Below are 57,671 nucleotides of genomic sequence, written 5' to 3'. Positions count from 1 at the left end.
CTTCCACATATCCAATCAATGTGTAACTGTATCGTAACATATCCATTGGATAAAGTTATCGGAATGATTCCTGGACTAAAAGACATTCACTGGACAAGTGAAGGTATCGTTGAAAAACTTGGTTTACTAGGTGAACCAATTATGATGGGATTCATCATCGGTGGATTCTTATCAGCTTTATCTCAATTCACAGCTCCAGAAGTAAATGTAGGAACTGCAATCCAACAAATTCTAATCGTTGGTATGAATATCGCTGCTGTATTAGTATTAATCCCAAGAATGATTTCATTACTTATGGAAGGCTTAATGCCAATCTCTGAACAAACTCAAGTATTCCTTGAAAAGAGATTCCCAGGTAGAGAATTATACATTGGTCTTGATGCTGCCGTAGCTACAGGTCATCCATTTGTTATTTCATTAGGTCTATTAGCTATTCCTATTATCTTAGTATTAGCTATCGTACTTCCTTGGAATACAGTATTACCATTAGCTGACTTAGCTGCACTTCCATTCTACGTAATCTGTGCTGTATTACCTAACAAAGGTAACTTATTTAGAGGTTTAATTGAAACAATTATTATGTGTATCATTTACTTAACATTCTCTACATATGCAGCTACAGTTATGACAAGCTTAGCAGGCGCTGCTAACTTACAAGTTCCTGAAGGTGCTGCTCAAATCACAAACATCGCTCTTGGTGCTCAATGGATTACATGGTTCCCATTCATGTTAGCTAAAATGGTTTGTCTATAAAATATAATTTTATAGTATTACATTTATAACATTAAGAACTTAAAGTAAATTTTATTAAAATCTGATCACACCCAAGAACCCTTACAATCGTAAGGGTTCTTTTTTTATATCTTAAAGATTTTTATATGATATGAAAACATTTGCAAGATAATACGTTATATGTTAAAATATTTTTAACACAATAAATCAATGCTGGTAAATAGTTTTTAATGTGATTAGATTGGAGGTTATTAGATATCTATTTAGAGTATTTCACAAATTCAGCGGCTTCATTAGGTATTATGAGTTTACCGGTATTGAATGTGAGCGAATTTTATATTAAAGGAGAAAAACAATGCAAGTCGTAACAAATATATTTAGTTATATAATCGATATGGGTGCTTCGGTTATGATGCCAATCATATTTACAATTTTGGGGCTGGTTATGGGCGCAAAATTTGGCGAGGCTTTAAGAGCAGGTATGACGTTTGGTGTTGGGTTTATTGGGCTAAATGCTGTAATCAACATTATGTCAACGACAATAACTCCGGTTGCCCAAGCACTGGTTGATAATTTGGGATTTAAATTAACTGCGATAGATGTAGGCTGGCCTGCCGGTTCTGCTATTGCATGGTCAACAGAAGCCGTACCATTTGTATTTTTAGCTGTTATAATTACAAATATTATAATGATTGCTCTTGGATGGACAAAAACAATGGACGTTGATATTTGGAATTACTGGCACGTATTATTCTCAGCATCGGCAATATTGTTAGTATGCAAAGGAACAGCTTTAGCATGGGTATTTGCTATAGGGCAAGCGGTATTGATGATGGCAATTATATTTATAGTAGCCGATTGGACACAAGCTGACTGTGTTGAAGTATTCGGTCTAGAAGGCATCTCTCTTCCTCATATCCAATCAATGTGTAACTGTATTATCACTTATCCGTTAGATAAACTCTTAGGAATGATCCCGGGTATAAAAGACATTCATTGGACAAGTGAAGGTATCGTTGAAAAATTGGGTCTCTTGGGAGAACCTATAATGATGGGATTTATCATCGGTGGATTCTTATCAGCTTTATCTCAATTCACGGCTCCTGAAGTAAATGTAGGTACCGCAATACAGCAAATTTTGATCGTTGGTATGAATATTGCTGCTGTACTCGTTCTTATACCTAGAATGGTTGCTCTTCTTATGGAAGGTTTAATGCCTATTTCCGAAATGACACAGGCATTCCTAGAAAAAAGGTTCCCTGGAAGAGAATTGTACATAGGTCTTGATGCTGCCGTAGCTACAGGTCATCCATTTGTTATTTCATTAGGTCTACTCGCTATTCCTATTATCTTAGTTGAAGCTGTTTTGTTACCATGGAATACAGCTTTACCATTAGCTGACTTAGCAGCACTTCCATTCTTCGTAATCTGTGCTGTATTACCTAACAAAGGTAACTTATTTAGAGGATTGATTGAAGTAATAATTATGTGTGTAGTATATTTGACTTTTGCTACATATGCTGCTGAAGTTATGACAGGTTTGGCTAGTTCAGCAAACTTAACAATTCCTGAAGGAGCTGCTCAGCTAACTTGTATGGCAATGGGTGCACAGTGGATTACATGGTTCCCATTCATGTTAGCTAAAATGGTTTGTCTATAAATGATTATTTTATAGCAGTATTACATTAAAAGTTTATAGTTAATTTTATTAAAATCTAATCACAATAGCTCCCTTTTTAAGGGAGCTTATTTTTGTTATAGATAATATAGGTGCACTTATGGATAATTAAAATATTGCAATTTATAATCGTTTATGGTATATTATTTAAGTATTAAATATGCGCCCTTAGCTCAGCTGGATAGAGCGTTTGACTACGGATCAAAAGGTCGGGGGTTCGAATCTTCCAGGGCGCGCCATTTTGTAACATTAACACCTTTATGGGTGTTTTTATTTTTAGAATTAAAATAGAAATAAGTCATAATTTGACAAAATACCAATAGTAGTATAATATAAGTAAATAGAAACTATATGTAGTAATATATATTTTGGAGAGAAGATGAAGAAAAAAATTATTTCAATTGTTTTAACAATAATTTGTTTAATGACTTTTTTATATTCGCCTATAACAGTAAGTGCTAAGAAGTCTACACAGCAAAAACTAAATGAAACACAAGAAGAAATTAAAAATAAAAATTCTGATTTAGAAAGTACTTCAAATGAAGCCGATAAGCTTTCGAAAGAAATCGAAAGTTTTGACAATAAGATTTCTAAATTAAATCAGGATATAGAGGATCAAGAAGTTAAGCGAACAAAAGTAGAAAAAGCTCTTGCAAAATCTAAAGAAGAATTAAAAAAAGCAAAAAAAGAAAAAGAAAAATATAAAAAAGTCTTTGATGAAAGAATGAAAGTAATGTATATGTATGGGGATACAGGATATTTGGATATCATTTTTTCTTCTGAAGGTATTTCCGACTTATTAAATAATATATCCAATTATAAAGACCTTGTTACTTATGACCAAAATATAATCAGTGAGCTTCAAAAAGCCGAAAATAAAATATCATCAGAAACTGCAAAAATTTCTTCTAATAAAAAAGAACTTGATGGTTTGATTGCAAAACTTAAAACAAATAAAGAAGATTTGGATGTATTGAAGGCTGCAAAGGACCGTCAGCTAACTGATACAAATGAAGATTTGAGAGGTGTTAAGGAACAGCTTGATATCTTGCAGAAGGAAGCTGATGAGCTAAATGATAAGTTATACGAAGAAAACATGAAGAAGCATGGTAATTATTCTAAAGGAGATCCGGGTACTTACGGAAGGGGCAGAAAGGCTATCCTAAATGTTGCAAGAGCTCAGATAGGAAATTACGGCGGACAGAAGTTTTGGAGCTGGTATGGTTTTAACTATAGAGTATCATGGTGTGCCTGTTTTGTTTCCTGGTGTGCTAACCAAGCCGGTTATTTAAGATCCGGTACGATACCTAAATTTTCCTATGTAGATAATGGTGCAAATTGGTTTAAATCCAGAGGTCGCTGGCAGGGGAGAAATTATACTCCGAGAGGAGGGGATATTATTTTCTTTGACTGGGATGGGAATGGTGTAGGAAATCACGTAGGTATTGTTGAGAGTGTAAGCGGAGGTGTTGTAAATACAATAGAAGGAAACAGTTCCGATGCCTGCAGGAGAAGATCATATTCTATAGGTTCTTGGAATATAATGGGATATGGTGTTCCCAATTATTAAAAATATTTAATTATATAAAGAAATAAAAAAACTCTGCTAATAGCAGAGTTTTTGTTTTTTAATTAATTATTTTAATTTGCTGATAGCATCAAAAAGCTTTTTCGCTCCCATTTGTGGGTAATTAAGAGCAAGTCCGTCTATTACAGGAATATCTGTATCAGGAACTTTTACGCCTACTTTTACAATTGCTGTAGGATTTTCTGCTGCAATTAATTCTTCAATATTATCTGTAATTACATTACATTTTACAACTTCAATATCCTTGCCACAGTTTTTTTGAATTAATTCTTCAAATTTTACAAATTTAGCATCTTTCATACTTGCTGCTACAATAATCTTCATATTTACTCTCCTTGCGTTTTTATCCTTTAATATTATAATTTATATTTCATTTAATTTCAAGTGTTCTAATGTAAAATTAATATAAGTTGACCTTGGATGAAGACGGATTAAGAGTTTTTAGTCCTCCGTCAATATAAAGTACCTGACCTGTCATGTAATCCGACAAATCAGTTGCTAAAAATTCAATTACTTTTGCACAGTCTTCCGTAGTTCCAAGTCTGCCCATTGGAACCTTTTCTTTAAGTTCTTTGAATTGTTCTTCAAAATGTGCATCCCATTTAACAGTGTGTATATAGCCCGGTGCAACTGCATTTACATTTACTCCGTAAGGTGCAAGTTCAAGCGCAAACATTCTTGTTAGAGCATCTACTCCGGCTTTTCCCGCAGAGTAATGTGCCTGAGTGATAAATAATGGAACAGAGCCTCCTACAGATGATATATTTATTATTTTACCGCTTTTTTGAGCTTTCATTTGCTTTCCTGCGTATTTGCAGAAAATAAAAGCAGATAAAAGATTTATATGTAGTGCATGTACAAACTTGTCAGTATCCATTTCGGTTGCAAGTGCAGGACCGGCTCCTCCGGTTCCGCCTACATTGTTTATAAGAATATCTATATGTCCGAATTCTTTTATAACTTCATCTACAACCATTTTACCGAACTCGTCATCTGTTGCATCGCCTTCAAATGCCATTGACTTTCTTCCGAGCACTTCGATTTCTTCTTTGACTGTAGGTGCCAAAACGTCTTCTTCTTTAAATTTAGACGCTTTTATGTCTAAATCCGTTATAACTACATCTGCTCCAAGTTTAGCAAGTCTTAAAGCGTATTCTCTTCCTATTCCTCTTGCTGCTCCTGTTATTAGGGCAACCTTTCCTAAAAGTTTCTCTTCCATTTTTTCTCCTTTATATAGTTATCTTATTGTTCTTCCACCGTCAACGTGGATTTTTTGACCTGTTACATAACTTGACATATCACTGGCAAAGAATAGAACTGCCTGAGCGGTTTCTTTTGGATCTCCGAATCGCCTTAGAGGAATTTCCTGTGTTACTCTTTTTCTTTTTTCTTCGCTGAAGTATTCATTTACCATATTGGTTTCAGTAGGACCCGGAGCTACTATATTACATCTTATTCCATGTTCGCCATGGTTTTGTGCAACGGAACGCATCAATAATTCAATTGCAGCTTTGCTCATCGCATAAACGCCGTTCCCGCTGCTTGGCTGAGCAACCGCAGATGAGGAAATACTAACGATGCTTCCTCCTGTTTTTTGTTTTTCCATTTGTTCCAGAACTAAAGTTGTCATATAGTAAGTTCCGTCGACATTGATCGTCATTAGTCTATGATATTCTTCATTTGTAATATCAAGGATTGTGTCTCTGGTAAGTCCCATTCCCGAATTATTAATAAGTATATCTACATGACCAAATTCTTTTACTGTTGTTTGAACCAGATTTTTACAATCATCATAATTTGATATGTCAGCTTTGACCGTTATGGCTTTAGAACCCATTTTTTCAATTTCTTCTTTAACTTCATTGGCTTGTTTCTCACTTGAGCGGTAATTAAGTACGACGCTTGCGTGATTTTTACCAAAAAGTTTTGCAACTTCTTTTCCTATGCCGGTTCCTGCACCGGTTATGATTGCAACTTTTCCTGTTAACATTTTACTCTCCTTTATGACTATTAAAGATTTAAGATTTGATATAAATCTTTACATTTGTAACATACTATTATAAAAGCAATAATATGTAATGACTTTTATATATTCTATCATACTTAATATTAACATGTCAATAAACATAATTACCTTTATAAAATTTTTTAAATGGTAATAACCTTTATATCATAATATTCTAAGATTTATAATATTTTAAATAAAAAAACATAACTAAGATTAAAAGAAAAAGAGTGGATAATTTCTTATCCACTCTCAGTCTTAACATTTTAATAAAGTACTTTTTTTATTTTTGGTTTATAGAATTGTTTATCGTTCTTTAAAATAAATCTTTTTATTCTCGTAATAAATACTTAAAAAATAAAATTAAAAATTATTTAACAGCGTTTACTAAATCTTCTTTGAATTGTTTTAGACCAACACCTGTAAGTAGGCATCTACCGTTAAGAAGTGGAGTATCACCGATGTCTCCAGGGATATCAGTAGTACCAACGATTACGTCTGGTTTGATAACTTTAACTTTTGAAGCAGTTTCAGCAGCTTTACATTGAACTGTTTTAACTTGAATACCAGCTTCTTTACAAATTCCTTCACATTTTTTTGCAGCTACTGTAGATGTAGCAATACCTGTTCCACATGCAACTAAAATAGTTTTCATATAATAAAATCCTCCGTTTAATTAAATAAATAATATAATTCTAATCTGCCCAAAATATGTACTTTTAAAGATTTATTTAAAGCAACTTTTATTACAAACGGTTTAACCGTTTTGTACCGCACTTGATTTAGAGCTTAATAATTTTACTACGGCTTCAAAAAATTCAAGTTTAAATTCTTTAATGCCAACCTCCGTAATCAACGCTTTTCCATTGATGACGGGTATATCAAACTCTTCATTCATATTTGTTGTAGTAACTATAATATCAGGATCAATCATTTTTTTTCTGGCTTTTGCATCAGAAGTTTTGCATTGATATGTATCAATATCTATGTTTTCATCTTTACATAGCGACTTTAATTTTTCAGATGCTAAAGTCGATGTTGCAACACCGCTTCCGCATACAACTAATACAGTAATCATAATTATCCTTTCATACTACTTTTGCACAAAACTATTATATCATAAATACTTTTATTTGAAACAATAAAATTAGGATTTTTTGAAAAAAAGTTCCGTTATATTACAATTGCTCACAAATAAAATTTATCATTATAATATTGTATATAATTAATTTTATGTACGTTCCTACTCTTAGAATTTTAATATTATATTTGCTTTTTTTCAATATCTTTTTAAAAGTTTTATTGTTATTTTGATGGTATTTTTTGTTATATGTTTTTTAATCTACATTAATATATCTTATAAATAAATTAAAAAAATCTTTTCTTAAATTTTTCTTAAAAATCTAATGTATAGTTGATAGAGTTCTTTATAAATGGTAGAATACTAAAGTGATAGTGTGCCTGTAGCTTAATGGATAGAGCAAGCGGCTTCGGACCGTTTAGTGGGGGTTCGACTCCTCTCAGGCGCGCCATTGAAAGAAGAGGGAAAAATGAAACAAAGTATGGCAAAAAAGATAGGTGCTATTATTCTGTCTTATATTCTTATAATCTGCGTTGCTTTTTATTTTTGCGACAGCATTAAAGAAAATCCTACTGTAAGGTATTCTTTAAAATCAGTAAGTGCAGGACTTGATTATGAAAAGCGAATGTTTAAAGGCAGCAGTAAAAAGGGGATGGAGAAAATAACAAAACCTTTCCTTACTAAAAAAGACCTTGATAAAATGGATCTTAAAAATGTAAATAAACTAATGATAGTAGCTCATCCCGATGATGAAACTCTATGGGGAGGAGTTCATTTATTAAAAGATAATTACTTAGTGCTGTGTTTAACAAATGGAAAATCTACAGGTAATGTAAGATATGATGAGATAAATAATGTACTAAAGAAAACTCATGATAAAGGAATTATACTTTCATATCCGGATGCCTATAAATTTAGGAGAGTCGACTGGGAAAAAGCAGGACTTACATCTTATATCGCAGAAGATATAAAAACGGTTCTTACATATAAAAAATGGGATGAAATAGTGACACACAATCCGGAAGGTGAATATGGGCATATACATCATATTTACACAAATAACATAACGACAGATGTATATAAAAAATATATAAATAAAAATAATTTATATTATTTTACCAGATATTATAAAAAAGGCGATTTATTTAAAGTAGAAGACGAATTAAAAGAACTTCCTCAAACAGAAGTAAATGAAAAAATGGATCTTTTGGATTTATATGCTTCTCAGCCTGGGGCATTCGTTAAATACGGACAGATGATAAAGTATGAAAAGTTTATCAATGCAAAAGACTTTAAGAATGCAATATAGATATTGTTAAATAGTAAAATTATGTTATAATTAGTAAAAATAAAGATTTGCTTATGGAGGATAATATGAACGCAAAAAAAGCCATGGTAATTGTAGAAGGGTTATTAGTTGTGGCATTGGCAATTTGGGTATTTTTCTTAAAATAATTATGAAAACAAAGAGGGTAATATGCTGATTTGCATATTACTTTTTTATAATAAAAATAAATACAAAAATATTTAATATCATTGAATTATAGAGTTTTTAATATATTTTAATATTTTTTAGAAAACTATAATAAAAATATATGATTAAATATATATATTATTGATATTATAATTTTAAAGAGCAATTCAATGTAAAAATATGTAAAACTATTTAAAACAAATTTTTTAATTTAGGATTTAATAGATTTGGAGGAAATTATGATTGATTTAAAAGAAATAAGAAGCCGTGCAGTTGAGCTTCTTAAAAAGAATTTATGGAAATTGCTGGGTTGTGTTTTATTGGTGTCTTTAGTTTCAATGGCTATATCATATATAGGGACCAATATTTTCAGCGAAGCTCCGATGGTACAAATATTGATTTATTTGATTAATTTATATGTGTCTACGGCTTTAGGTATCGGTCTTTATAAAATTTTATTTAAGATAGATGAAGAAAAGGCTTTTAGTATAACTGATTTGTTTTCTTTTCTTCCCAATATAAAAGAATGTTTATTGGTTTATTTGCTTCAGCTTTTATTTGCTGTGATTATAATAATAATAGCGGTTGTTTTAGGTATGGCTTTCTTTACCAATGATTTTATAAACATATATAATTCATATCCTTTTATTTCGGATAATATGATGGCTAATATAATTTTATCAATTTTACCAAAGATATTGTTCTTTGTATTGATCGTGGCGGGAGTATCCTTGGTTTGTGATATTTTTCCTGCATTGTCAATGGGAATTGTTGCAAAAGAAAATGAGGGGTTGAAGAAACATTTATTCAGTAATACATTTTCAATAGGATTTAAAAATATTAAGAGCTATGTGCTATTAAATTTGTGGTTCTTGCTTTTAATATTGATTACATGTATTCCTTTCTTTATAGTTCTCTTTGTAGGAATTGGAAGTGAAAGCGGCGCAGGCATTATAATTGTTCTATTGATCACTTTACTATGGATTATTTGCATTATAGGATTAGCACTTTACTTTTCTTTGGCAATAGCTATTTTCTTTAATAGGATTTTAAATAATAATGAAGAAAAAGATAAATTAATTGAATCTCAAACAGAAAATAATATTGAAGATGATATAAATGAAATATAATAAATGATTTTTTAATTATTAAAATGAAAAGGACTTTAAAAGTCCTTTTTTTATTTTTAATACAGTGTTATTTATATTTAAATAATAATTTTAATGGAAATTACGTGAAACTCTTTATAAAAATAAGTGAATATTTATATTTTTAAGGAAAAATAAAGTTTTATCTGTTAAAATAAAAATGAATAAATATAATATTTTATTAATAAAAAATTTTATCTAAGTGCAGTTATCAGTCATAATTGTATTCAAATTTGAATAATTATTTAAACTTAAAAATAGATTTAATTTTCAGAATTTTTTCAATTCTTATTTTCCTGTGTGGGTAAATATGGTATAATAAATTAATTATACTTATTAGTCTTTGACTTGGAGGTTTAGTATGTTACATAGAGAAGATAACACACAAAAAAAATACGCATTTTTAAAAGATACACTAAGTATGTTTTATAAAAAATATGGCTATGAGCAGATAACCATACCTATGTTTATGCCATATGAACTATATAAAAAGTTTAACTTTTCACATCAAAACGAAGAATTGAAATTAATAGACGGTAATGGAAATATTTTAGTAATAAGAGCGGATGCTACTTTCCATGTTTTAAAGACAGCTTCTACACTTAAAAGCAAAGAAAATGAAAAATATTTTTATGAAGCAAAAGTATTTAGAAATATAAATAAAGATTATACATTGGACGAAATAAATCAAACAGGAGTCGAATGTTTTTTAAAGGAAAGCGATATCGTAGACAGCGATATTATAGCACTTGCACTAAGCAGTCTTTTTGCTCTTGGTATCAAGGATATAAGACTTGATTTATCTCATGCAGACTTTGTATATGCGTTGATTGAAGAAATTGATGAAATCAAAAAAGATGAAGTAGAAATCGTTCATAAATTTATTGAGCAAAAGAACAGAGATGATTTAATAAGCTATCTTGATAAAAAAAATGTTAATAAAAAATATAAAGATAAGTTAATAGATATATGTATGCTTTTCGGAGATTTTGAAGAAGTCATAAGTAAAGCGAGAACCATTGCAATAAATGATAAGATGAATGATGCTCTTGATAAAATAGAGGGCGTTTATAATATATTAAAACTTTATAATTTGGATAAATATGTTTATCTTGATTTGGGCTTTACAAATGCTATGAATTATTACAGCGGTATCATGTTTAAAGTGTATTCCATAGATGCCGGCGGAGAAATCATAAACGGCGGAAGATATGACAGGCTTGCAAGAAAAATCGCAGGAAGAAGCGGAGCTTGCGGGTTCAGTCAAAATCTTGATCTGACAGCTCAGATTTTAAAAGATGATAATGATTATTTCTTTAGTGTTGATTATTTGATCTACTGTACCAATGAAGATACCAAAAAAGGAATAGACATGTCAAAACAATTAAGAGATAAGGGGTATAACGTTTCTTTAATTGAAGGTAAAAATTTCAAAGTTGTTGACAGAAAAAAGAACAAGAGTTTAAAAAGAGAAGAAATCGTAAATTTGATAGGAGAATAAAATGATTAAAATAGCAGTAGCAAAGGGAAGAGTAGCTAAACAAGCTATTAAATTGTTTAAAGAGTTTGGCATAACTTTTTCTGAATTTGATTTAAACAGAAAATTGATTTTAAACAGTGATGACGGCAGTGTTCAAATGGTTCTTGTTAAACCGAGTGATACTCCCATATATGTTGAAACCGGTGTTTGTGACTGCGGTATCGTGGGTAAAGATATTTTACTTGAAGATAATCCTGATGTATATAGATTGTTTCCTTTAAATATAGGAAGATGTAAGATGTGTGTAGCCGGATTTAAAGGAACCGATATAAGAAATATGAAACAAATCGTGGCGGCTTCAAAATTTGTAAATACAGCTAAAGAATATTTTGACAGTCTTGGGATCAAGGCAAAGATCATAAAAATAAACGGTTCGGTGGAACTTGCTCCTCTACTTAATATGTCTGATGTAATAGTGGATATAGTCGAAAGCGGAGTTACTTTAAAGGAAAACGGACTTAGTGTTCTTGAAGAGATATTTGATATTTACTCTGTATTTATAGTTAATAAAGCTAGTCTTAAAATGAAACATTCATCTTTAAAACCTTTTATAGAAAATCTTCAAAAAGCAAGTGAGAGGATGTTATAGAGATGAAAATAGTAGATTTAAAAAACGAAAAAAATGTTTTAGAAGTCGTTAAAGAAAAACTTCAAAGACACGGAAATAAGTTAAACGAAGTTGAAAAGCTAGTTGAAAATATAATAGAAGACGTAAAGGAAAACAAAGATAAAGCCTTGATCAGAATGATGAAAGACTTTGATAACGTAGAAGTTGAAAACATTAAAGTAGATAAAAAAGATATAAAAAAGGCTTATGAAAATGTCGATAAAGATTTTCTTGAAGTGTTGAAGGAAAGTAAAGACAATATAGAAAAATATCATAAAAATCAAAAGTATTCTCACTTTGATATGAATGATGGGAGTAAAAGACTTACTCAAAAAGTAACACCTATCGAAAGAGTCGGACTTTATATTCCCGGAGGAAAGAGTCCTTATCCTTCTACTGTACTTATGAATGCAGTTCCTGCAAAGGTAGCGGGAGTTAAAGAAATAGCTTTGATTACTCCTCCGAATAAAGAAGGTAAAGTAAATAAAAATATACTGGCTGCCGCTTATCTTTGCGGAGTCGATGAAATTTACTTGTCGGGAGGTGCCGGTGCTATAGCCGCTCTTGCTTATGGGACGGAAACCATTAAACCGGTTTATAAAGTATGCGGACCGGGAAACTTATTTGTTGCGGAAGCTAAAAGGAAGGTATATGGGGATGTTGATATAGACATGTTAGCAGGTCCTAGCGAGGTCCTTGTTATTGCCGATGAAAAAGCTAATCCAAGATTTGTAGCTGCTGATTTGTTGTCTCAGGCTGAACATGATGAAAACGCCGCTTGTATACTTGTTACAACGTCAGAAGATTTAGCATGTAAGGTAAACGAAGAGGTAAATATACAGCTTAAAGAATTATCTAAAGTTGATATCGCAACTAAATCGGTTGAAAATTATGGAATAATATTTGTCGTTGATAATATTGATGAAGCATTTGATGTGTCCAACGAAATCGCTCCCGAACATTTAGAGTTATCTTTGGAAGAGCCTTTTAATTATATAGATAAAGTTCAAAATGCGGGTACAGTATTTATGGGAGAATATACTCCTGAGCCTGTAGGTGATTATTTCGCAGGTTCAAATCATACGATCCCTACATCGGGAAAAGCAAAATTTTATTCTCCGCTTTCAACATATGACTTTTTAAAAAGGACGAGCATAGTATACTATTCAAAAGAAGAATTGACTAAGCATAAGGATAAGATAATAAAGTTTGCAAATAAAGAGGGACTTACGGCTCATGCAAAAGCTATCGAAAGGAGATTTGAATAATGAGCATTAAAGACTTAGTAGTGCCGGCTTTAAAGGATTATGAATATTATAAAGCCGCAGGACAGGATTATAGAATAATTTTAAATGCTAATGAACATTATCAAAACTTTCTTGGAACAAAACTTCAGGATGATTTTATTGATAGGATAAAAAGTATCGATATAAACAGATATCCTGACCCTTATGCAAATAAACTCAGGGAAAAATATGGAAAACTCATTGGTGTCGATCCGGAAAATTTGATTGCTACATCCGGTTCCGATGAAGGGATAACTATCATAAATAATACTTTTATGGATAAAGATGATGTTGCTGTGAGTTATGAACCTACATTTTCTATGTATAAACAAGCTGCTATTTTGGCTAAAGGAAAATATATAGGACTGGATAGTGATAAAGAAGACTTATCTCCCGATGTAGATAAATTAATAGATGAAGCAAATAAAAATAAAGCTAAGATAGTTTACATATGTACTCCAAATAATCCAACAGGATATTTATATTCAAAGGAAGAAATTAAAAAAGTAATAGATAATACAAAAGGTCTTGTGATTATCGATGAAGCATATATTCATTTTGCAGAAGATGATAACATGGATTTACTCGGTTACAGTGACAGAGTTGTTATTTTAAGAACACTGTCAAAAGCTTTCAGCGGAGCTGGTCTCAGAGTCGGCTTTATAATAGCAAATAAGGAAATAATTAAATTTTTATTTGCTGCAAAAGCTCCTTATAATCTATCAGTTACCTCTCAAACAGCGGGAGAAGTACTCGTTGATAATCATGAACTTATAGAGGATGAATTAAAGGTTATAAAAAGAGAAAGAGACAGAATGGTAACTATTCTAAAAAATTATAAAGATATTCTTATACTTCCACTTAATGCGAACTTCATAACCATAAAAACATCAAAAGCCCAAATATTATATGATGAATGTGAAAAAAGAAGTATTTCCATAAGAGCTTATGGTAATGAACTTAAAGATGTAGTAAGGATTACTGTGGGAAGTAAAGAGGAAAATGATGAAGTAATAGATGCAATAAAGGAGGTTTTCTAAATGAGGTCAAGTTTTGAACACAGAGTAACCAAAGAAACCGATATCGAAGTTAATCTTAATTTGGACGGAAGCGGTATCGTTTATTCCGATACGGGCGTCGGTTTTTTTAATCACATGATAGATTTACTTGCAAGTCACTCTAAATTTGATATTGATATAAAAGCGAAAGGTGACTTTGAAGTTGATAATCACCATACCGTGGAAGATATCGGGATCGTTCTTGGAAAATGTTTTAAAGAAGCTATAGGCGACAAAAGAGGCATAAACAGATATTCTACATTTTTTGTTCCTATGGATGAAGTTTTGGCAAGAGTATGTGTAGATGTGAGCGGAAGAGGGTATCTCGTTTACGAAAATCCTTTTACGGTCGAAAGAATAGGTGATTTTGAAACCGAAATACTTGAAGATTTTTTATACGCTTTTTGTATTAATGCAGGTATCAATTTAAATATCAAAGTCATTGATAAAGGGAATAATCATCATATGTGTGAGGCTATATTCAAAGCTACTGCTAGAGCTTTAAGAGACGCAACAACTATTGTCAGTGATGATATACCTTCAAGCAAAGGTGTATTATGATAGGGATAATCGATTATGGTGCAGGTAACCTCAGAAATGTATATAACGCTTTAAATAGGCTTGGCTTTAAAAGTGTGATTACAAACGATATTGATATATTAAGGGACTGTGATAAATTAATAATCCCCGGAGTAGGTGCCTTCGAGGACGGTATGAAGGGGCTTAGAGAAAATGATTTGATTCCTTTTTTAAAGGATTGGGTGAAAGACGGTAAATATCTTCTCGGTATTTGTCTTGGTATGCAGCTTTTATTTTATAAGAGCTATGAAATGGGCGAACATGACGGTCTTGGTTTTATAAAAGGCGATGTAGTGCCATTCGATATCCCAAAAAGCTATAAAGTTCCTCATATGGGGTGGAATGAGCTTGTTATAAATAGAGAAGATAGTATCGTAAAAGATATAACTAATGGTGAGTATGTATATTTCGTGCATTCTTATCATGCAGATAATATGAATGATGAGGATTTGATTGCTTACAGCGAGTACCATTATAATGTTCCTGCAGTAGTCAGACATGGTAATGTTATAGGTATGCAGTTCCATCCGGAAAAAAGCGATAAAACAGGTACAAAATTACTTTTAAATTACTTAGGAGAATAATATATGATAATATTTCCTGCAATAGATATAAGAGATAATAAATGTGTAAGACTTTCTCAAGGCAATTACGATAAAGAAACTGTTTATTTTGATGATCCTTTCAGTGTTGCTCAAGATTTTCAAAATAGGGGTGTAAAGAATTTACATATAGTGGATCTTGACGCGGCTTTGATAGGCGAACTTACAAATTTTGATATCATAAAGAAAATAATTACTGATACGGATATGTTAGTAGAAGTCGGCGGCGGTATAAGAGGGGAAGAACAAATCAAAAAATATGTTGATATAGGTGTGGACAGAGTATCAATAGGTACAAAAGCGGTTAAAGATTTTGAATTTTTAAAAGAGATGTCCGGTAAATATCCATACAAAATCAGTTTATCTTTGGATGTAAAAGACGAATATGTCTATATAAAAGGCTGGAGTGAAAACAGCGGGATTTTGATTTGGGATTATCTTGATAAAATAAAAGATCTGCCTCTTACAAGCATCGTGGTGACTGATATTAAAAAGGACGGTATGCTAAGCGGACCAAGTTTTGAATTATATAGAAAACTAAAGAAGGCAACTAAACATAATATCGTTGTTTCCGGAGGTGTATCCTCTCTCAATGATATCAATAAGTTAAAAGAAGATGATACTTACGGAGTGATCGTAGGTAAAGCCTTATATGAAAATAAATTTAGTGTAGAGGATATAATATGTTAGCGAAAAGAATCATACCATGCCTTGATGTTGACCACGGCAGAGTGGTCAAAGGTAAGCAGTTTGCAAATATAAAAGACGTTGACGATCCCGTTAAATTGGGTAAAAGATATTCAGAGCTGGGTGCGGATGAATTGGTGTTTTATGACATCACCGCTTCAAGTGATGAAAGAGATATATTTATACATACAGTAGAAGATATTGCAAAGGAAGTATCCATTCCTTTTACTATCGGTGGAGGAATAAGAACCGTTGATGATTTCAGAAAAGTACTGCTTGCCGGAGCAGATAAAGTCAGTGTCAATTCTAGTGCAGTTACTAATCCTAGTATAATTTCCGACGGAGCAAAAAGATTTGGATCTCAGTGTGTCGTTCTATCTATTGATGCAAAGAGAAATGATAAAAATAGCTGGGATGTATACGTTAAAGGCGGAAGAGAAAATACTAAAATAGATGCTATCGAATGGGCTAAAAAGGGTGAGGATATGGGAGCCGGAGAGATTTGTATCAATTCCATAGATACCGACGGCGTGAAAAATGGCTTTGACCTCGAACTGATAGAAAAATTAAATAGTATCTTGTCCATTCCTATTATTGCCTCAGGCGGTGCAGGAAAAATGGAGCATTTCCTGGATGTTTTAAAATCGGGTGCAGACGCAGCTTTGGCAGCAAGCGTATTCCATTTTGGGGAAATAGATATTACGGAACTTAAAAAGTATTTAAAAGACAATAGTATAGAAATGAGGTTGTAAAATGGATTTTAAAGATTTTAAACTTGACGATACAGGATTACTTCCCGTTATCGTCCAGAATTATAAAACGGGAAAAGTATTGATGCTTGGGTATATGAATGAAGAAGCATATAAAAATACCTTGGATACCGGTAAAGTCAACTTTTATTCCAGAAGCAGAAAGACACAGTGGTTAAAAGGAGAGACAAGCGGAAACTTTTTAAATGTCGTTAGCATTAAGGCTGACTGTGATAACGATACGTTGCTTATCGGTGCTGATCCGGTAGGACCTACCTGTCATACCGGCAGTGAAAGCTGTTTTTATAATAATATAGTAAAATCAGATTTAGATTTAAGTCCCGAAATCTTATTTACTCTTCAGGATACTATAGAAAAAAGAAAAAAAGATATTAAAAAATTAGAAAAAATGCCAACAAAATACGAAGGTTCATATACACAGTATTTACTTATAGAAGGAACCGATAAGATTTGTAAGAAAATAGGCGAAGAAAGTGCGGAGACTATAATTGCCGCGAAAAACGATGATAAACAAGAAATCATATGTGAAGCGAGTGATTTGATATATCACTTATTAGTATTATTAAATGACAGAGGAGTAAAAATAGAGGATATTTTTAATAAACTTAACGATAGACATAAATAAAATTAAATTTAGAGAATAACAAAGGAGGGTGTAAATGAAACATAAAGATACAGAAATCAATTTTTCGGATATAACACCTGAAATTAAAGATTTAAGCAAGACATGCTTGGATAATTGTTATATAGAAAAAGATCTATATGCCATTCACAATGTAAACAGAGGGTTAAGAGATGTTAACGGTGTCGGTGTGCTTACGGGGCTTACGGAAATCTCCGATGTTTGCGGGAGCGAGATCGTAGACGGAAAAAAGGTATCGGTCGAAGGCTATTTAAGGTATAGAGGCATTCCGATAGAGTCATTGGTAGATGGATTTTTGGAAGATAACAGGTTTGGTTTTGAAGAAGTTACATATTTGCTTTTGGCAGGCAAACAGCCGAACAAAAAAGAGCTTGAGGCTTTCAATAATCAGGTAGCAAAATATAGATCATTGCCTCCTTCTTTTGTTAGAGATATAATCATGAAGGCTCCGAGTATAGACGTTATGAATACAATGGCAAGAAGTGTTCTTACTTTGTATTCATATGATGAAAATCCTGATGATATATCTATCCCAAATGTCTTAAGACAGTGTATGCATCTTATATCTATATTTCCTATGATTGCGGTTTACGGGTATCAGTCAAGCATACATTATCATCAAGGAGAAAGTCTATTTATTCATCCGCCTAAGGCAGAGTTATCCACTGCGGAAAATATATTACATATGCTTAGACCGGATTCTAAATATACTACACTTGAAGCCAGGATTTTAGACCTTGCATTGGTTCTTCATGCAGAACATGGGGGCGGAAACAATTCCTCCTTTACCATGCATGTCGTTTCATCTTCTGGTACAGATACATATTCTGCGGTAGGAGCCGCTTTAGCATCTCTTAAGGGACCTAAACACGGCGGTGCAAATGTAAAAGTTGTAAATATGTTTGAAGAAATAAAGGATAATGTTAAAGACTGGGAAGATGATGATGAAGTAAGTGCATATTTAAATAAGATACTGGATAAAAAAGCTTTCGATAAGCAAGGACTTATTTACGGCGTCGGTCATGGTATCTATTCAACCTCCGATCCAAGAGCGCTAATATTCAAATATTTCGTAGAAAGATTGTCCGAAGAAAAAGGTCTTACAGAGGAATTTAAATTGTATGAACGAGTGGAAAGACTTGCTCCTGATTTGATAAAATCCAAATTTAAGACATATAAAGATATTTGTGCCAATATCGACTTTTACAGCGGATTTGTTTATAAAATGCTCGGTATTCCAAAGGAACTGTTTACACCGCTGTTTGCAATAGCGAGGATTTCCGGATGGTCTGCCCATAGAATTGAAGAACTCATTAATGCAGGAAAGATCATAAGACCTGCTTATATGAATGTTCAGCCTAAAACAGAGTATATTCCGATTGATGAAAGAAAGTAATTTAAAACTCAGTTAATGACATAAAAAAAGAAAGCAGATTTTTGCTTTCTTTTTTATTCTTCATCATTTTCTAATATTTCAGTAATTTCGAGCCATTTTAGTTCTTTTTCTTCGAGCAGATTTTGAATGTCATTTAGTTTTAAAGATATTTCGCTTACTTTTTCTTCGTTACTAAAGAAATCGGGATGATTCATCTTTTCTGCAATTTCTTCCTTTTCACTTTCAAGTTTATCCATTAAGAGCTCAATATCGTTAAGTTCTTTTTCGTATGCTTTTCGTTTATTATTGCTAAGTTTAGAGGTGTTTTTATTGTTGCTGCGTTCTTCTTTTTTTTCTTCTGCATTTCTTTCTTTGATTTCTGATTTGATTAAATTTTCTTTATCCATTGCATAATCGTAGTTTCCTTCATATATCTTGATGTCTTTTCCTGTCAAATACATTATTCTGTTGCAGATTTTGTTTAAATAATATCTATCATGAGATACGCTTATTACTGCTCCGTTATAATCAAGTAAGGCATCTTCCAATACTTCTTTTGTTTCTATGTCCAAATGATTTGTCGGTTCATCTAATATTAAAACATTTGATTCTTTCATCATAAGTTTAGCGATTGCTACTCTGCTTTTTTCCCCGCCCGATAAGGTAGATATTTTTTTATTTATATCATCTCCGGAGAACATCATACACCCCAAGATATTTCTTATTTCTCCGTCATCTGCTCCCGTGGATTTTCTCAGTTCTTCAATTATTGTTAAACTGCTGTCCAAGTCGTTATGTTCCTGTTCAAAATATAATACTTGGCATTTGGGATTTTTCTTTATAAGTCCCCTATTTTCTTTAAGAAGTCCAGTTATCAGTTTTAAAAATGTGGATTTTCCTGTTGCATTTCTGCCGCAAATCCCAAGTCTGTCTGTACTGCCTATTGTGATATCAAAATTATCAAATAGCTTCTTGTTTTCATTATAAGCAAACTCCAAGCCCTCTACCGTAATAGCTTTTTTACTGACCATAGGAGAATATTTAAATCTTATGTGAGAGTTTTTAGAAGCGTAAGGTTTATCGACTCTTTCTATTTTATCCAGCATTTTTTCCCTGCTTCTTGCTCTTTTTACGCTTTTTTCTCTGTTAAATTGTTTTAGGGTCTTTATTACATCTTCTTGTTTTTTTATTTCTGCCTGTTGTTTTTTGTAAGCATGTTCTTCACTGATTAGCCTTTGTTTTTTCTTATATATGTAATCTGAATAATTTCCGCTATATATATAACATTCTTTGTTTTCGATTTCTACTGTTTTTGTTGTAAATCTATCTAAGAAATATCTGTCGTGACTAACTGCAATAACAGTAGATTTTACTGAGGAAAGAAAGTTTTCAAGCCACGTGATACTGTTGGTATCAAGATAATTTGTCGGTTCATCTAATATAAGGACTTCTGGAGAGGACACCAAAAGCTTAGCAAGAGCGACCCTCATCTTCTGCCCGCCAGATAGAGTAGATATTTTTTTATTAAAGTCATTTTCTTTATATCCAAGTCCTTTAATGATTCCTGTCATTAAACTTTTATATTTGTATCCGTCCATATCTTCAAACTCTGTTATTAGTTCATGATATTGTTCGTTTAATTTGTTAAGTTTTTCTTTATCTTTTTCAAAATCTATAAGCATAGAAATATTTTCTATTTCTTCTTCTTTTTTTGTGTATTTCTCAGCTCCCAGTAATACTTCCGTGTAGATATCATTATCTAAATTTAAGTTTAGATCCTGCCTTAAAAAGCCTATTTTATCTTTATCGATTTTAGATATATGACCGATATAGTCGTCATCCAAACCCATTATAATATTAAGTAAGGTGGTCTTGCCGGCTCCGTTACGACCGACAATGCCCACCTTATCTTTATCGTTTATCATAAGTGAATTAATAGTAAATAAGTGTTCGCTTCCAAAGCTTTTATTTAAACTATTTATATTTATCTGCATTTTATTATTTATCACTCCTTGGATCCTGTGATAGTTGTTCAGCATCTATATTGAATAGATCCTTTATAAATGTTACTCTCTCCGGTTGATTTACTATCCAGTATGATACTCCTCCCAAGTTACCGAAGTTACCCGGTAAAGTAAAGGTCTGTAAATCGTCTATGTTGAAATCCTTAAATGAGAAGCCAAGAGATGCTATTTGTGCAAATTTTAAATCCGTTTCGACCATGTCCTGAACTAGATTATAAATTTGAGGGATTTTAGAGAAACTCTTTTGTCTCTTAAACTCATTGAAAATAGCTTTCATTATTTTTTGCTGGATAGCTACTCTTCCTATATCTCCGTCGGGATATGCACGATATCTGCTGTAGTATAAAAGCTGCTCTCCATTTAATTTTTGTTTTCCTTTTCTTATTTTGATACTTGATGAGTCATGTCCGTTTTTTGCATATAAGTTTTGGTGTACATCTATTGTTACACCGCCCATTACATCTGCGATTTTAGGAAGTGCATCCATGTCGATACCAAGGTAGTAATCTATCTGAACTCCTCCAAGAACATCACTGACTGTATTTTCCAAATATGTAACGCCGGTACTAAACATTTTTGTTTGATCCTGTTTTTCTGATTCATTTAGCCCCAAACTTGCATAGTAAAAACATGAGTTGACTTTGTCTCTTCCAGATGTGTTATAGATATTTACTCTGCTGTCTCTTGGAACGGAAACAAGCTTGATTGTTTTTTTATTTGTGTTTATGCTTGCGAGCATTATTGTATCAGGTCTGAATATCGTTTCTTTTTTGCTCCTGCTTTCGTTTTTATCTATACCGAAAATAAGGATATTCATGGTATCTGCTAATTTTGCGGAGTTATTTAATTTTGTCTTATCGCTAAATCTCGTATATTTAGCGCTTTGCATAGGATTTTCATTTAATATATCATATCCTAAAGTCTTTGCAAATCCGAGTCCGCTGGAAGTTAAGATTATAGCGAGTGCCAAGATTACGACTATTATATTTTTCTTTTTCTGATTGCTTAGACCTTTAGTTTTTTTCTTAGTTCTTTTTAATGTTTTTTTTGGTTTTATTGCTTTGCTCTGCTTCATTTTATTCTCCAAAAAAGATTTTATAATTTATTATTATAGCATAAAATGCGACGTTATCTATTATTATTTTAACGTTTTTGTAAGCATTTAATAAATATTTGTAAAAAGTATAAGAAAATGATATAATAAATAATCAGCTAATTATTACTTTTGTAAAGGAATAACTATGGAAAAAGTAAGTAAAGAGAAAATTAAAAAATATAATAATTCCATATTTATTAAAAGGCTCATAGATATAGTATGTGCTTTACTGCTTAGTGTAGCTTTTATTGTTCCCGGGGTAGTAATTGCTATTATTGTTAAAATTTCCGATGGCGGAAGTATTTTTTTCGTTCAGGAGAGGGTAGGCAGGAACGGAAGGCGTTTTAATATAATAAAATTCAGGACTATGAGAGAAGGCAGTGAGAAAGAAGAAGCTAAGTTACTTAAAAAATCCAGGAATGGATTTGTGCAGGTAAAACAGGATCCCAGAGTTACTGAGTTTGGAAGATTTTTAAGAAAGACAAGCTTTGATGAAATTCCTCAGCTTTTAAATGTTTTAAAGGGTGATATGAGTTTAATAGGTCCAAGACCTTTTATCCCGATTGAAACTGATTTACTTGATGAAAATGAAAAGCAAAGATGTATAGCATATCCCGGACTTACCGGTCTTGCTCAGTTAAAAGGAAGAAGTAAACTTAATATTCATGATGTTGTAAAATTGGATATTGAATATATTAATAATTACTCTATATTTTTAGACCTTAAAATTTTCTTTTCTACTATTTTTGTAGTTCTTAAGGGAATATAAGGAGGTATTTAAAGTGCAAAATAGTAACATGAACAGAAATAGACAACCTCAAAATAATAAACCAATAAAAAAAAGACGAAAAAAAAGTTTTATTAGAAAACGATATAAAGAAATAATAATCATATCAGCTGTTTTAGTCTTTTTTTTATTTTCCGTTTTTCATACTGAGGATACTGTAATACTTAATTCACAAAAACATATTACCACGGAGACTGCGGAAAGTTACATATTTACAAATTCTGAATACGTAGATTTAAAGGAGACAACTCCTATAAAATTCACTGTTAAAGAAGGACAAAAAGTCGGCTCAAATACAAAGCTTTCTTCAAGCTATAAAATCAAAACCAATAAATATATAAATGATGCGATAAAAGTTATAAATTGGAGATTAAAAAATAAATCTTACGAAAGCAGGGAAGTGTTTTTCAGAGATCTTAGTGAGTTAGAGGAGAAAATAACGAGCACACAGGATAAATACGATAATGCAAAGAGTTCAAATAATACTGCTAATATAAATAAATATGGTGCTGCCTTAACAAAATTAAAAGATAAGAAAAATATGATGCAGAAATCCATGAAATATATTTTTGCAGATTCTGCCACACTTAAAAAAATAAAGAGTGAACTCAAAAGTAAAAAATCATCTAAAAATAAAGCCCTTACTATATCAAATTTAAATTTTTCATTTACCGGAAATATATATTTTTCCAGAACAGGATATGAGGAAGTTCTAAATACAAATGTAATGGCAGCTTTAAGTAAAGATTATTTTGATTATTTAAAGGGATTTAAACCACCAAGCACAAAAGATGATAAATCTATTATAAAAATAGTTAATAATCAATGTGCTTATGTATGTGCAGTCGTGAATAAAGATACATATGTTGAAGGTGAAAAAGAAGCAAAAAAATATAATAAATCAGTAAAGAAAAATCATGATTTAAAAACCGACGGAGAGTATTATGATTACCTTTTAACAAGAGTCGATATGCTTATCACTTATCCTACAATTAAATTTGAAGACAGCGATGAAGTCTTGGATGAAGGTTATCTTATCAACTCTATCGATTACGGAGAAGATAAAAAAGTCTTGGTTATATGTCTAAAAGATGCATTTGACCATTTAATAAATGTGGATAAAACTAAACTTAATATTCATACGAATGAAGTAAATGTGTTTACAATCCCGAAAAGTGCTATAATCGAAGACGGTAATAAGAAATATGTTTATGCTCTTACAAGCGGTAATTTTAAAGAACTTGTGGAGGTTAAAGTTTATGAGGAAGGTTTTAAAAATGTACTTTTAAAACCCCGTGATAATCCAAAATTAAGTAACAATATGGAAGTTATAACTAATCCCGATTAGGAGGTATGAAAATGAGTATAAAAGATAATTTAGATAAGATATTAAATAATATAAATTTAGCCGGTAATAATAGTGATTTTGATGAAGATGTAAAGCTTTTGGCTGTAACAAAATTCAGGACTAATGAAGAGATCAAAGAAGTCATTGATTATGGGATAAAAGATCTCGGAGAAAATAAAGTAAAAGAATTTTTAGGTAAATATGAGTTTTTTAAAGATCAGGATATAAATTGGCATTTTATAGGTCATTTACAAAGGAATAAAGTAAAAGATATTGTCGGTAAAGTTCATCTGATACACTCAGTAGATTCTATTCGTTTAATGGAAGAGATAGATAAGCAAAGTGCGAAAAAAGATATTATTACCAATATATTGATAGAATTTAATATAGGCAAAGAAGAAAATAAGTATGGATTTGATGAAAATGAAGTCGAAGAAGCCTTTAATAAAGCAATTCAGCTTAAAAATGTAAATGTTATGGGGGTTATGTGTATGGCTCCGTTTACAAAAGATAAAGCTGTTCTGGTGAATGTTTTTAGAAAGTTAAGAAAAATTTATGATAATTGTAGAAATATGTATAATAAATATGATAATATAAACTTAGCTGTAATATCTATGGGAATGTCGAATGATTATCAAGTTGCCATAGATGAAGGAAGTAATATTGTCCGTATAGGGACAAGTATATTTGAAGGAGAATAAAATGGGATTTAACGATTTTATAGGTGAATTAGGCGAAAAGATTGTAGGAAAAGATGAATACTACGAAGACGAATACTATGAAGAAGATGATTACTATGATGACGAACCTAGAAAAGGCGGATTATTTGGTAAAAAATCTTCAGTAAGAACTGAAAGCGCACCTGTTGCGACACATGCTGCTTCAACGGTTATGCTTGTTGAACCGAGAACTTTTAATGACGCACCTTTGGTTTGCGATAAATTAAAAGGCGGGATTACTGTTGTTGTAAATATGGATAAAGTAGAAAATGAAGATGCTAAAAAAATATTTGACTTTTTAAGCGGAGCTGTTTATGTACTTGGCGCAAGTATGAAGAGAATTGCTCAAAATGTGTTTATTTTAGCTCCTTACGGTGTTGAAGTAGAAACACAGGAAAGACCAAACGATTCTTATAATACATCAACACGTTCCAGAGATTTATGGGAGTATGAAGACTAAATATGGGCGAATATGAATTTTTCATATCAAGAATAGAAGATATGGCACTTTTATCCGATAAAAAAGGTGGAAGTGTCTTTTCTAGTTTCTTGGATCCTTCCGACCAAATGGTTGGCGGAAGAGAAATAGGCAGATATAAGGGAAAAGATTGTTCATTTTTTGGCGGTCACGTATATACTGAAAGAAAGATAATGAGTATATTTAAGGAAGGACATGAGCCTGAGGAAAGTGAATATCCTATTAAAGTATTAAAATCAAAGGAAGCTCTTGATGTGAGACATCAGGATGTCTTGGGTTCTATACTTTCTCTCAGCGTTGAGAGATCTAAAGTCGGAGATATCAATATACTTGATGATCATATAGAAATTTTTGTTTATGATACGATAAGTGAGTTCTTGGTTAATGAACTTACTAAAATAGGCGGGAACAATGTAACATTCTATGAATGTGATATAAGTGAAGCCAGTGTAATAGAACCTAAATTCAAAGAGCTTAATATTATCGTTCCTTCCATGAGGCTTGACGCTGTTATAGGCAATATATTTAAGCTATCCAGAAATGAAGCTAATATGTTTGTAAAAGGCGGTAAAGTCAAAATAAACCATAATCAGGTTTCTAAACCTGCAATGACGGTAAAGGTAGGAGATATGATATCCGTAAGAACTAAAGGCAGAGCTATTGTGGATAGTCAAGGCGGTCAGACTAAAAAAGGCAATACCAAATTACTCGTTAAAAAATTTGTATAAGTAGGTTTTAATGGAAACAAAAGAATTTATTGTGACGGAAGAAAAACAGAATATAAGATGCGATAAATTTTTATCCGATGAATTAGAAGATTTTTCAAGGGAAAGTTTAAAAAAACTATTTAAGGAAGGGGAAGTCTTCCTTAATGATGAAAAAGTCAAGCCGTCGAGGAAATTGCTTGTCGGTGAAAGGGTTAAGGTCAATTTACCTGAACCTGAAGTCTTGGATGTCATAGCGGAAAATATACCTATAAATATCGTATATGAAGACGAAGATGTAGTAATCGTGGATAAGCCTCAGGGAATGGTCGTTCATCCCGCTAACGGAAATTACTCTGGTACACTTGTGAATGCTTTAATGTATCATGTGAAAGATTTATCTTCTATTAACGGAGTTATAAGACCGGGGATAGTTCATAGGATTGATAAAGACACTTCGGGATTATTAATAGTTGCAAAGAATGATAATGCTCATAACCATTTGGCAGCACAGTTTAAAGAGCATTCTATCAACAGAAGATATAAAACTATATGTCATGGTATTATACATGAAAACTTGGGGACGATAGATGCACCTATCGGAAGAGATAAGATAAAAAGAAAAGATATGTGCGTAACTCAAAGTAATTCCAAAAGAGCAGTAACTCATTTTGACGTTATTGAGAGATATGATGAATATACGTTTTTGGATGTTCATTTGGAAACCGGACGTACTCATCAGATAAGAGTCCACCTTAAATATATTTCACATCCCGTTGTAGGTGATAAAGTATATGGGTTTAATAAAGAGATAGACAAACCTTTTAAAGGACAGTTGCTTCATGCTTATAAACTAGGGTTTATACACCCTAGAACAAGTGAATATATGGAATTTAACAGCGAACTGCCGGATTATTTTTATGAATTACTTGATAAATGATTATAGGAAGCTCAAATTGAGCTTCTTTTTTTATGTTTAAAATATCAATAAGCCGTTAATAATTTCACAAAGGAGATAATTATGGGAACATATATTAATTTTCATGGTGAATATAAAACAAAATCTTATTTTGAAGGATGGTACTTAAAACATCAGACAGATGATTTTATGATAAGCTTCATACCTTCTTTTCATATTGATGATAATGGGAATAAATTTGCCATGATTCAAATAATAACCGAAGATAAAACATATAAGTTAAAATATGATATAACCGAGTTTAAAACATATAAAAGAACTTTCTACGTTAAAGTGGGAAAATGTGAATTTTCAAGTGAAGGTATAATACTAGATATTGATACCGAGGATTTGAAGATAAAAGGAGGTATATCCTACGGAGAATTTTCTCCACTCAATTATAATATTATGGGACCTTTTAAATATGTTCCTTTTATGCAGTGTTCTCATGATGTTCTCAGCATGCATCATTCGATCAAAGGCAATTTAAATATAAACGGCAAGGTCATAAATTTTGACGGCGGCAGAGGTTATATAGAAAAAGACTTTGGTTCATCCTTTCCCGAAAGATATATTTGGACTCAGTCCGGTTTTGATTACGGCGGAAATAATTCAATTATGTTTTCCGTAGCTGATATACCAATGCTTCATTATAGTTTTGAAGGGCTTATAGGTGTCATTCATTATAAAGACAGGGAATATCGATTTGCTACTTATCTGGGTGCTAAAGTCGTTTATAAGACGAATGACAGCTTGATTGTAAAACAAGGAAAATATAAGTTTTATATGAAAGTCTTGAAATTCCCTAATTTGGATTTGGACGCTCCGGTATCTGGTAAAATGGACAGGGTAATTAAAGAAGGGCTCAAATGCAAAGTCAATTATAAATTGATAGGTCCCGAGAAGTTAATATTTGATGTTATAAATGATAATGCAAGTGTAGAGTGGGAATTTTAAAAGCTATAGTTTTTCTATAGCTTTTTTTTATATTCACTTAAAGTAAAAATATACTTAAAACTTAAAAAAGTTAAAGTAGACCTCTAGCTTTTCTCAAATACGACAACATAAAGAAGTATAGTAATACTAAATTAAAGCAAAGGACAAGTTATATGAATACTGATAAACTTCCAAAGGAAATTATAGATATTCTGCCTGATGAGATACTTAAAGTTATTGATGAAGTAAATATAAATGATGAAATAGAAGAAATAAGATTAAGGCTTAACAGGAATATACATATAGTAGGTTCAAAGGAAGATATCTTAATTCCCTATGATGTAAAAAAAGAAGATATAGAAGGTATATTGAATTTAGCTACAAACTATTCTTTTTATGCGAGTGTAGATAGTTTGCTCAAAGGGTTTATTACAATCAAAGGCGGTCACAGGATCGGTTTTTCCGGAAGCGTGATAATGGAGGATAACAAAGTCATAGGTCTTAGAAATATCAATTCGCTTAATATAAGGATTTCAAGACAAATTATAGGTGCCAGTAATTTAGTTCTTAATTACATTTTAAATAAAGGAGAAGTTTACAATACTTTAATAATATCTCCGCCGAAAGTCGGTAAAACGACATTGCTTCGTGATATTTCCAGGGTAATATCCACGAATAAGGGCGATTTTGTTGGAAAAAGAGTTTGTATTGTAGATGAGAGAAAAGAAATCGCAAGCCTTCACAACGGAGTAAATGAACTTAATATAGGAGATAAGACCGATGTGCTTGAAGGGATAAATAAAAGCGACGGCATGAATATGCTGGTCAGAGCCATGTCTCCCGAAGTGATAATAACCGATGAGATAGGAAAAACAGATGATATTTCTGCACTTGAAAATTCTGTATTAAGCGGAGTTAAAGTAATATCATCAGCTCATGGTAAAGATATGAGAGATATTTTAAGAAAAGAGAATTTTGTTTCTATTATAAAAAAGAAAATTTTTAACAGATATATCTTCTTATCTATAGAACACGGAGAGAGGTATATAAAAGAAATTTATAACGAAAAGTTAGAGAGGTTAATGTAATGTATGTTAAATTACCGGGTATAGTTTGTTTGTTTATATTTAGTATTTTATTTTCCAAAAGCATAACAAGGAAAATAAAAAACAGACTTCTTGAACTTGAAGAAATAAATAGGATTTTAAATGATTTTATAGTAAGTATAAATGTCGGTTTATATGATATTAATTTTCTTATTTCAGGGGCAATCAAAATCACAAAGACTACATATCATGATTTTCTGAGAGATGTAAAAACTACTATGTTAAAAAAAGATTTAAGTGATTTTTCTGCAATATGGTTTGAATGTTTAAATAATTATAAATTCAACATTTCCAGAGAAGAGATGATTTTACTTGAAAATATCGGGGTAAGTTTGTCTTTTAATGATAAAAACAGAATGGTGAAACAGCTTACTTTAATTCAGTCCGGTTTAGCAGAGGCTATAAAAAAAGCTAAAGAAGACAGAGATAATAAAGTAAGTTTATACGAAAAAATGGGGGTGTTGTTCGGCAGTTTTTTGGTAGTAATTTTTATTTAAGGAGAAGTAGATATGCAGATAGATATAATTTTTAAAATAGCGGGAATAGGTTTTATAGTAGCAGTTTTAAGTATAATTTTAAAGAAAAGTGACAGAGATGATATGGCGACTATGGTAGCTTTGGCAGGAATTATAGTGGTGCTTATGTTGGTAGTAAATATGGTCAATGACTTTTTCAGTACGGTAAAAACGATGTTCGGGTTATACTGATATGGATATTGTAAAAATAGCTATGATAGGGATATTGGGATCTGTTATAAGCCTATTTTTCATAAAAGATAATAAGGAGTATGCACTGTTTATTACGATCATTGCAGGAATTATAATTTTAGGCTTTGCCATAAAATATCTTTATGCGGTCATAGATGTCGTAAATACATATTCTGTTAAAGCAAATGTGGACATGCTTAATATAAAAGCTATATTTAAGATAATTGCCGTTGCTTATATCGGACAGTTTTCAAGTGAACTTTGTTTAGACAGCGGAAATAAGACTTTAAGTACCAAGATAAGTTTCTTTACAAAAATAATGATACTATACTTTTCTCTTCCTTTAATCATAAGTTTATTTTCTTATATTGAGGAAGTGATTTGATGAAAAGAGTATTTATTTTAATATGTTGCTTTATGGTTTTCATATCTATTCCTGCTTTAGGATACTGTGAAAATAGGAATGGGAATAATAGTGAACAGGATTACGGAGCATTAGTCGATAATGTGTATGAAAAGGGGCAGCTTTATAAACTGGATTTATATACCAATGACAATAATTTTTATGAACTTTTTAACTACGGTAACATAAAGGATTTTATAAGTGATGTTGTAAGCGGTAATTATTCCTTTGATTATAATGACTTTATAAATACTTTAAAAGATTTATTTTTTATGACATTAAGGGAAAGTATTTCGATCCTGCTGACTTTCATAGCACTATCTATATTTTTAAGTTTAATAAATCTGCTTAATACTTCATTTATGAATAAAGAGATAAGCGATGTAGCATTTTTTGGTATATATTTGGTTCTTGTAGCACTGATAGTTAAGACTTTCTTTAATATAGTCTCGGTTGCTTATTCTCTAATAAAAGCTATTACCGGATTTATGAATGTACTGCTTCCAATAATAATAATCCTTATGAACTTGAGCGGGAATATATTTTCCGGAAATATTATAAGTATAAGCTTAGTGTTTATAATCAATTTTTTTGCATCGGCTATGACTTATTTTGTTATTCCTACTTTAAGCTTTGGTTTTATCCTAAGCATTATGGACAACCTCTTGATCGATATAAATATTTCATATTTGGTATCATTCATAAAACAAGGTGTACTCTTTGTAATGGGATTGTTTTCGGTATTGTTTGTCGGTATTTTAAGTATTCAAGGCAGTTTGTTTGCATCTCTTGACAGTCTTTCCATCAAGACAGCGAAGTTTGCAGTAAGTAAGTTAGTTCCGGTTCTTGGGTCTCTTATATCAGACAGTGCGGATACTGTTATAGGTTTCGTTAAAGTGATAAAAAATTCGGTAGGGCTTATTGGAGTCTTGATACTTATTTCTCTTTTATTGATCCCTTTTATGCATATGCTTTGTTCCATAGTAACTTTAAAAGTATCTGCATTTTTGAGTGAACCTTTGACCGATCCAAGGGTAAGTAAAGCATTAAACGATGCTTCAGCTTTTTTAAGTCTGATTTTCGCATGCTTCTTGGTCGTAGCTGTGCTTTTTATAATGCTGATTGGTATAATAGCGATGTTAGGAGGGTAGGATGGCTGATATTACAAAGAATTTTTTATATTTGATAATGGTAATAAGTATATTAAGGCTTCTTTCTCCTTCAAAGGAATATGATAAATATATTAAGTTTTTTATATCTTTACTTCTCGTGATATCTATTTTAACGCCTATATTGACCATAGTTAAAAAAGGTGAGTTTTCCTCTCTCTTAAACGATAGTTATGTGAGGATAGATACATTTGAAAGTCAGATCAATGAGGGAAAAATTGATACCGACAGCCTCATAATAGATGAATATAAAAATAAACTAAACGATAATATAAAAGGGATTATAAATAAGAAATATTATATAGAAAGTAAAGTAAGTGTAAGGATAAATGAGGATTCCAACAGCGATACGTACGGGGATATCAAAGAAATAAATATTACTTTAAATGAAAATGGCATAAAAAAGAAAGATAAGATAAAAAGTTATTTAAGTAAAACATATTTAGTGGACTTAAATAATATAAATATTAAGACAGGAAGTGTAGAGTAATGGATAAAGATAAACTAAGCGGTATCATTAATAATTTTATTAAGGGTGAGGATAAAAATAAATCTTTGCTTATAATACTTCTGGTAATAGGACTTTGTTTAATATTGTTTTCTTCTTTATTCTCGTCTTCAGGTAATAAAGATAAAAAAGAAACTTCAAAGGAATTATCTTCAAGCGAATATAAAACTAACTTAGAAAAGAGTATTGAAGAAACATTGAGTAAAGTAAGCGGGGTAGGTAATGTAAAAGTTACTATAACTCTTGACGGAGAAATAGAAAAAAATATTGCATACAATGAAAGTAACTCTACAAGTACTTCCGGCAGCAGTGATGAAAATACTAATGACAGCAGTAATTCTTCAAAAGATGCGGTTATGGTAAGAGACGGTTCCAATGAAAGTCCGTTTACGACTAAGGATAAATACCCTGAAGTCGTGGGAGTTGTTATTGTGGCAAGCGGTGCGGGCAATAAGACGGTCCAGTATTACATAACCAAAAGTGTAGAGGCGTTACTTAGCTTGCCTAGTTATAAAGTGGTAGTTTTACCAAGTAAAGAAAATATATAAGGAGAATGGGGTCATGAATAAAATCAAGAAAAAAAATGCAGTTTTAGTGGGACTGGTTACATGTTTACTGGTTATCAGTATTGCTAACTATACATTGTTTTATAAGGGGGACAGCTCATCTGTAGCTAATGTAAATAACAATGAACCAAGCAATGCCACACTTGTTTCAAATATAAGCGAGGATGATGTATTAAGCGGCAACGCAGAATTGTCGGATGAATTTTTCAGTGAATACAGACTCAACAGAGACAAGATAAGAAGTCAAAACTTGGAAGCTCTTCAAAATATTGCAAAGGATTCTTCAGCTGATAAGAACATAGTTAAGGAAGCGGTTGAAGAAAGTGTAGCTATTTCAAAGTTGTCGGAAACTGAGCTTGTCGTAGAAAATCTAATTAAATCTAAAGGGTTTGATGATGCTATAGTGATTATACATGAAGGCTATGCAAATGTAATTGTAGACGCGGATGAATTGAGTCCAGCGGACGCTTCCAAAGTTCAAAATATAGTAAATAAAGAATGTAAAATAGATATTTCTAAAATAACCATTGCAACAAGCAATACAAAAAAGGACAATGACAGTAAAGATGATAACAATACTAAGACGGATACAAATGATAAAACAAAAGAAAATACTGGTGAAAGCAGTACAAGTATGAATAAAAGTATATAAAAGGAGAAAAAATCTCCTTTTTTAATAGTTTTCTACAGAATACGACAAAATACGACTATGTATTATTTTATCATATTTACGAGATATTGGTAAAATTTGGTAGTATAATATATTATAAGATATCGGAGTTTAGTATGTGCATGGGAGGATAGATATGAGACCATTAAAAGCAAAAGTTAGTATAACTCTGGATGAGCAAATTATCAAAGATATTAAAAAGCTGGCAGAGTTAGACGACAGGTCATTTTCTCAGTATATCAATATTGTTTTAAACAAGCATTTACTGGAACGAAATATGGGTAAAAAGAAGAAGTCATAAAAAAACGCCTTAAGGCGTTTTTTTATTCCCTGTTTACCATATATATCCCTATACAAACCAGAATCAAAGAAATCAAACCAAGAATATTAAAGACACTTCCTTCCTTTAATAGTACCGCAGATAGGATAACACCGCATACCGGATTTAAAAATCCAAAGACTGCCACTTTTCCTACGGGATTGTATTTAAGAAGTATCGACCATAGGGAATAAGCAACTGCGGATATAAGAGCCATATAAATTAAAAGAAGTGTTGAATTCAAATTAAAACCGCTTACTTTACCTCCCATAAACAAACCTATTAATATCATTACTATCCCGCCTAAAACAAATTGATATCCGCTTAAAACGACAGGCTGTTCATTTTTTGAATATTCTTTTACCAGTATGGAAGATAATGCGTACATTACCGCAGACATAAATATAAGTCCTTCTCCGCTTAATTTCATACTTATATCCAAACTGGCACCGTTTAAATTAATGATAACCACGCCTATAAAACCTATGGTACATCCAAGCATTTTTTTGAATGTTAGATTTTCATGCTTTAATATCAAAGAAGGTATCAATATTGCTAAAAAAACATTTGAAGCTTCTATAATGGAAGCCTTGACTCCCGTTGTATTTGCAAGTCCCACATAGAAACAAACATACTGAAGAACCGTTTGTACCATTGAAAGCTTAAATATAGATTTATAAGCTCCTTTTTTAGGAATCAAAAGCTTTTTGGAGATGATACTTCCAAGAATAATAGCGAGAATTCCCGCAAGGGTAAATCTTAATCCCGCAAAAAGCATTTGACTGGCGGTATCCGCTGAAGCGATATTAAAAAGTCTATATCCTATTTTAATTGAGGGAAATGCACTTCCCCATAAAATGCAGCATATAGAAGCGAGTAAACATATTATTATCGGTCTTGTCAAAAATATTTCTTTTGTCTTATTCATATTTACCTCTCGATATAAAAAAGCCCTATATTTGGGCTTTATTTTTTCATTAAATAATTATATAAATCTCTTTTATTTAAATTGTTTTCTTTAGCTAATTTCTTTATCAACTCTTTAGGGTGTTCACCTTTTTCAACTTCCATATCAAATATTTCTTTTGCTTCTTCTCTTGTAAGTAATTTTTTTTCTTCCTTATTTCCTTCTGTTACTATAACAAATTCACCTTTGATTTCCATATCAATTAACATATTAATTAGTTCTTTCGGCGTTCCTCTGTAAGTAGTCTCATGAAGTTTCGTTATTTCTTTTGATACAGCAGTTTTTCTGTCTCCCAAAACATTGTCGATAGATTTTAACATATCAATCAATTCGTAAGGAGAAGAATAAAAAATCAAAGTTTTGTCTAACTCTTTTAATGTATTTAATTTTTCTTCTTTTTTATTTTTTTTCTTAGCTAAAAATCCAACAAATAAGAATTCTTCACTGTTAAATCCGGACAAAATAAGTGCAGGCAGTAATGCGTTAGCACCGGGTACTACTGTAAATTTTATATCATTTTCTATTAAAGAGTTTACAAGTATACTCCCAGGGTCTGATATTAAAGGTGTTCCCGCATCTGAAATCAAAGCCAAAGTCTTGTTTTCATTTATTAAGGAAAGAATATAGTCTATTCTTTCCTTTTCGTTAAATTTATGATAGCTTATCAGCTTATTTTTTATTTCAAAATGATTTAGTAACTTTATTGAGTGTCTCGTATCTTCACATAAGATAACATCGACTTCTTTTAAAACGTTTATTGCTCTGAAGGTCATATCTTCAAGGTTACCGATAGGTGTCGATACTATATATATTTTATCTTCCATATTATAAATATTGTTGTCTTATAATTGTATCTTCTCTGTCAGGTCCTACAGAAACGATACCGATTGGAACTTCGCAAAGTTCTTCCACCCTGTTGACATATTTTTTAGCATTTTCAGGCAGTTCATCAAAATCTCTGATTTGTGAAATATCTTCATTCCATCCTTCAAATTCTTCATAAACAGGCTCACATTCGCCGAGAACCGTAAGTTCTGCAGGGAAATCTGTGATTATTTCATCTTTGTATTTATATCCGACACAAAGTTTTATTTTTTTCATTCCGGTTAGAGTATCAAGTTTTGTAAATACTATACTTGTAAGAGAATTTACTCTTACCGCGAATTTAAGTATTACTGCGTCAAGCCATCCGCATCTTCTCGGTCTTCCCGTTGTAGTACCGTATTCATAACCTTTTTCTCTTAGATAGTCTCCGTCTTCATCGAATAACTCTGTAGGGAAAGGACCTTTACCTACTCTTGTTGTGTAAGCTTTGGCAATCCCGCATACATCATCAATATAAGCAGGACCAATGCCCGAACCTATGCATGCTCCGGCTGCTGTTGGGTGAGATGATGTAACGTATGGATATGTACCGAAGTCTATATCGAGAAGTGTTGCTTGAGCACCTTCAAATAACACTTTTTTACCTTTTTTGATGTAATCATAAATAATAACTGTAGCATCAGCTACATACTGTCTTATGATATCCGCACATTTATTGTACTCATCAAAAATATCTTCAAATTTTAATTCTTCTCCGCCGTAAACTTCTACAATTTCTTTATTAACAGCTTCGAGATTGATTTTTAATTTTTCTTCGAATAGCGGTGTATCGATTAAATCACAAATTCTTATCCCGCTTCTTTTGATTTTATCCGTATAAGCAGGTCCGATACCCCTTTTTGTCGTTCCTATATCGTTTTTACCAAGTGATTTTTCGATCAGTTCATCAAGCACTCTGTGATAAGGCATGATTACCTGCGCTCTTTTGTCAATGATAAGTTTATCAAACTTGACCCCTTGTTCTTTTAAAGTGTTCATTTCCTTAACTAACCATGTAGGGTCAACTACCATTCCTGCGCCAATAATTGATGGTTTATCCTGGATAACACCTGAAGGAATAACATGTAACTTATATGTAATGCCGTTTGCTATAACTGTATGTCCCGCATTGTTACCGCCTGAACTTCTTACAACAATATCACATCTATCTGTAAAGTAATCTGTTATTTTACCTTTTCCTTCGTCGCCCCATTGTGAACCGACTACTACTAAATTTCCCATCATAATACCTCCTAGTACTTTATAACGACACTTTATTTTACCCCATTTGGTATATATAATCAATACTAAAATCCTCATTTTACCTACTTTTAATGGTATATATCTGAATTTTCAGAACTTTAATGATTACTAAACATTTAATGTTATGATTTGGTTATTATGGTATAATTACAAATAATGAATGAAGGTGATATTATGAGAATTACTGTTTTAAATGAAAATATGGTATATAAAAAGAACCTTATAGCCGAGCATGGACTTTCTGCATTGATCGAGTTCAATAATAAAAAAATATTGCTGGATACCGGACAAAGTGACGTGTTCATAAAAAATGCAAAAACACTCGGTGTCGACTTAAATAATTTAGATGCAATCATTATTTCTCACGGACATTATGACCATGGGGGAGGACTTGATTATTTAAATGAAATAAATAATATTCCCAATATTTATATATCAACAAAAGCACTAATCCCGAAGTTCAGTATAAATAAAAAGAAGAATAAATATTATTTTAATGGAATTGATGTAGATGATAATATAAAAAATCACTTTCATTATATTGATGATAAAGAAGAAATTTTTAAGGGTGTATACTTAATTAGTAATATTCCTTATAGTAATGATTTTGAAAGTAAACCAAGAGGATTTTATATAAAGCAGAAAGATAAAATGTTACCTGATTTAATGTATGATGAACAAATCCTTGTTGTTGAAACTTCCAATGGCTTATCTTTATTTATGGGCTGCTCTCATATGGGCATAATCAATGCAGTCTCATATGTAAAAGATATATTTAAAGATAAAAAAATTTATTCTTTATTTGCGGGTATGCATTTAATCAATGCAGATAAGAACAGGGTCGATAATACTATTGAAATGCTGAAAAAAGAGAATATAAATTATATCATGCCTTGCCATTGTACCGGATATAAGGTGTCTGCAAAAATAAGCGAAGAATTTAAAAATAGTTATATTGAAGTTCAGTGCGGAAGTGTTATAGAAATATAAAAAGGATACATATGTATCCTTTATTTTTTTTTATGAGACAATATTTATCATCGCATTTTACTATTTTAGAATATTATATTTGATTTCAGATCTAAATACATAATAAATATTTTTTATTATATGCTGTAGTATAGTGTCGCTAAGTTATTGTTTTTTTAGTTTGTTATTTTTTTTACAGACCTTGTTCGTTACAGTTACAGTGCATTCTAATTTTTTTTACTGATTTTTATAAAATCTTTTTCAATAATATTGCATTGTTTTCTACATGTTCTTCTCTCTCTTATTTGTAGAATTTCTGTAAAAATTTAGTTTTCTTATGGTTTTTTTGATATAAATTTATTTGTATGTTTTATAAGGCTTTTCAATTATATTATTTATTTCGTCTTTTTTTATTATATATCTTCAATACTTTTTCTGTTTCCGTCACTGTCAAAGATTTTTTTTAATTTCTTCTCCACATAAAATATGGGAAGAATCAATACAATCATCTCTGTAGTTTGAATTATCAGAGTTACTGTGCTGATTATATTTTCACTTCTATTTATAGTAAATAATGAAGCTAATATTGATAAAATCAGTAATACAAAACCTAATTTATACCATATACCTCCGAAGAGTTTATGGGCATAGGACCAAGTATCTTTGTTTTTCATCGACATTGATGTTCTGTATCCGTAAGCCATATTTATGCTCTTAGGTGCATTCTTGATAAATAATTTACCGAAAATAATCATAATTATAGGTATCAATAAGTTCATGATAAACATGAATATCCAAAATTTCATCTCATATCCTTTTTATTTTATTATACTTAAAAAATGCAGATATAAATAAATATTTTATAAATGTTTTTTAGTTTTTTTCTTTCTTTTTATTGCTTCATTTTTATAAGTTTCAATCCTTTTTTCTTCTACTATCTTTTTGCTCTTGTCAGAATGATAATATATGAGCCCATATCCCACGGCGTCGTATGCATGGTCGTTTTTGTCGTCAGCGACTACTTCGGGATTTCCTTCTTCTTCCATTAAGTTTTTAAAGGTTTCTATGAAGGTTTTACATGACTTGAAAACCTGAAATTTTGCATACTCGGTATTTGTATTTTCATCTTCTATTGGTTTTAAGTACTCATGGAAAGTGCTTTTCCTAAGTTCTCTCGATGTTATAGCTTTTGTAAACGGAACGGTAAATCCTCCTTGTATATAATAGTCGATAAGGGTTTTTCCGCTTAAGTCCCTATGGTGTTTATTAAATGCGTCAAGACCTGCAACACATACTTCAATATCCTCTGTTTCTTCTTTGATTTCGCCATTTTCATCGACATAGGGTTTTGACATCATTTCCATTGCATTTTTTCCTTGCTCGGAATATGGAATTCTTATATCTGTGTGTTTTCTCGTGTACTCTCTGTAAAGATATACTATTCCGTCTTCGCTTATTGTAAACCACGCAAAGTAAAACGGGTCGGCATATCCGTTATCTACCGCCATCCACCTTACCCAGTGTTTAGGTATTTCAAAATCATCTATGACATGTATTTCTTCGTTAAATTCAGGGAAGGCTCTGCCCTCATATATATCCCAATCACCTTCTAAATATGCTTTTCTCTTTGCTTCGGGAAGGTTTTCCAGTCTTCTTATATATTTGGGGTCGTTTTCCGTTAAAACTTTATTGTCATATACCCTTGCAGGTATAAATTTTATTTTATTTCCATTTTTTTTGTCTTCATATATTTTTTTACCATAGTCGGTAGATGTAATGTATCTTGCTTTTACCCATGCGTGACCTATATTTCCCGGGTTTGCTGTAGCTCTGAAAAATGTAGGGTATCCTTTTGGACTTCTAAGACATGACAGCAGTATTTGGACCCATTCTTCTTCAAAGTGAGTAAGTTCATCTATTCCTATGTAATCAATACTTCTTCCGTCGTATCTTATAGCGTCCTTATAATTTGATACAAACCTGAAAAATATTTTACTTCCATTTATTAGTGTTGCAGTTTTTTTTGAAGCATTATATTTATATATAATACTTGGAACTTTATTAAACCATTCACTTATTAAATTTGCTTCCAAGTCGTCATAGGTTTTTCTGAAAAGATATATCGTGCTCTTTTTATATATAAGAGCATATTTAAGTGCGTCCATAACCAAAGCACAGCTTTTACCTCCTCCTTTTGCTCCTCCGTATAATACTTCTTCCTCACTGCTTTTGTGAAAAATCTTTTGTTTATTATTTTCTTCATAATCTATCGTTACTTCTTTCATTTTATCCTCCTTATATTAGTAAAATTTTATCAAAATGGGTAAAATAAAAATTAATGAGTTTTTAAAGTTAAAAGGGGACAGAAAAGTGTTTTTGGGCGCGGAATCTGCGTAAGCAGGCGTAGTGCCCGAAGAAGTAAATTATGTTGTAAAGATACGATAACTGGAGTATAATTATTAAATAATTTATCTAATAGATTTAACAGTAATTTTTTAAATATTCTGAAAATATTTTATGATTTTTGTAAATAAATCAGGCTGAAATTTCGTATTTTTTAAATTAATACTCATTTGGTAGGAAATAATCTTTTTTTATGTAAAAGTATGTGATATACTATCTAAATAATAAAGATGTAAAATAAAGGAAATAACTTAATATATATAGAAAAGGAAAGGAATTAAGAAAATGTTAAAGCTAGAACATGTCAAATGGAAAGCAGAAGATGGCGAAGAAATAATAAAAGATATAGATTTAGATATTGAAAGCGGTAAACTTGTTGTTGTGACCGGACCGAACGGAGGAGGTAAGACCACTCTTGCAAAACTTATAGCGGGGATCGAACAAGTTACTTCCGGTAAAGTTATATTAGATGGTAAAGATATCACGAATGAAGATATAACCACTCGTGCAAAAGAAGGCATTGCATATGCCTTCCAGCAGCCTGTTAAGTTTAAAGGACTTACCGTAAGAGATATTTTAAAGCTTTCTGCGGGAAAAGACCTTGAAGAAGGGGAGGCTTGTGCTCTTTTAAGTAAAGTGGGGCTTTGTGCCGAAGAATATATCGACAGAGAATTAAATGATTCTTTATCCGGAGGAGAAAGTAAAAGGATAGAAATCGCGGGAGTACTTGCAAGAGATGCGAAACTTCTTATATTTGATGAGCCCGAAGCAGGTATAGATCTTTGGAGCTTCTCAAAATTAGTTGAAACTTTTGAAATTTTAAGAAAAAGAAATAAAGGAACTTTACTAATCATTTCTCATCAGGAAAGGATTTTATCCATTGCAGACGAAATCATAGTTATTTCAGGTGGAAAGGTCAGAGACATGGGAAGAAGAGAAAAAATCCTTCCTACATTGTTTAAAGAAGAAAGGGCAAATATGTGTCCGAAGGAAAAGGAGCTATAGATCATGAATAAGACAACAGAACAGATACTTCGTGCAGTTTCGGGTTTTACAGGCAAATTTGAAGGTGCATTTAATATAAGAGAAGACGGTAAATGTGCGGGAAGACAGTCAAGTAAAAATATTAAAATCGAATCTAAAGAAGACGGTCCCGGACTTATTATTCATATCAAACCGAATACAAAAGATGAAAAAGTGTATATCCCGGCTTGTGTGACACACGGAGATGTAGATGACCTTGTGTATAATGATTTTTATGTAGGTGAAAATGCAGATGTAACGATTGTTGCAGGCTGCGGAGTTCATACCGATGACGGACATGATGCAAGGCATAACGGTATTCATAGATTTTTCCTTGAAGAAAATGCTCATGTATTATATGAGGAAAAGCATATCGCAACGGGAAAAGGCGTAGGGATTAAAAGAATAGACCCCATAACCGACGTAAATTTAAAAAAGGGTGCAGTACTTGAAATGGATACGATACAGCTTGAAGGTGTCGATAGTTCTATTCGTAAAACTAATGGAACTATCGAAGAAGGTGCAAAGCTTATTGTCAGAGAACGTATAATGACGGACGGAAATGAAAAAGCACAAACGGATTTTGATGTAGTATTAAAGGGTGAAAATTCTAAAGTTGATTTGATTTCACGTTCCGTAGCTAAGGGAAATTCTTATCAGGAATTTAATTCTAAAATCAATGGAGAAACGAAATGTAAGGGACATTCCGAGTGTGATGCAATATTAGTAGATAACGGAATGGTATCCGCTTCACCGTCGCTTGTTGCTTCTGATATTGACGCTGAACTTATCCATGAAGCTGCTATAGGAAAGATTGCCGGGGAACAAATCCTCAAACTTCAAAGTTTGGGACTTACAAAAGAAGAAGCGGAACAAAAAATTATTTCCGGCTTTTTAAAATAGTACTTACGAAAAGAGATGTAATATCATCTCTTTTTTTATTATTTTAAAGTTTTAGTGTAAATATAAGGCGTAATCTGTATAATGTATATATAATTAACATGACTGCAACTAAAAGTTTACAAAAAAACTTGTAGTTGCAATTAAAAGTTGGTAGAAAATAATTCATGCAGACAGTATCATTAGGGCAGAAAGAAGGTGTATAAAATGAATTTCAACACAAATTTACAAAACTTAAGAAAGATACATAATTTATCTCAGGAACAGCTTGCAGAAAAACTTGATGTATCAAGACAGGCCGTATCAAAATGGGAAAATGGTACATCATATCCCGAGATGGATAAATTACTTATTTTATGCGATATATTCTCCCTTAATATGGACGAACTTGTACAGGGGAATATCTCCGTTAATGATAATTCTTTTAAAGAAGATAAAGAATTATACGAAAACGCTCAGAATAAGTTTTCCAAAATGATAACCTTAGGAGTGTTTTTGATTCTCCTTGGTGTAACTATAATGAGTATGTCCGATGGATTGATTAAAGGCGGAAACTTCTTTATAAATACATTCAGTTCCATTTCGACCATATTATTTTTTATTTTGGTTACGATAGCGGTATTCATATTTGTTTATTTCGGAATAAGTCATTCCAATTTTGTAGAAGAACATCCTTATTTTGACGATTTCTATACAAAAGAAGAAAAGAGTTCTTATAACAGATTGTTTGCCGGTATGATAGCCGTAGGCGTTGGTATCATATTGGTTGCTGTCACTATTCTGGTAGGGGTAGAGGAAATATTAAAGACAGATGTAGATAATATGCCGGCTGTTATGGGACTGTTTATGTTCATGGTAACAATAGCGGTAAGTATATTTACATACTTTGGAATGCAGAAGGCAAAATATGATATAAACGGTTATAACAAAGAAAATAAACATCACGATATATATTCCCCTGACAGTAATTCACTTATAGGCAAAGTTTCGGGAGTAATAATGCTTATTGCTACTTTTATATATCTGGCATTAGGATTTATTTGGAATTTATGGCATCCCGGCTGGGTCGTATTTCCTTTAGGCGGTGTGCTTTGCGCAATAGCTACGATAATTATAGGTGATGATAAATAATAAAAAAAAGAACCGAGATATTCTCGGTTCTTTTTATATCAACATACCTATCAATGCACAAACTATTCCTAATAAAGCTCCGACAGTAACATCCTTTATGAAGTGTACTACTCCCATAACTCTTATGACCGACAGTAAAATACCCAATATAATAATTATTACTCCATATGTAACGGATATAAATAGTCCGGAAGTTCCTATTACAAAGGCGGAAAATACATGTCTGCTGGGAAACGACTTACCCTTTGTATCTTTATTGAGTATCGGTTTTATGTCAAATATTTCATATGGTCTTTTTGCATCAAATACTTTTCTAAATACACTTAATAATATAAATGGAATTAATGTAGAAAGTATAAGCCTGGTTACATCGTGACCCTTTATAAAATTAATCATTATAAATATGGGAAAAGATAAAAATATTAAATATGTTACTATCTTATCTATTATATTAAGAAAATTTTTCTTATTTTTATCTTTATAAAAGGGTGCATATAATTTAAAATAAAATTCTTTATTCATGCATATCACCTAATCGTTTTTGAAATGGTCCTTAACTTTTTTTGCAAGTTCTTCATTCATACCGTCTACTTTTATTATTTCTTCAATAGGTGCATTTTTTAGATCTTCCATGTTTTTAAAGTGCTTTAAAAGATTCCTGCATTTGACCTTACCGATTCCCTCAATCTCTTCAAGCGTAGTTTTAAGGAAACTTTTGCTTCTTAAGTTTTTATGATAATCAATGGCAAATCTATGGACTTCTTCACTTATATCGTTTAGTAGCTTTACGGCAAATTCAAAATCTCTTATATTTCTTGCTTCCTCGTTGCTTTTTACTACTTCCTTTAATTTGTGTTTATTATTTTTTCCGAGCCCTAAGACTTTAATATTAAAATTAAAAGTATCCACTACATTTTTTACTGCATTGACATGCCCTATTCCTCCGTCAACAAATATTATATCCGGAAGTGGTAGGAATCTAGGGTTTTCATCATTTTGTTTGAGTTCTTTTTGTGCTCTGTTCAAACGCCTGAACACAACTTCCACCATACTTCCGTAATCATTTGGACCTTCAATCGACTTGACTTTAAATTTTCTGTATGCTTTATAGTTTCTTTTTGCCCCGTCGAATACAACCATGACTCCTACGCTGTCAACCCCTGAAGTGTTGGAAATATCATATGCTTCATATCTGAAGTTTCCTTCTTTCTTGATATCGGCATATTCATTTATTTCTTCAACGGCTTTCTTTTCCATCAATGCTTTCTGTTTTTCTTTACCTATTATGTTTTCTAAATTTAGCTTTGCGTTGTCGGTGGCAAGTTTTAATAATTTTTTCTTTTCTCCTTTTACCGGAACTTTTATTTCTACTTTTTTAGATTTTAGATTTGTAAGCAGATCTGTAATATTATCTATATCATCAAATTCCTTTTCTACTAAAATCAGAGGAGGTATAAAAGGTGTATTGGTGTAGAACTGTTTTATAAATGCAGACAATACTTCGCTGACATCTTTTTCATTCTGACCTTTTAAAATGTAATTTTCTCTTCCCACTATTTTTTTATCTCTCAGTGCATAAACTTGTACACACGCCATGTCCTCCGCCATTGCAAGCCCTAAAATATCCATATTGTCCGCATTTGCATTTGATACGTTTTGTTCGCTTTTAAGACCTTTTATCGCGAAAATCTTATCTCTGACTTTCCCGGCATTTTCAAAGTCAAGGTTCTCGCTGTAGCTGTTCATTTTGTTTTCAAGGCTTTGAATGATTTTAGATGTCCTTCCATTTAATATGTCTATTATCTCTTTTATATATCCGTTATAAAGCTTAGTATCTATATTTCCCTGACATACTCCAAGGCACTGTCCTATATGATAGTTTAAACATACATCGCCCTTTTTGACTCCGCTTTTAAGTTCTTTTTTACACATAGCTATAGGATATAGCTCGTTTATCGTACTTACTGCCTTTTTGGCATATGTCGCATTTGCGTAAGGTCCGAAATATTTATTTCCGTCATTTATATATTTTCTTGTTACGAATAATTTAGGATACTCATCTTTTGTAGTTATTTTGATATATGGATAAGTTTTATCATCCCGCATTAAGATATTATAATAAGGTCTGTATTTTTTTATTAGATTACATTCCAGTATCAATGCTTCCATTTCATTGTTGGTTATTATATATTCAAAGTCTGCAATGTTTTCTACCATTTTCAAAACTTTTGGTGTATGATTGGAATTTTTTCTGAAATATTGGGTTACTCTATTTTTAAGCACCTTAGCTTTACCCACATAAATAATAGTGCCGTTTTCGTCTTTCATAAGATAAACGCCGCTGTTTTCAGGGAGTAATTTGATTTTATTATTTAAATTTTCGCTGAATTCTTTACTCATAAAATTTTCACCTATGTATCTTGCTTTTTACACCAAGTTATTATATCATATAACTTGTTTAATTTAAATAAATCGGGAGTATGACATGAAAACTAAATTTAATGAACTCAAAGTCAGTAATGATAAATACGATGTTTATGTAACACAAAAAGTGTTTTTCGGATATACCTTAAAAAAATTTTTAAAGGGAACCTTTTATGACATAGTTCAGAAAATAGATATTAACGAAAATCTTTCAAATGAAGAATTAGAACAAATTGCATATGGAATGTTGGATTAAACAGAGTTTATCTCTGTTTTTTTTATTTTTATTATCGGTATTTCAAAAAAAGTTTTGGTTTGAATTTTATTAATAGATATTATAATAAAATTTAAGGGGTTTAAAACTCCTTTTTTGTATATTAAGTGTAAGAAATTTTCTATAAATAAGTCTAATATTATATATTTTTTAATACCACTGTTTATAAAAAGCTTTGTATAAAGAGAGCTTGATATTCATATACTATTTTTATGGATAATAAGAAAAAAGGATACTTAGCAACTTTACTCATGAGTCTGATCATGGGTATGCAATATATTTTTATCAAAGATTTAGTGAAACTTTCAAATAATAATGTATTTTTAGTATTAAGCTCAAGATTTTTTGTAGCTTTTATAGTAATGCTTATTATATTTCTTATAAAGAAAAGACCGATCGATTTATCTTTTAAACATAAAGAAATGTTTAAATTATCTTTTTATAATCCCGTTGTTAATTTTTCCTTTCAGACTATCGGAGTTATGATGTGTCCTGTCACTACGGTGAGTGTCCTTATAGCTTTGATACCGATAGCAAATGTTATAGTAAGTTATTTTATGCTGCACGAAAAGCTTACCATCAAGCAGGCTTCCTGTATGGCATTATGTATCGCGGGAACTCTTATAGCCAGTGTGTCTTCTTCCGTTAATAATAATTATCATTTTGCTGTAGTAGGTGCAGCTTTGATAATAATGTCTATATTCTCAAGAGCAATATATCAGGGAAAATTCAAACAAATAGGAGAAGATGTAGATTTGGATGATGTTTGCTTTTATCAAATATATTATGGGTTTATAATATTTTTGATTATATTACTTGTATTTATGTTTCTTTCTCCTACTCATCAGATAATAACTGTAATAAGTAATATTGATTTTATTTATGGGATTTTGTATCTTGCACTGCTTGCGACTATTGCAGTATTTTATTTAAATAATTTTGCTGTGAAAAATATAAGTGTTATAAGTGTGGGGCTTATGAATAATGTTACTGTTTTAGTTTCAACACTTGCGGGAATAATTTTTTTATCAGAGACCTTTAGCTATATCCAGGGCATAGGACTTATTATGATATTAATAGGCAGTTTACTGTATTATCACACTAAAAAATAAAAGAAGCAATTATGCTTCTTTTTTTAATATTACTTTTCTGATGTTGTCTATGGTATTCTTATGTTTTGTTTTTCTTACTTCTTCACCGAATGCGTAATTTTTTATGATTTCTAAGTCTCTATAATTGTCGTCTTCCGGTATAAATATATCTTTGTTTAATATCATAAAATTTGCATAATAATTTTCTTTTATGAGCCCCATATCATTTAAATGGTTAGCTTCTTTTGCTTCGATGTATAATTCCTTTTTTATTGCAAGGTACGGATACATGTTTTCTTCTATTGATTTTTTCACTTTATTTAGTGGGTCTAAATCTGGAAAATGTTCTGCTGCCTTTATAATAGTATCATTATTAATTATTCTTCTGCTTGATTTCTTTTTTAGATATTTAATGGTACTGTTATGGATCAAATACTCATTTACTCTGTTATTGACACTTTCGGAGTAATTATCTTCTTTCAAGATGATCGTGCTGATACCCTTATTAAGTAAATAATCGTTACCTTCGGATAATATTTGTTTTTGAGTCCTATTATCTAAATTGCCGAAATATACTTTGGCTTCTCCCAAAGTGTTGAACTTCAAATATTTATTATATTTAAATAAAAGAAGAGGAAGCATATAGACGTCTTTTACAATAAATGAAGGTATTACAGTTTGATTATAAAGATTAATCATATTACCTACATCATTTTTTAAATCTATTTCATCCTCTACATAATTTTGTTTATATAACTTTACTATTTTCCCATCTTTTATTAACATACTTCTGTATATATCATATGGATTTTCAAAAGTATGGATATTCCCATTATAAACCAGGACGTCAAAGTACATGGACTTCCTCCTTAATATTAATATGTACGTTTATAATTTGGGATTTCCATAACACTTTCTGCAAACCGGTATGTAGTTTTGATTATCTCCGATTTGAATTTGTTTACCTGAATAATTGGGTTTGCCATCGATTATCCTTAAATTCATTGTAGCTTTTTTATTGCAAAACCAGCAGACTGTCTTTATTTCTTCGATTTTGTCTGCATAAATAAGAAGGTTGATACTTCCTTCGAATAAGTTGTTTTGTGAGTCATTTTTCAGTCCGTAGACTATGACCGGGATATCCATGTAATCTACGATTTGAGTAAGATCGAGAACATGCTGTCCTGTTAAAAATTGTCCTTCGTCGATGACGATGCAGTGTATTTCATCTTCCTGCATTTGCACTATTTGTTTAAAATCCGTATCTTCATTGAAAGTCATAGCTTCTCTTTTTAAACCTATTCTTGAACCTACAAATCCTTCTCCGTATCGGTTTTCAAGTTCTGAAGTAAAGATTAATACGTTTTTACCTTGTTCTTCATAGTTATGAGCTATTTTTAATACTTCTATTGATTTTCCCGCATTCATCGTTGAATATCTAAAGTATAATTGTGCCATTGTTTTCTCCGTTTTTAAATGTTTATATCATTGAATATTTCATATTTTGTATAATCAAAATCAATTGCTTTTGCATTTATTCTTTTTGCTAATATATTATATTCCTTGTCAATATCCAAATCATTTAAAGATTGTCTTACTTTATCTTCTCCTATGGATAAATCTATTACATTTTGGATATATTTTTGATAATTTATATTATTGCTATCTTTAAATTTTTTTAAATAAGAATTATTAGAAGTTATTATGTTTCCTGATGAATCTTTTTTTGTATATGATATTTTACTTATCACATTATTTTCATAAGTGACCTTTAGGGTTGCATCATATCCGTTTTTATCATATTTATAGTTCTGAGCTGTATATGTTGTTGCAAAATCAACATAACTGATATTATTTTTACCATTTTTTATGCTCTTTAAACCTTCTGTTAGTAATTCATTATATATTTTATAAACATCTTCATAGTTTTGGTTGGTATTTTTTATTTTATCTTGATTTTGAAGAACGGCAGTATTTAAAGTTTTAATATAAAACCATGTTTCATTATTATTGTTGTCACTTAAATATAACTTTCCGTTACTAGATATATAATTAAAATATATACCGGTTATTATTTTATTTTTGACAATAAGCTTCATATAAGGAGCTTTTGAATCATTATCGAATTTTTTTGCAAATATATAATAATTTCCGTCTACATACTCATGTTTTATTTTAAAATCTTTTATTTTACCGCTGTCACTGTCATTTACATTATCTTTGCCGCATGCAGTAAACATTCCTATAGTTAATATGAGAACAAGTATTATAGAAATAAGTTTTTTCATCTTATATCCTTATTTAAAAGAAATATATATATCTTTCTTTACTTTCTAAAAACATTTCTTCGTATTCACCCATAATATCGCTTGAAAATAATTCTATTGCGTCAATTATCTCATCATGACTTCTTAGTATGAGCGGTGGAGACAATGTATACTTTTTATTTACATATATCCCCGAAACATCAAGGAATTCAACCTCGTCCGGATTTGTAACTTCAACGTTCTCTTTGTTTATATTATCAAGTTCTTTCTTTACAGCCTTAGCCAAGGAAATCGAAGCATCTCTCGGGCTTAGTTTTTTTAAATCATAGCCGCTTGCCATTTCAAAGAATAAATCATTAAATACCTTTTCACATTCTTCTTTTGAATAATCAAAGTCATTTAATTCTTCTTCCCATATAGTATTTTTAAGCCATAAGCCTAAAAATACTTCAAGGGGATTAAATTCTTTATCTTTTCTTGCAATATATATATTTACCCCGCTCCCGTATCCTTCATTTGAAATATATGTTATTCTTTTTATCTTAAGTTTATTTGCTTTCATAAATGAAGAAACAATAATTTCTTTGTTTTCTTCTAATTTTGCTAATTCTCCTAATAACATAATCGTCTCCTTTTTTTATATTATTTTTATTATAGTATAGTTTTTTTATTATTTTGTCATATTTTTATGAAAATTTATTATTTTGTATAAATACTTATCGGTTAAATAAGCACTTGCGATTTTATTTTTGCCTTTTGTCTTTAATCCGTGAAAATCGCTTCCTCCGCTAATCAAAAGATTTCTTTCGATAGCTAAATTATAAAAATATTGTCTTTGTTCATTTGAGTGCTTTGGGTAAAAGACTTCTATCCCGTTTAGTCCATAATCCAATATCTCGTTGTAGTCATTAATATCTTTTATCAATCCGGGATGAGCCAAGAAGCTTATTCCTCCCGCATTTTTAATCAGTTCTATAGCTTCGGGGATCGTAACTTTTTCATTCTTAACAAAGCAAGGCATATCATCACCGATGTACTTAATAAATGCTTCCTCAGTATTTTTTACATATTTAAGCCTTACCATTTCTCTTGCGATATGCATTCTGCCTATCGATGCATCATCAGTATCTTTTTTTATATCATCATAATTGATTATTATATTTTCTTTATTATTTAACTTTTCTATTATTTCTCTTGCTCTGTTTTTTCGTTTGTTTCTTAAATATGTTAATTTGTTATTTAATCCTTCGTTTTTATTGTCTATAAAATATCCTAAGATATGAACACTTTTATTTTTATATGTCGTAGAGAATTCTATTCCTTTAATTATATTTATATCGTAATTATCTTTGAAATTTTCAAAGGCTCCTATTGTGTCATGGTCGGTAATAGCCAGTGTATCTACCCCTCTAGACTTACACATGGGTATAAGTTCGTCTATGGTGTTTGCTCCGTCAGACATTATTGTATGAACATGTAAATCTGCTTTAGCCATTTATTACGCCTCGTTTATTAAGTTTAAGAGTTCTTGTTCATCTAAGTGATATTCTTTGCCGCAGAAATGACATTTTAAAGTAATACCATGATCTTCTTTTAGTATTTTTAATAGCTCGTCTTTCCCAAGTGCCAAAACCACTTTTTCTATTTTTTTCTTTGAACAGTTACACTTATAAACAACATCTTTTTTATCTGTAAATTCAATTTCACTGTCATCAAATATATATTTTATTATGTCTTCAGGATCTTTACCCTCGTTTAAAAGTGCTGTCATGTATTTTAAGCCTTTTATTTTATCTTCCAAATATTCTATGTCTTCTTCCTTTGCATCCGGCAGAAGCTGTATGATAAGTCCTCCCGCTTCTTTTACAAAGAAGTCTTTATTATCTAACAGTACACCTAGTGAAACAACGCTGGGCGTTTGTTCGCTCATTGCAAAGTAGTAGGTGTAATCTTCTGCGATCTCTCCGCTGACTAATTTTGTCTCTCCTACATATGGGTCTCTAAGTCCGATATCTTTGATTACTTTGAGAGTCCCGTTTCCCACTATTTTCTTTACATCCAGTTTTCCTATATCATTCAAATAAATTTCCGTATTGGGATTTATTATATCGCATTTTACTTCGCCTTTTAAATTTGCCGTTACTGTTACCTTTTTTATTTCTCCGTCACAGTCAATAATGCTTGTTACCATGTCACTGTCATTTTTCATTGTATATCCGATAAGTGCCGTAGCCATTAAGCTTCTTCCCGCGCAAGCTGTTGCATTGGGGCTTGAATTATGAATTTTTCTCATTTCTTCGACTGTATCTTTTGCCGTTATAACAAAAAATATAATAGGTTTATTTTTAAGATTTCCTCTGATCATATAGTCCATTTTATTTTCACCTCGTTTAAGTAAGTATACTATGTTTATCTTTTTTTTTCAATTTATGTTTTATATTAGCATGGATTTTATGTATTATAATAAGGGGCGCGAAATCTGCATAGCAGGCGTAGTGCCCCGAAGATTTTAAGGATTTGAGGATTTATAATGAAACTAATAGATTTGCACTGTGATACATTTTCTAGAATGTATGAAGAAAATATTTTAAATGTAGAAAATAATGATTTACATATAGATTTAAATAAGCTTAGAAAGGCTGATTCTTATCTTCAGGTCTTTGCCTTATTTGATAATAAAGATAAAACCGATTATAAGTTAGAAGAATTTAATAAGCTTATAGAGTTTGCATTTGATTTAATAGATAAAAACAAAGAAAATTATAATTTAATAAAAAAATATGATGATATCAAAGATAACGGTAAACAAAATATTTTGATTTCCGTGGAAGATATGGGAAGTGTTGATGGAGATTTTAAAAATATAAAATTTTATTACGACAGAGGTATTCGTATAGGTACTCTTACATGGAATTATGAAAATGCACTTGGATTTCCAAATACTATGGATAGTTCTCTCGGTCTTAAGAGGTTTGGGAAAGAAGCGGTAGAATACATGAATGAGCTGGGAATGATAGTGGATGTTTCTCACTTAAATGACGGGGGATTTTATGACGTCTATGATATAAGTACAAAACCTTTTATTGCTTCGCATTCATGTTCTCGTGAGTTATGTAATCATTCAAGAAATTTAAAAGATGATATGATTAGAATAATTGCGGATAAAGGAGGGGTTATTGGTATAAACTTTTATAGTTTATTCTTAAATGAACATATTCAGGGTTCAACAAAAGAAGAAGTCGAGTTTTTAATAGAAAATAAAAATTATAAAAAACTGGATGAAATAATAAATAAGCAAATAAGTAAAAATGATGATATAATAAAACATTTATCTTATATAAGAAATGTAGGCGGAAGTGATGTATTGGCTTTTGGCAGCGATTTTGATGGTATTAGTTGTAAACTTGAGATGGGGGATATATCAGGGCTTCCAGTATTGATTTCACTGCTTGAAAAAGCTGGTTTCAAAGATAAAGAGATAGAAAAACTATACTATAAAAATGCACTTAGATTATTTAGTGATTGTTTATGATTTTAATTGATTTAATATTTTATTTGCGTAAACTATGATATACTTATTTATATTGATGAAGTGAGAGGAAAAAATTATGAAAAAAAGGCCAATTCTAATAATAGTTAGTTTTATTTTCGTATTTGCTCTTTCCATGTTTTTACATATTGATGAACGTGGAATCACTGCAAATATGAATAGTGTAAATGCTGCAACATATAAAATCAAAGCATCTACAAAGCCATGTAATAAAAAATATAGGAAATATAGTACATATAACAAAAAGACTAAAAATTATTATACTATACGTTCCTATTTGGAAAAGCTAGAGAAAAAGGGCGGCGGAACTTTAATATTAAAAAAAGGTACTTATACGATCACTAATGTACTATATGTTCCTTCAAAGGTAACAATTAAATTGTCAAATGGTACATATTTGAAAAAAAGTATGAGTACCGGAACAAAAAAATTAAAACCTTCAAGTACCATGTTCCAGTTGGTAAATCCTAAAAAAGCAAATAAGAAGAATTCTGCGAAAAAATATAGCGGAGCTAAAAAAATAAATATAATAGGATCAGGAAAATCAACAATAGGTTTAGGGTATTCTACATCGAATGCTATTGTTTCAGGTCATAATGATAAAGTTAAAATATCCGGAATTACTTTTAAGTATTTGAGGAATGGGTCTTTCATTCAATTAAGCGGTTCAAGTAATGTTACAATAGAAAAATGTAAATTTTATTATCATAAGACATCAAGCACAAGATCTAAATCGGCAATAACTATTGATTCTCCCGATAGTAAATTGGATAAAGCAAGCTTTAAATGGATGAAGAGAGATAATACTCCTTGTAAAAATATAATCATAAAAAATAATGGATTTTATAAATTAGAGAGAGCTATTGCTTCTATTAAATTCTCCAAAGGTAAATATCATAGTAATATACAAATTATGAATAATAAAATAAAAAATATTGATAAGGATTCAATTGTTGCAATTAATTGGTATAAACCTAGCATAAGAGGAAATAAATTTGAATCGCTAGGTCAAGGTTCAAAAATAACATCCTCTAATATAACAAGAGCAATTTCTTTCCTTGGAGTAACAGAGCCTACGGTTAATGGAAATTCATTTAAAAAACTTGCTAGAACGATACAGTTTTCAAGGTGGAGAAATAATACTTCTAAAGTTGCCAAATCTTATGGTATAACAAAAAATAGTATATCTTCGGCTAAACTGAAAGATATTTTAAATAATAATAAAGTTTATGGTTCTGTTGTTGAACATTTTATTAGATATAATAAAATTTATAATAATACCGATTCTAAAGATTATTATTTTGTAGATAAGTCTAATAATTTTACAATCACAACCGGAACTTCTCCGTATAAGCACGCTTATATGACAAATCCAAATTATAATAAGTATACAAAAACTTATTGTGTATTTAAATCTTATATGGATCAATTGGAACGAGCCGGAGGCGGAACCCTATATGTTTCAAGCGGAACTTATACAATAACAAATGTAGTTCCTATACCTTCTAATGTTAAAATAATTTTAAAAGATGGTGCAAAAATTGTAAAGGGTAATTATACCGGTACAAAAAGCATGAAACCTTCCGGATATATGTTTGTTTTTGCAAAACCTAGTACATTTGAAAGTGCTTCTTGTAAAGATTACGATGGAGTTTCGAATTCAAGTATTTATGCACAAAACAAAGGTAAAGCCTATATTAATATGAATAAAGTAACTGGTTGTGGAATTGTTCTTGCTCATAATCAGAATTGTAAGGTTGAAAACATTACATTCTATAATAAAGCCGGTGGTCATTATATTGAAGCCGATGCCAGTAAAAATTGTTTAATTCAGAATAATATATTTAAAGATGGCAGTGCTGTAGGTAAAGAGGCAATTAATTTAGATACACCGGATAAAATTACAGGAGGATTTACCGGTTCATGGTCTAGTCTTGATAAGACTGCAAATTATAACTTAAAAATATTAAATAACAACTTTTCAAATATGACTGTTGCAATTGGAACACATTCTTATTCTTATGGTCATCCTCATGAAAATGTTCTTATTGACGGAAATACTTTTAGTAATATTACTGAAAGAGTTATTCAGCCTATGAATTGGAAAAATACTACTATATCAAATAATAAATTTGATTGTTCTACTTCTGTCGGAACTATATATGTAAGAGGAGCTAATAACTTAAATATATTAAATAATACATTTAATATATCTAAAGATGCGAAAATATATAATTTTAGATGTGCATATCATAGTAGTGACAGCTTAACCAAAAATAAAGTTAAACCTGTAAAGAATTCTATTACTGAAGAAAATAAAGATAATATTATGAATAATAACACATATAAAGGTTCTTATGATTTTTATGTGAGAATTTATAATACTTATAAATGGAATGGAAAAGCATATGAAAATGGTGATATGACAGAACGATGGAACATTGATACAAAGGCATTTGATACTTTGTCTATTAGGAGTAAAAAAACAGAAAGCTATATTAATAACGAAGATTTAAAAGATATCAATACTAAGGAAAAGGATGTTGTTATTACTCCAAAAAATAATAAAAAATTTCTGGATAATTCTAAAAAAGATAAAAACTTAGAAAATAATGATAACAATATAGTTTCAGATGATGCTGATAATTATTTAAATAACGAAAGTGATAATATAGATGATTTAAAAAACAATACGAAAATAAACACTATAGAGTAAATAAAAAAGAGCCTTTATAAAGGCTCTTTTTTATTTTATAACCAATTTCTTGGATTTTGTGTTACGCCGTCAGCATGAACTTCAAAGTGACAATGCGGACCTGTAGAATATCCGGTACTGCCTCCGTATGCTACTGTTTGTCCTCTTCTGACCTTTTGTCCAACCGATACTCTTACACTTGAGTTATGTCCTAATAAAATAGTTACATGTTTTCCTTTTATCAGTCCTGCATCTATCCCTACTGCATAACCATATCCGCCGTACCAACCAGCTATAGTAACTCTGCCGTTTGCAGGTGCGACAACGCTGTCTCCGTAACTTAATCCGATATCCATTCCCGCATGGTATTTATATACTCCAGATATAGGATGATACCTGTAACCTTGTTCGCTGGTTACATAATAATTTCCCGGTGTAGGCCAACCTAACGAACCGTTTCCCGTATTGTATACTTCATTTGTTGAGGAACCGCTTTGAGATGCTAATTTATTGCTAAGTTCATTTTGTTCCGCTTCAAGTTTTTCAACTTCTTTTTTTAGGTCTTTAATATCGCCTTTTACATTTGCAAGCTGTGCATTTTTAGCTATTTTTAATGTATCTAAATCATCTTTATTTGAATTTAATTTAGAAATTAAATCTTCTAATTCTTTTTTTTCTTTTGCGATCTTATCTGTTTTTGTTTGTATTTGTTTTTCAACATCTTGAAGTTTTTTTACTATATTTTGATCATAGCTTACAAGTTCCTGGACAGTTATTACCTTGCTTATCAAATCAGAGAAATTTTCTGAAGAAAAAATCAAATCAAGATATCCGGTGTCTCCGTACATATACATGACTTCCATTCTTTCTTTTAAAAGATCTTGATATTTTTTTCTTTCTTCTTTGGCTTTTTTTAGTTCTTTTTTTGCTTTTTCTAAAGATTTTTCCACTTTCGATTTATTGGATTCTTGTTCTTCTATTTTCTTTTCTAGTTTTTCAATTTTTGTATCATAGCTTTCTATTTGATTAGATAAATCATCTGCTTTACTTTTTGAACTATCAAGACTATCTTTTTTGTCTTCAAGTTTATTTTCTACATCTTTTAATTTTTGTTTAGTACTTTTTGCTGTTACGGTACTTTGCGTGAGGGGTAGGGTAAAAACACAAATAAACACTAATATTAATGATAGTATTCTTTTTTTCATTTTACTCTCCTGTCATTTTCAATAAATTTTTTATTTTTGTGCTAAATATTTACATAATTTAATGGATCTACAGCATATCCGTTTTTATATACTGCAAAATGTAAATGCGGACCGGTGGAGATCCCTGTACTTCCGCTGTAGGAAACAACCTGGCCTCTTTTTACTTTTTGTCCTGTTGATACCTTTAGAGAACTGTTATGAGCCAACAGTACCGTTATATGATCCCCGTTTATGTTACCGCAGTCTATAGATACCGCATATCCATATCCTCCGTTCCATCCGGAATAAGTGACTTTTCCGTTTGCGGGAGCTCTTACTGGAGTTCCCGTACTTACACCTATATCAACTGCTCCATGGTTTGTGCTGGCACCTGCGGTCGGTTGGTCTCTATGACCAAAATAACTGGTTATGTTATAATGTCCAGGAACCGGCCATGAAAGAACACCGTCTTTACTGCTTGAACTTGAGCCTCCGCCGGAACTGCTTCCCCCTGTATTGCCGCCGGAATTCCCGTTTCCTTTATCTTTATCCTTGTCATCCTTATCTTTTGAACTGTCATTTCCATTATTGTAATTTACATTGGTTGAGGCTGCACTTTGTGCCGCTATCTTACTGTCCAAATCGGATTTTTCTTTTTCCAGACTAGCTATTTGCTTCTTTAAATCGTCAATTGTACCATTTATATTTTTTAATTCTGAGTTTTTTGCGATTTTTAAGGTATTTAAATCGTCTTTATTTTTAGCTAAACTTTTTATAGTAGTATCAAGCTCTTTTTTGCTACTGGATATTTTAGTAGTTTTAGTTTTAATATCATTTTCTGTATCTTGTAATTTAGATATAATATTTCGGTCATAGCTTACTAAAGACTGAACTGTTATTATTTTACTGATTAAATCAGAGAAATCGGTTGAGGAAAATATCAAATCAAGATAACCCATGTTTCCGTACATATACATGGTCTCCATTCTCTCTTTTAATGCATCTTGATATTTTTTTCTTTTCTCTTTTGCATCTTTTAATTCTTCTTTAGTTCTAATTAAATCTTTCTCTAATGTTGATTGCTTTTTTTCTTGTGCGCTGATGGTATTTGACAACTCAGATATTTTGCTGTCAACATCTTTGATTTCTCTGGATAAATTATCCGAAGTGTTTTTTTCATTATTTAAATTGTTTTTTTTACTGTCTATTTTACTTTTGACGTCGTTTAACTTTTCTTTATCTGTCTTTGCATTTACAGTATTAAATGTAAATGGGGTTGTGAATACAAATGATAATACTAATAAAATTGATACTA

61 protein-coding genes and 2 tRNA genes (2 of these 63 cut by a window edge) are annotated in these 57,671 nt (G+C 31.1%); 41 read left to right on the top strand and 22 right to left on the bottom strand.

The annotated features are described in order from the left end of the window. From Q0516_RS06990 to Q0516_RS10840, 4 genes are all read left to right on the top strand, one after another. Positions 1-753, top strand: partial view of a PTS transporter subunit IIC gene (locus tag Q0516_RS06990; protein ID WP_294464895.1) — the 3' portion only. The gene continues 552 nt to the left of window position 1, outside the view; only the last 753 of its 1,305 coding nucleotides appear in the window; its start codon lies off the left edge, out of view; the stop codon is at positions 751-753. A 334-nt stretch (positions 754-1,087) separates the two neighbouring features. Beyond that, on the top strand, positions 1,088-2,392 hold the full coding sequence (locus Q0516_RS06985) for a PTS transporter subunit IIC (RefSeq protein ID WP_294464892.1): 1,305 nt from the start codon (positions 1,088-1,090) through the stop codon (positions 2,390-2,392). A 180-nt stretch (positions 2,393-2,572) separates the two neighbouring features. Beyond that, positions 2,573-2,649 (top strand) — tRNA-Arg (locus Q0516_RS06980). Positions 2,650-2,789: 140 nt separating this feature from the next. Next, positions 2,790-3,980 carry a CHAP domain-containing protein gene (locus tag Q0516_RS10840; protein WP_365945364.1) on the top strand — a complete coding sequence of 397 codons (1,191 nt, stop codon included), beginning with the start codon at positions 2,790-2,792 and terminating at the stop codon, positions 3,978-3,980. Positions 3,981-4,046: 66 nt separating this feature from the next. Here the strand turns inward: Q0516_RS10840 and Q0516_RS06970 are convergent, their stop codons facing one another. The 5 genes from Q0516_RS06970 to Q0516_RS06950 all read right to left on the bottom strand — a co-directional run bounded on the left by Q0516_RS06970 (position 4,047) and on the right by Q0516_RS06950 (position 7,081). After that, positions 4,047-4,322, bottom strand: coding sequence for a hypothetical protein (locus Q0516_RS06970; protein WP_257479585.1), 276 nt, complete (start codon positions 4,320-4,322; stop codon positions 4,047-4,049). A gap of 76 nt (positions 4,323-4,398) precedes the next feature. Beyond that, a complete protein-coding gene (locus tag Q0516_RS06965; protein ID WP_294464887.1) occupies positions 4,399-5,217 on the bottom strand; it encodes an SDR family NAD(P)-dependent oxidoreductase in 819 nt (272 codons plus the stop codon). Between the two features lie 18 nt (positions 5,218-5,235). Next, positions 5,236-5,988 (bottom strand): glucose 1-dehydrogenase, encoded by a 753-nt coding sequence (locus Q0516_RS06960; protein ID WP_294464885.1) that lies wholly within the window; start codon positions 5,986-5,988, stop codon positions 5,236-5,238. A gap of 385 nt (positions 5,989-6,373) precedes the next feature. After that, positions 6,374-6,658, bottom strand: coding sequence for a PTS sugar transporter subunit IIB (locus Q0516_RS06955; protein ID WP_007050247.1), 285 nt, complete (start codon positions 6,656-6,658; stop codon positions 6,374-6,376). Positions 6,659-6,760: 102 nt separating this feature from the next. Next, the gene (locus tag Q0516_RS06950) at positions 6,761-7,081 is read right to left on the bottom strand and encodes a PTS sugar transporter subunit IIB (protein WP_294464874.1); all 321 of its coding nucleotides are present in this window, start codon (positions 7,079-7,081) and stop codon (positions 6,761-6,763) included. Positions 7,082-7,460: 379 nt separating this feature from the next. Between Q0516_RS06950 and Q0516_RS06945 the strand changes: the two genes are divergently transcribed. From Q0516_RS06945 to Q0516_RS06885, 13 genes are all read left to right on the top strand, one after another. Further along, positions 7,461-7,535: transfer RNA gene (locus tag Q0516_RS06945), tRNA-Arg, on the top strand. Positions 7,536-7,553: 18 nt separating this feature from the next. Beyond that, positions 7,554-8,393 carry a PIG-L family deacetylase gene (locus Q0516_RS06940; RefSeq protein ID WP_257479589.1) on the top strand — a complete coding sequence of 280 codons (840 nt, stop codon included), beginning with the start codon at positions 7,554-7,556 and terminating at the stop codon, positions 8,391-8,393. A 404-nt stretch (positions 8,394-8,797) separates the two neighbouring features. After that, on the top strand, positions 8,798-9,688 hold the full coding sequence (locus Q0516_RS06935; protein WP_294464868.1) for a hypothetical protein: 891 nt from the start codon (positions 8,798-8,800) through the stop codon (positions 9,686-9,688). A gap of 379 nt (positions 9,689-10,067) precedes the next feature. Then, positions 10,068-11,207: an ATP phosphoribosyltransferase regulatory subunit gene (locus tag Q0516_RS06930; RefSeq protein WP_294464864.1), complete on the top strand. Its 1,140-nt coding sequence runs from the start codon at positions 10,068-10,070 to the stop codon at positions 11,205-11,207. Position 11,208: 1 nt separating this feature from the next. After that, entirely contained in the window at positions 11,209-11,835 is a 627-nt protein-coding gene (gene hisG / locus Q0516_RS06925; RefSeq protein WP_294464861.1) for an ATP phosphoribosyltransferase, read from the top strand. A 2-nt stretch (positions 11,836-11,837) separates the two neighbouring features. Then, positions 11,838-13,121 (top strand): histidinol dehydrogenase, encoded by a 1,284-nt coding sequence (gene hisD, locus Q0516_RS06920; protein WP_294464859.1) that lies wholly within the window; start codon positions 11,838-11,840, stop codon positions 13,119-13,121. Then, complete coding sequence (gene hisC / locus Q0516_RS06915) at positions 13,121-14,179, top strand: histidinol-phosphate transaminase (protein WP_294464853.1); 1,059 nt, start codon at positions 13,121-13,123, stop codon at positions 14,177-14,179. Before hisD ends, hisC begins: the two co-directional genes overlap by 1 nt. After that, entirely contained in the window at positions 14,180-14,758 is a 579-nt protein-coding gene (gene hisB, locus Q0516_RS06910; RefSeq protein WP_294464850.1) for an imidazoleglycerol-phosphate dehydratase HisB, read from the top strand. After that, complete coding sequence (gene hisH, locus Q0516_RS06905) at positions 14,755-15,360, top strand: imidazole glycerol phosphate synthase subunit HisH (RefSeq protein ID WP_294464848.1); 606 nt, start codon at positions 14,755-14,757, stop codon at positions 15,358-15,360. The genes hisB and hisH overlap by 4 nt, the downstream gene beginning before the upstream one ends. A gap of 3 nt (positions 15,361-15,363) precedes the next feature. Then, positions 15,364-16,068: a 1-(5-phosphoribosyl)-5-[(5-phosphoribosylamino)methylideneamino]imidazole-4-carboxamide isomerase gene (gene hisA / locus Q0516_RS06900; protein WP_294464845.1), complete on the top strand. Its 705-nt coding sequence runs from the start codon at positions 15,364-15,366 to the stop codon at positions 16,066-16,068. Then, positions 16,062-16,817, top strand: coding sequence for an imidazole glycerol phosphate synthase subunit HisF (gene hisF / locus Q0516_RS06895; protein WP_257479598.1), 756 nt, complete (start codon positions 16,062-16,064; stop codon positions 16,815-16,817). The genes hisA and hisF overlap by 7 nt, the downstream gene beginning before the upstream one ends. Before the next feature lies 1 nt (position 16,818). Further along, positions 16,819-17,460, top strand: coding sequence for a bifunctional phosphoribosyl-AMP cyclohydrolase/phosphoribosyl-ATP diphosphatase HisIE (hisIE, locus tag Q0516_RS06890; protein ID WP_294464842.1), 642 nt, complete (start codon positions 16,819-16,821; stop codon positions 17,458-17,460). Between the two features lie 34 nt (positions 17,461-17,494). Beyond that, positions 17,495-18,874 (top strand): citrate/2-methylcitrate synthase, encoded by a 1,380-nt coding sequence (locus Q0516_RS06885; RefSeq protein ID WP_257479600.1) that lies wholly within the window; start codon positions 17,495-17,497, stop codon positions 18,872-18,874. 53 nt (positions 18,875-18,927) lie between these two features. On the opposite strand, the gene Q0516_RS06880 is transcribed toward Q0516_RS06885, so the two are convergent. Both Q0516_RS06880 and Q0516_RS06875 read right to left on the bottom strand, forming a co-directional pair. Continuing rightward, a complete protein-coding gene (locus Q0516_RS06880; RefSeq protein ID WP_294464835.1) occupies positions 18,928-20,847 on the bottom strand; it encodes an ABC-F family ATP-binding cassette domain-containing protein in 1,920 nt (639 codons plus the stop codon). A 4-nt stretch (positions 20,848-20,851) separates the two neighbouring features. Continuing rightward, entirely contained in the window at positions 20,852-21,952 is a 1,101-nt protein-coding gene (locus Q0516_RS06875) for an LCP family protein (protein ID WP_257479602.1), read from the bottom strand. Positions 21,953-22,118: 166 nt separating this feature from the next. Between Q0516_RS06875 and Q0516_RS06870 the strand changes: the two genes are divergently transcribed. From Q0516_RS06870 to Q0516_RS06795, 16 genes are all read left to right on the top strand, one after another. Beyond that, positions 22,119-22,742, top strand: coding sequence for a sugar transferase (locus tag Q0516_RS06870; protein ID WP_257479603.1), 624 nt, complete (start codon positions 22,119-22,121; stop codon positions 22,740-22,742). A gap of 13 nt (positions 22,743-22,755) precedes the next feature. Next, positions 22,756-24,108 (top strand): HlyD family efflux transporter periplasmic adaptor subunit, encoded by a 1,353-nt coding sequence (locus Q0516_RS06865; RefSeq protein ID WP_294464821.1) that lies wholly within the window; start codon positions 22,756-22,758, stop codon positions 24,106-24,108. Positions 24,109-24,119: 11 nt separating this feature from the next. Beyond that, the gene (locus Q0516_RS06860; RefSeq protein WP_294464818.1) at positions 24,120-24,809 is read left to right on the top strand and encodes a YggS family pyridoxal phosphate-dependent enzyme; all 690 of its coding nucleotides are present in this window, start codon (positions 24,120-24,122) and stop codon (positions 24,807-24,809) included. Position 24,810: 1 nt separating this feature from the next. Next, positions 24,811-25,287 (top strand): cell division protein SepF, encoded by a 477-nt coding sequence (locus Q0516_RS06855; protein ID WP_052294603.1) that lies wholly within the window; start codon positions 24,811-24,813, stop codon positions 25,285-25,287. Positions 25,288-25,289: 2 nt separating this feature from the next. Continuing rightward, positions 25,290-26,033 carry a YlmH/Sll1252 family protein gene (locus tag Q0516_RS06850; RefSeq protein WP_294464802.1) on the top strand — a complete coding sequence of 248 codons (744 nt, stop codon included), beginning with the start codon at positions 25,290-25,292 and terminating at the stop codon, positions 26,031-26,033. A gap of 10 nt (positions 26,034-26,043) precedes the next feature. Continuing rightward, the gene (locus Q0516_RS06845; RefSeq protein ID WP_294464798.1) at positions 26,044-26,949 is read left to right on the top strand and encodes an RluA family pseudouridine synthase; all 906 of its coding nucleotides are present in this window, start codon (positions 26,044-26,046) and stop codon (positions 26,947-26,949) included. Between the two features lie 81 nt (positions 26,950-27,030). Next, positions 27,031-27,924 carry a tocopherol cyclase family protein gene (locus Q0516_RS06840; RefSeq protein ID WP_294464796.1) on the top strand — a complete coding sequence of 298 codons (894 nt, stop codon included), beginning with the start codon at positions 27,031-27,033 and terminating at the stop codon, positions 27,922-27,924. A gap of 152 nt (positions 27,925-28,076) precedes the next feature. After that, a complete protein-coding gene (gene spoIIIAA / locus Q0516_RS06835) occupies positions 28,077-28,991 on the top strand; it encodes a stage III sporulation protein AA (protein WP_294464793.1) in 915 nt (304 codons plus the stop codon). After that, the gene (locus Q0516_RS06830) at positions 28,991-29,506 is read left to right on the top strand and encodes a stage III sporulation protein AB (protein ID WP_294464790.1); all 516 of its coding nucleotides are present in this window, start codon (positions 28,991-28,993) and stop codon (positions 29,504-29,506) included. Before spoIIIAA ends, Q0516_RS06830 begins: the two co-directional genes overlap by 1 nt. A 12-nt stretch (positions 29,507-29,518) precedes the next feature. Further along, the gene (spoIIIAC, locus tag Q0516_RS06825) at positions 29,519-29,716 is read left to right on the top strand and encodes a stage III sporulation protein AC (protein WP_257479612.1); all 198 of its coding nucleotides are present in this window, start codon (positions 29,519-29,521) and stop codon (positions 29,714-29,716) included. Position 29,717: 1 nt separating this feature from the next. Continuing rightward, complete coding sequence (locus Q0516_RS06820; protein WP_294464787.1) at positions 29,718-30,101, top strand: SpoIIIAC/SpoIIIAD family protein; 384 nt, start codon at positions 29,718-29,720, stop codon at positions 30,099-30,101. Further along, positions 30,101-31,270 (top strand): stage III sporulation protein AE, encoded by a 1,170-nt coding sequence (locus Q0516_RS06815; RefSeq protein ID WP_294464784.1) that lies wholly within the window; start codon positions 30,101-30,103, stop codon positions 31,268-31,270. The genes Q0516_RS06820 and Q0516_RS06815 overlap by 1 nt, the downstream gene beginning before the upstream one ends. A gap of 1 nt (position 31,271) precedes the next feature. Further along, positions 31,272-31,778 (top strand): stage III sporulation protein AF, encoded by a 507-nt coding sequence (locus Q0516_RS06810; RefSeq protein WP_294464780.1) that lies wholly within the window; start codon positions 31,272-31,274, stop codon positions 31,776-31,778. Beyond that, a complete protein-coding gene (locus Q0516_RS06805) occupies positions 31,778-32,344 on the top strand; it encodes a hypothetical protein (RefSeq protein WP_294464778.1) in 567 nt (188 codons plus the stop codon). Before Q0516_RS06810 ends, Q0516_RS06805 begins: the two co-directional genes overlap by 1 nt. Before the next feature lie 13 nt (positions 32,345-32,357). Beyond that, complete coding sequence (locus tag Q0516_RS06800; RefSeq protein ID WP_294464775.1) at positions 32,358-33,014, top strand: SpoIIIAH-like family protein; 657 nt, start codon at positions 32,358-32,360, stop codon at positions 33,012-33,014. Between the two features lie 154 nt (positions 33,015-33,168). Continuing rightward, positions 33,169-33,333: a toxin-antitoxin system protein gene (locus Q0516_RS06795; RefSeq protein WP_257479618.1), complete on the top strand. Its 165-nt coding sequence runs from the start codon at positions 33,169-33,171 to the stop codon at positions 33,331-33,333. A 22-nt stretch (positions 33,334-33,355) separates the two neighbouring features. Here the strand turns inward: Q0516_RS06795 and Q0516_RS06790 are convergent, their stop codons facing one another. Genes Q0516_RS06790 through Q0516_RS06780 form a run of 3 tightly spaced genes read right to left on the bottom strand, consistent with a single transcriptional unit; the run spans position 33,356 to position 36,424 of the window. After that, complete coding sequence (locus tag Q0516_RS06790; protein ID WP_294464766.1) at positions 33,356-34,279, bottom strand: DMT family transporter; 924 nt, start codon at positions 34,277-34,279, stop codon at positions 33,356-33,358. A gap of 38 nt (positions 34,280-34,317) precedes the next feature. Next, positions 34,318-35,142, bottom strand: coding sequence for a 16S rRNA (cytidine(1402)-2'-O)-methyltransferase (gene rsmI / locus Q0516_RS06785; protein ID WP_294464763.1), 825 nt, complete (start codon positions 35,140-35,142; stop codon positions 34,318-34,320). A 1-nt stretch (position 35,143) separates the two neighbouring features. Continuing rightward, positions 35,144-36,424: an adenylosuccinate synthase gene (locus Q0516_RS06780; RefSeq protein WP_294464949.1), complete on the bottom strand. Its 1,281-nt coding sequence runs from the start codon at positions 36,422-36,424 to the stop codon at positions 35,144-35,146. 177 nt (positions 36,425-36,601) lie between these two features. On the opposite strand from Q0516_RS06780, the gene Q0516_RS06775 reads away from it, so the two are divergent. After that, positions 36,602-37,435 (top strand): MBL fold metallo-hydrolase, encoded by an 834-nt coding sequence (locus Q0516_RS06775; protein WP_299237538.1) that lies wholly within the window; start codon positions 36,602-36,604, stop codon positions 37,433-37,435. Between the two features lie 392 nt (positions 37,436-37,827). On the opposite strand, the gene Q0516_RS06770 is transcribed toward Q0516_RS06775, so the two are convergent. Further along, positions 37,828-38,220: an SdpI family protein gene (locus Q0516_RS06770; RefSeq protein WP_294464758.1), complete on the bottom strand. Its 393-nt coding sequence runs from the start codon at positions 38,218-38,220 to the stop codon at positions 37,828-37,830. 54 nt (positions 38,221-38,274) lie between these two features. Further along, positions 38,275-39,699, bottom strand: coding sequence for a terminase family protein (locus Q0516_RS06765; protein ID WP_257479623.1), 1,425 nt, complete (start codon positions 39,697-39,699; stop codon positions 38,275-38,277). A gap of 403 nt (positions 39,700-40,102) precedes the next feature. Here Q0516_RS06765 and Q0516_RS06760 point away from each other — a divergent pair, with 403 nt between their 5' ends. The 3 genes from Q0516_RS06760 to Q0516_RS06750 all read left to right on the top strand — a co-directional run bounded on the left by Q0516_RS06760 (position 40,103) and on the right by Q0516_RS06750 (position 42,871). Then, complete coding sequence (locus Q0516_RS06760; RefSeq protein ID WP_257479624.1) at positions 40,103-40,822, top strand: ATP-binding cassette domain-containing protein; 720 nt, start codon at positions 40,103-40,105, stop codon at positions 40,820-40,822. 3 nt (positions 40,823-40,825) lie between these two features. Beyond that, positions 40,826-41,743, top strand: coding sequence for a SufD family Fe-S cluster assembly protein (locus Q0516_RS06755; protein WP_294464753.1), 918 nt, complete (start codon positions 40,826-40,828; stop codon positions 41,741-41,743). A 204-nt stretch (positions 41,744-41,947) separates the two neighbouring features. After that, positions 41,948-42,871, top strand: coding sequence for a helix-turn-helix transcriptional regulator (locus Q0516_RS06750; RefSeq protein ID WP_257479626.1), 924 nt, complete (start codon positions 41,948-41,950; stop codon positions 42,869-42,871). 33 nt (positions 42,872-42,904) lie between these two features. On the opposite strand, the gene Q0516_RS06745 is transcribed toward Q0516_RS06750, so the two are convergent. Both Q0516_RS06745 and uvrC read right to left on the bottom strand, forming a co-directional pair. After that, positions 42,905-43,393, bottom strand: coding sequence for a phosphatase PAP2 family protein (locus Q0516_RS06745; protein WP_294464750.1), 489 nt, complete (start codon positions 43,391-43,393; stop codon positions 42,905-42,907). A 9-nt stretch (positions 43,394-43,402) separates the two neighbouring features. Next, positions 43,403-45,271, bottom strand: coding sequence for an excinuclease ABC subunit UvrC (uvrC, locus tag Q0516_RS06740; RefSeq protein WP_294464748.1), 1,869 nt, complete (start codon positions 45,269-45,271; stop codon positions 43,403-43,405). Positions 45,272-45,356: 85 nt separating this feature from the next. Here uvrC and Q0516_RS06735 point away from each other — a divergent pair, with 85 nt between their 5' ends. Next, positions 45,357-45,551, top strand: coding sequence for a hypothetical protein (locus Q0516_RS06735; protein ID WP_007050201.1), 195 nt, complete (start codon positions 45,357-45,359; stop codon positions 45,549-45,551). Positions 45,552-45,781: 230 nt separating this feature from the next. Next, entirely contained in the window at positions 45,782-46,681 is a 900-nt protein-coding gene (locus Q0516_RS06730) for a DMT family transporter (RefSeq protein ID WP_257479629.1), read from the top strand. Positions 46,682-46,690: 9 nt separating this feature from the next. Here Q0516_RS06730 and Q0516_RS06725 read toward each other — a convergent pair whose 3' ends face one another. From Q0516_RS06725 to hslO, 6 genes are read right to left on the bottom strand one after another with little or no spacing between them, the layout of a single operon-like run. Next, positions 46,691-47,518, bottom strand: a complete 828-nt coding sequence (locus tag Q0516_RS06725; protein ID WP_294464743.1) for a hypothetical protein — start codon at positions 47,516-47,518, stop codon at positions 46,691-46,693. Positions 47,519-47,548: 30 nt separating this feature from the next. Further along, positions 47,549-48,118: a thymidine kinase gene (locus Q0516_RS06720; RefSeq protein ID WP_294464742.1), complete on the bottom strand. Its 570-nt coding sequence runs from the start codon at positions 48,116-48,118 to the stop codon at positions 47,549-47,551. Between the two features lie 14 nt (positions 48,119-48,132). Beyond that, the gene (locus Q0516_RS06715; protein WP_294464741.1) at positions 48,133-48,948 is read right to left on the bottom strand and encodes a hypothetical protein; all 816 of its coding nucleotides are present in this window, start codon (positions 48,946-48,948) and stop codon (positions 48,133-48,135) included. A 13-nt stretch (positions 48,949-48,961) separates the two neighbouring features. After that, the gene (locus Q0516_RS06710) at positions 48,962-49,549 is read right to left on the bottom strand and encodes a hypothetical protein (RefSeq protein ID WP_294464740.1); all 588 of its coding nucleotides are present in this window, start codon (positions 49,547-49,549) and stop codon (positions 48,962-48,964) included. A 48-nt stretch (positions 49,550-49,597) separates the two neighbouring features. After that, positions 49,598-50,422, bottom strand: a complete 825-nt coding sequence (locus Q0516_RS06705; protein WP_294464739.1) for a PHP domain-containing protein — start codon at positions 50,420-50,422, stop codon at positions 49,598-49,600. A gap of 3 nt (positions 50,423-50,425) precedes the next feature. Beyond that, complete coding sequence (hslO, locus tag Q0516_RS06700; protein WP_294464737.1) at positions 50,426-51,301, bottom strand: Hsp33 family molecular chaperone HslO; 876 nt, start codon at positions 51,299-51,301, stop codon at positions 50,426-50,428. Positions 51,302-51,457: 156 nt separating this feature from the next. Between hslO and Q0516_RS06695 the strand changes: the two genes are divergently transcribed. Beyond that, positions 51,458-52,459 (top strand): membrane dipeptidase, encoded by a 1,002-nt coding sequence (locus tag Q0516_RS06695; protein WP_294464735.1) that lies wholly within the window; start codon positions 51,458-51,460, stop codon positions 52,457-52,459. Positions 52,460-52,535: 76 nt separating this feature from the next. After that, the gene (locus Q0516_RS06690; RefSeq protein ID WP_294464732.1) at positions 52,536-55,193 is read left to right on the top strand and encodes a right-handed parallel beta-helix repeat-containing protein; all 2,658 of its coding nucleotides are present in this window, start codon (positions 52,536-52,538) and stop codon (positions 55,191-55,193) included. Positions 55,194-55,228: 35 nt separating this feature from the next. Here the strand turns inward: Q0516_RS06690 and Q0516_RS06685 are convergent, their stop codons facing one another. Continuing rightward, positions 55,229-56,377, bottom strand: a complete 1,149-nt coding sequence (locus tag Q0516_RS06685; protein WP_294464730.1) for a peptidoglycan DD-metalloendopeptidase family protein — start codon at positions 56,375-56,377, stop codon at positions 55,229-55,231. A 41-nt stretch (positions 56,378-56,418) separates the two neighbouring features. After that, positions 56,419-57,671, bottom strand: partial view of a murein hydrolase activator EnvC gene (locus tag Q0516_RS06680; RefSeq protein ID WP_294464728.1) — the 3' portion only. The gene runs 13 nt beyond the window's last position; 1,253 of the gene's 1,266 nt are visible here — the last part of the coding sequence; its start codon lies off the right edge, out of view; it ends in the stop codon at positions 56,419-56,421.

The sequence above is a fragment of the uncultured Anaerofustis sp. genome (assembly GCF_938029165.1).
Classification (GTDB): Bacteria; Bacillota; Clostridia; order Eubacteriales; family Anaerofustaceae; genus Anaerofustis.
Note: the sequence above shows the minus strand (reverse complement) of the source record. Positions and strands in the feature narration are given on the sequence as shown.

Coding starts and splice junctions, on each gene's coding strand:
- Q0516_RS06985 (WP_294464892.1), top strand. CDS start 1,088: ATGCAAGTCGTAACAAATATATTTAGTTATATAATCGATATGGGTGCT.
- Q0516_RS10840 (WP_365945364.1), top strand. CDS start 2,790: ATGAAGAAAAAAATTATTTCAATTGTTTTAACAATAATTTGTTTAATG.
- Q0516_RS06970 (WP_257479585.1), bottom strand. CDS start 4,322: ATGAAGATTATTGTAGCAGCAAGTATGAAAGATGCTAAATTTGTAAAA.
- Q0516_RS06965 (WP_294464887.1), bottom strand. CDS start 5,217: ATGGAAGAGAAACTTTTAGGAAAGGTTGCCCTAATAACAGGAGCAGCA.
- Q0516_RS06960 (WP_294464885.1), bottom strand. CDS start 5,988: ATGTTAACAGGAAAAGTTGCAATCATAACCGGTGCAGGAACCGGCATA.
- Q0516_RS06955 (WP_007050247.1), bottom strand. CDS start 6,658: ATGAAAACTATTTTAGTTGCATGTGGAACAGGTATTGCTACATCTACA.
- Q0516_RS06950 (WP_294464874.1), bottom strand. CDS start 7,081: ATGATTACTGTATTAGTTGTATGCGGAAGCGGTGTTGCAACATCGACT.
- Q0516_RS06940 (WP_257479589.1), top strand. CDS start 7,554: ATGAAACAAAGTATGGCAAAAAAGATAGGTGCTATTATTCTGTCTTAT.
- Q0516_RS06935 (WP_294464868.1), top strand. CDS start 8,798: ATGATTGATTTAAAAGAAATAAGAAGCCGTGCAGTTGAGCTTCTTAAA.
- Q0516_RS06930 (WP_294464864.1), top strand. CDS start 10,068: ATGTTACATAGAGAAGATAACACACAAAAAAAATACGCATTTTTAAAA.
- hisG (WP_294464861.1), top strand. CDS start 11,209: ATGATTAAAATAGCAGTAGCAAAGGGAAGAGTAGCTAAACAAGCTATT.
- hisD (WP_294464859.1), top strand. CDS start 11,838: ATGAAAATAGTAGATTTAAAAAACGAAAAAAATGTTTTAGAAGTCGTT.
- hisC (WP_294464853.1), top strand. CDS start 13,121: ATGAGCATTAAAGACTTAGTAGTGCCGGCTTTAAAGGATTATGAATAT.
- hisB (WP_294464850.1), top strand. CDS start 14,180: ATGAGGTCAAGTTTTGAACACAGAGTAACCAAAGAAACCGATATCGAA.
- hisH (WP_294464848.1), top strand. CDS start 14,755: ATGATAGGGATAATCGATTATGGTGCAGGTAACCTCAGAAATGTATAT.
- hisA (WP_294464845.1), top strand. CDS start 15,364: ATGATAATATTTCCTGCAATAGATATAAGAGATAATAAATGTGTAAGA.
- hisF (WP_257479598.1), top strand. CDS start 16,062: ATGTTAGCGAAAAGAATCATACCATGCCTTGATGTTGACCACGGCAGA.
- hisIE (WP_294464842.1), top strand. CDS start 16,819: ATGGATTTTAAAGATTTTAAACTTGACGATACAGGATTACTTCCCGTT.
- Q0516_RS06885 (WP_257479600.1), top strand. CDS start 17,495: ATGAAACATAAAGATACAGAAATCAATTTTTCGGATATAACACCTGAA.
- Q0516_RS06880 (WP_294464835.1), bottom strand. CDS start 20,847: ATGCAGATAAATATAAATAGTTTAAATAAAAGCTTTGGAAGCGAACAC.
- Q0516_RS06875 (WP_257479602.1), bottom strand. CDS start 21,952: ATGAAGCAGAGCAAAGCAATAAAACCAAAAAAAACATTAAAAAGAACT.
- Q0516_RS06870 (WP_257479603.1), top strand. CDS start 22,119: ATGGAAAAAGTAAGTAAAGAGAAAATTAAAAAATATAATAATTCCATA.
- Q0516_RS06860 (WP_294464818.1), top strand. CDS start 24,120: ATGAGTATAAAAGATAATTTAGATAAGATATTAAATAATATAAATTTA.
- Q0516_RS06855 (WP_052294603.1), top strand. CDS start 24,811: ATGGGATTTAACGATTTTATAGGTGAATTAGGCGAAAAGATTGTAGGA.
- Q0516_RS06850 (WP_294464802.1), top strand. CDS start 25,290: ATGGGCGAATATGAATTTTTCATATCAAGAATAGAAGATATGGCACTT.
- Q0516_RS06845 (WP_294464798.1), top strand. CDS start 26,044: ATGGAAACAAAAGAATTTATTGTGACGGAAGAAAAACAGAATATAAGA.
- Q0516_RS06840 (WP_294464796.1), top strand. CDS start 27,031: ATGGGAACATATATTAATTTTCATGGTGAATATAAAACAAAATCTTAT.
- spoIIIAA (WP_294464793.1), top strand. CDS start 28,077: ATGAATACTGATAAACTTCCAAAGGAAATTATAGATATTCTGCCTGAT.
- Q0516_RS06830 (WP_294464790.1), top strand. CDS start 28,991: ATGTATGTTAAATTACCGGGTATAGTTTGTTTGTTTATATTTAGTATT.
- spoIIIAC (WP_257479612.1), top strand. CDS start 29,519: ATGCAGATAGATATAATTTTTAAAATAGCGGGAATAGGTTTTATAGTA.
- Q0516_RS06820 (WP_294464787.1), top strand. CDS start 29,718: ATGGATATTGTAAAAATAGCTATGATAGGGATATTGGGATCTGTTATA.
- Q0516_RS06815 (WP_294464784.1), top strand. CDS start 30,101: ATGAAAAGAGTATTTATTTTAATATGTTGCTTTATGGTTTTCATATCT.
- Q0516_RS06810 (WP_294464780.1), top strand. CDS start 31,272: ATGGCTGATATTACAAAGAATTTTTTATATTTGATAATGGTAATAAGT.
- Q0516_RS06805 (WP_294464778.1), top strand. CDS start 31,778: ATGGATAAAGATAAACTAAGCGGTATCATTAATAATTTTATTAAGGGT.
- Q0516_RS06800 (WP_294464775.1), top strand. CDS start 32,358: ATGAATAAAATCAAGAAAAAAAATGCAGTTTTAGTGGGACTGGTTACA.
- Q0516_RS06795 (WP_257479618.1), top strand. CDS start 33,169: ATGAGACCATTAAAAGCAAAAGTTAGTATAACTCTGGATGAGCAAATT.
- Q0516_RS06790 (WP_294464766.1), bottom strand. CDS start 34,279: ATGAATAAGACAAAAGAAATATTTTTGACAAGACCGATAATAATATGT.
- rsmI (WP_294464763.1), bottom strand. CDS start 35,142: ATGGAAGATAAAATATATATAGTATCGACACCTATCGGTAACCTTGAA.
- Q0516_RS06780 (WP_294464949.1), bottom strand. CDS start 36,424: ATGGGAAATTTAGTAGTAGTCGGTTCACAATGGGGCGACGAAGGAAAA.
- Q0516_RS06775 (WP_299237538.1), top strand. CDS start 36,602: ATGAATGAAGGTGATATTATGAGAATTACTGTTTTAAATGAAAATATG.
- Q0516_RS06770 (WP_294464758.1), bottom strand. CDS start 38,220: ATGAAATTTTGGATATTCATGTTTATCATGAACTTATTGATACCTATA.
- Q0516_RS06765 (WP_257479623.1), bottom strand. CDS start 39,699: ATGAAAGAAGTAACGATAGATTATGAAGAAAATAATAAACAAAAGATT.
- Q0516_RS06760 (WP_257479624.1), top strand. CDS start 40,103: ATGTTAAAGCTAGAACATGTCAAATGGAAAGCAGAAGATGGCGAAGAA.
- Q0516_RS06755 (WP_294464753.1), top strand. CDS start 40,826: ATGAATAAGACAACAGAACAGATACTTCGTGCAGTTTCGGGTTTTACA.
- Q0516_RS06750 (WP_257479626.1), top strand. CDS start 41,948: ATGAATTTCAACACAAATTTACAAAACTTAAGAAAGATACATAATTTA.
- Q0516_RS06745 (WP_294464750.1), bottom strand. CDS start 43,393: ATGAATAAAGAATTTTATTTTAAATTATATGCACCCTTTTATAAAGAT.
- uvrC (WP_294464748.1), bottom strand. CDS start 45,271: ATGAGTAAAGAATTCAGCGAAAATTTAAATAATAAAATCAAATTACTC.
- Q0516_RS06735 (WP_007050201.1), top strand. CDS start 45,357: ATGAAAACTAAATTTAATGAACTCAAAGTCAGTAATGATAAATACGAT.
- Q0516_RS06730 (WP_257479629.1), top strand. CDS start 45,782: ATGGATAATAAGAAAAAAGGATACTTAGCAACTTTACTCATGAGTCTG.
- Q0516_RS06725 (WP_294464743.1), bottom strand. CDS start 47,518: ATGTACTTTGACGTCCTGGTTTATAATGGGAATATCCATACTTTTGAA.
- Q0516_RS06720 (WP_294464742.1), bottom strand. CDS start 48,118: ATGGCACAATTATACTTTAGATATTCAACGATGAATGCGGGAAAATCA.
- Q0516_RS06715 (WP_294464741.1), bottom strand. CDS start 48,948: ATGAAAAAACTTATTTCTATAATACTTGTTCTCATATTAACTATAGGA.
- Q0516_RS06710 (WP_294464740.1), bottom strand. CDS start 49,549: ATGTTATTAGGAGAATTAGCAAAATTAGAAGAAAACAAAGAAATTATT.
- Q0516_RS06705 (WP_294464739.1), bottom strand. CDS start 50,422: ATGGCTAAAGCAGATTTACATGTTCATACAATAATGTCTGACGGAGCA.
- hslO (WP_294464737.1), bottom strand. CDS start 51,301: ATGGACTATATGATCAGAGGAAATCTTAAAAATAAACCTATTATATTT.
- Q0516_RS06695 (WP_294464735.1), top strand. CDS start 51,458: ATGAAACTAATAGATTTGCACTGTGATACATTTTCTAGAATGTATGAA.
- Q0516_RS06690 (WP_294464732.1), top strand. CDS start 52,536: ATGAAAAAAAGGCCAATTCTAATAATAGTTAGTTTTATTTTCGTATTT.
- Q0516_RS06685 (WP_294464730.1), bottom strand. CDS start 56,377: ATGAAAAAAAGAATACTATCATTAATATTAGTGTTTATTTGTGTTTTT.